Here is a 51,093-nt window from a genome sequence, read left to right as displayed (position 1 = left end):
TTGTAATTGACATCGAATCAACTTTAATGAAAACGGGAAAATTCCGTCTGACTGGGAAAAAAGCATTACTCAAAAACTCTGATTATCCAGCAGTCGTGGCGATCGATGTCACAGAAACAGCTATTGAACGACCCCAAAAAAAACAGAAAAAATATTACTCAGGCAAGAAAAAATGTCATACCCTCAAAACTCAATTGGTCATTAATCAAGAGACAGGAGCAATTATTTGTACTGCTTTTGGGCAAGGACATTGCCACGATTTTAGCTTGTTTAAAAAAAGTAAAATCCATTTTCATCCCGAAACAGACAGCTTACAAGATAGTGGGTATCAAGGCATAAAAGATGATCATTCCAATAGTTATATTCCTAGAAAGAAACCTAAAAACGGGAAACTTTCTCTCTTAGAAAAAGACTACAATCGAGTTCTAGCACAAGAAAGAATTGTTATTGAACACGTTAACCGGAGTCTGAAAATTTTTAAAATCTTGTCGAGTCGTTATCGGAATCGTCGTCGCCGCTATGGTCTGCGTTGTAATTTGTTATCCGCAATTTATAATTATGAGTTAGCTCTAGGGGATTAAATTGAAAACTTTCTATTATAGCATAGATTTTTTTTGCAAGAGGTCTAATGACTCAGTTATTTGAGCGAGTAGTTCATCCAATGGCTTCACCACAAACAGATGGGGCTTTTTTGGGTGGATTACGAGTCATGGCAGTAGATGGAACAGTGATAGATGTCCCAGATAGTCAAGCCAATGCCAGAGTTTTTGGGTATCCAGGAACACGCCCTGGGAAAGGAGCTGCTTTTCCAAAAGTCAGATTAGTGCTATTGGTAGAAACAGGAACTCATCTAATTGTTGATGCGTTAATGTGTCCCTATCGCATTGGGGAGCGGGTTCGGGTTCAAAAACTCCTCCGGTCGGTGACGGAGGGAATGCTGCTGATGTGGGACAGGGGATTGCACTCTTATAAAATGGTCAATGCGACAATTAAACAATCTTGTCACTATTTAGGTCGATTACCTGCGAACGTCAAATTTGAGGTCGAACAAGTTTTAGAAGATGGCTCTTATTTAAGTTGGATAAATCCAGATGGTAAATCTCGCACCGCAAGGTGCAGTAAAGATTCAAGTCAGAATTATTGAGTACACAATTGACTCGGATTCGGAGCCAAAAACTTATCGTCTAATTACCAGTTTGATGGATATAACGGTTTTTCCAGCTTTATTAGCAGCAGAATACCACCAACGATGGGAAATCGAAAGTACAATTGATGAACTTAAAACTCATCTTTTAGGTCGCAAAACTCCCATTCGGGTAGTGCTTTTATGTAAAGGATGGAGGATAATACCTCTATGTCTAGTCTTTTGAGGAGTCTCATCATGAAACCCTATCTAATTTGTCCCACTTGTGGTTCTGACGATGTGATGAAAAATGGGATGACTCGTCGGGGAAAACAAAACCACAAATGTCGCGACTGTGGTCGGCAGTTTGTCGAAAATCCTCAGTGGACACCCAAAGACACCGACACTTTGGCAAAAATTGAGTTACTTCTGCTGGAACGGATTTCCCTCGCTGGTATTGCCCGAGTCATGGGCGTTTCTGAGAGCTGGCTCCAAAATTATGTGAACCACTTGTACGGTGCAATAGAACTCAAAGCCACAGTCATCCCGAAAGAAGTTGGAAAACATACAGTCCAAATGGATGAACTCTGGTCTTTTGTAGACGACAAAGGGAATAAACAATGGGTCTGGTTAGCAATGGATACCAAGACTCGGGAAGTGATCGGATGTCATATTGGAGATCGCTCCTCGAAGTCGGCTCTTGCATTATGGGATTCACTACCGAGTGTCTATCGCCAATGTGCCAAAATTTATACCGATCACTGGGAAGCCTATGCCGTAGTTTTACCAAGTAAAAGGCATAAGTCCGTCGGCAAGGAAAGCGGATTAACCAGTTACATTGAACGATTGAACAATACTCTCAGGCAACGAATTTCGCGATTAGTCAGGAAGACGTTATCGTTTTCTAAAAAGTTGGAGAATCACAAGGGTGCTATTTGGAACTTCATTCATGACTACAATCACCAAATCCGATTAGGAATGCTGAAAGTTCAACCGCCTCAATTTTCTCCATCCTTTACATAAAAGCACTACCCCATTCGTTCTCTCAAGCCTCGTGAAGTTGTTCAAGAAATTTATGGCTGGCTACTCGGACATTGGTGCATCCGCTGTTTAATGTTTCAAGCGGCCCAAACAGCGGGAATTTCACCGTTACGGATTGGTTTTACTGGTACTCTGAATGTGATGGGGCAATTCCTAATTTTCAAAATATTGAACAATCTCAACTATACCCTTTTTTTTTCAAGGGCTGATTCGCGACATTTTGGATGAAAAGATACCCAAACGTCAGGGTCGAAATAACCCCGCGTTGTTAAAAAACCTCGCTCCAAGTTTTTGTCCAAAAAACCTTTTCATAGAGGTACTGGTACTCAGCGCCAGGAGCTTCATGTTTCTATTCTCAGTACCGCTTAGACCTTAACCGAGAAGTATTGGATCGGCTGCGATAGCGACCAACGATCGCCCATTGCAAGCTGGGAAGCAAGCGGGCAACTGCCCAGGGCTTAAGGTATCCTTCGTATTTCATAATAGAGGTGTCTCCATTGCTAAACGGAGCCATAGCCAGCGCGGAAACTTGGTCGGTCGAGGCGCTGGCTTTTGACTGTAACTATAAAAGTAACACTAAATAAGCATTAGTGTGTATTAGTAAGCATAAAACTGACTTTGCAGGCACTGACTGGACGGACGAGGTGGCACAATAGGGGAAACTTCCAACAGATTGCAAGGCATGAGTGACAGCGAGCGGATTTCAGTGGTTTTGCCAACACAGGCGAAAAAAGAGCTAGAAAAGTTGTGCGATCTCGAAAAGCGATCGATATCCAACTTTGTCTACCTTCTGATTCAGGATGCGATCGACCAAGCAAAGGCATCCGGCAAACTCAAATCAACCGATGAGTGAAACTAAAGCTTGATAGCGCTTAATTTTTCAATCAAAAAGTGCCAAACAACTCGCCTATTGTCATGCTAATATTCATTAAATGAGAGGTGTCAAAACATGGCCAAAAGCAGGCATATCTCCAGAAGATGCCAGGAGAATTCAGAATGCAGCCGATCGCACAAAACAAACCATTATAGTTGTTGGCAGTAGAGCAAACGGGACAAGTACGCCAACTTCTGACTGGGACTATATAATGTTAGGTAACTCTCGCCAGCGTCATTCCGCTCGCACTTCTGTTCCTCGCGGTACAAGTGGCGGCGAAATTAATAGTTCAGGCAGAGAAACTGGAATTGATATTTTTACTGGCCCCCTCATCTCAGGAGAACCTCACATTATGTTTGAGCCAAACTTAGGAAACGCAAATGAATCTAGCCGATGAAATTGCAATCAATCAAATTCAACAAGAATTAATTAGCCAACAAGATGCAACAAACTGGTTTTTGAGCTTCCCAACCGAAACTCAGCAGGACATATTGCAGCGGCTATCCTACATGGCACTCCAAGCAGGAGCGAGAGAAACAGATGTTTCCCTAGCTATTGCCAAATCAAAATTTCGCCCAACTTACACCCCTTGTGTGTTGCTGAGTAAAGGGCGATTAAAGGAACAAATGGCAAAGCTTTTGAAACTGCCGGACTCAGAATTTATCAAAGCCTTTTTCCTGTTAATCAGTTTATTAGCAATTGCTGATGCGCGTAGGTATAGCAAATATTGTCAAGATGGATGTAGCCACTGGTGGCACCGCGATTTGAGCGATCGCAATGTTTTAGATGAAATTAGGCATGAGTTTGAACAAACCATTCTTGTTTAAATTGTAGCAAGCTGTAGCGCCAAAGTGCGATCGCTCTATTTTATACTCTACTTCTACCTAAGATCGATCGCCCTTTCGCCCCAAAAGTAATCGGCGTTGCTGAATCAAGGTATGGATACCCCGGTCATGGGGATATCATCAAATTTTAAGTAATGTATTAATAACTTAATAGAATGTTTGAGCATTTTCTCGCACTTAGAATAACAAAGAGTCTTGCGATGTAGTCTAGCTGGCGGAATGTCTTAGTCTTGTATTTTCTCCTTCTACTCGTGTCATATAAGTCTTGCTAATTATCTGATCACCATCAGGGATAAACATGGGATATACAGACCATCCATCTGTTACATAAAAATAGCATTTCCATGCACTTACTTTGTCCCATAATGGTTCAAACGTCTTAGCGCTATGATCCCCTAATACCCATCCTAAAATTCCTGGCTTAAAGTGGTCAACCGCTGTCCACAGCCAGATCTTATCTGTTTTTTTTTTCACATAAGTTTGTAATTCATCGAGCTCACCAACTTCTGGAATGACTTCATGGTCATAAACATCTGGTAACAGTTTTTCGACTTGTTTTACCCAATTCATTACCGTGGTATGATGGACTCCCTTAACTCGTTCTATCGCCCGTAAACCCATGCCATTGACATACATTTTTAGACAATCACGTTTGATGGCCTCGCTATAACCTCGTTGGGGTTCATACTCATTGATGAATTGACGACCGCATTGCACACAAATGTGGTTCTGTTTTCCTTTTTTCTTACCATTTTTACGGATATGGGTTGATTTACATTCTGGACATTGCATAAATTATTCCTCCTGTTCATACTATAACTCAGCAACGCCAAGTAATCTTCCATGATTTAATTAAAATAGCGAAGCCTTTTTCAATATCAAACAAAAAAAGCATCCTCAAAAACAAGAGTGGCAAATAACATACCTAGATTACTTCCAGGTGAAAGCTCAGTCGGACAATTTGGCGACTTGAACAAAATCCGTCGTACAGGGGATAACCTTACACCTCATCATATTCCATCTGATACCTATATGAAACAAATAGGAATCTATGGTTACACTAGAAACAAGGGTATTGCTATCTTGATGGAACAGCCACATCCAGGAAGGGGTGGCCGTCATCGGCGTACACAATCCTACGGACAAAGACAACCATACTTTAATCTATCGCCCCGGCAAGCTCTAGCTCGTGCCGTGTGGGATGTGCGATCGATTTATCGCCAAGATGGGTTGTATACACCACAGATTAGGCGGAACTTACAACAAGTCATCAAACAAAACAAGCTGCTATGGTCAGGTACTTTTGATAAAGTGGGAAACACAAGATGAATGCTACTCAATTGATAGAAATATTAAATGCTAATAAATTCATGCGATCGGATGAAGAAGCCATGAATTTTGACTTTGCTCTCGCCGAACTAGCTCTACATCCCAACCGCGAATATTTGCCAGAACTGTATCTAGTTTTAGATGACCGATGCGAACAACATGAAGTCATGTATGGACTCATTCATTTTCTGGAGTCTTTTGAACTAAAAGACCAGTTGCAGGAATTTATTGATGCGATCGACAGGATGATTGTTAATGCTAAAGAATGGACAATGATTATACTTTATGGAATCCTCAATGAGGATTTATCCAGAAATTTATATGCCAAAATGTTACATTCTACCAATTTTCAAAATCGGGATTTATGTACCACTTTGTTGCAAAAAATAGCTGCTAATGAATCCCCTCCTTTATCTTCGCGTGCTGAATCCATTATTTCCGGTGCAACTGCTATCGACATTAATATTGATGAAATCCAGAGCGATGTTTTAAGCTTTATTAAACACATTCAAGAGGGCAATATCTTGGTACTCTTGCAAAACGATCGCCCAATAGCCGAAATTAAACCTATTAAGTAGAGATGTGCGATCGCCCATCAACCCCAAAAGCCCGATCGCCCATTGCAAACTAGACGGACGAGGTGACACAATAAGGGAAACCTCCAACAGATTGCAGTGCATGAGTGACAGCGAGCGGACTTCATCAGCCTAAAATAGCTGATGTGCTAGACTCAGCGTATCGTCAAAGCTACAAACAGAATGCAAACCATTACCATCACAATTCCCGACGAACGTCTTCTCAAGCTACAGGAAACAGCCTCTAGCCTGGGTATATCACTAGAAGCATTACTACTCATGAGCGCTGAAAACTTGATCGCACCGCCAGAAACATCCTTTGAAAATGCTATGCAATACGTCCTAAACAAAAATGCTGAACTCTACAAAAAACTGGCGTAATGCGCTATCTAACTTTAACTGAAGTCTTAGAACTTTATCGTCGCATTATCGAGCAGTCTGGCGGCTCATCTGGTATCGCCAATTTAGGAGCATTAGAGTCAGCTTTAGCTCAGCCACGCATGACCTTTGGCGGAGAGGAACTTTACCCAACTATCGTAGAAAAAGCTTCAGCTATTGGTTTTGCTTTAATTAAAAATCATCCCTTCTTGGATGGTAACAAACGCATCGGCCACGCAGCAATGGAAGTCTTTTTAGTTTTGAACAGATTTGAAATTTCTGCACCGATAGACGAGCAAGAACAAATCATTTTACAAGTCGCATCAAGTGCGATCGCCCGCGATGAGTTTACTGAGTGGTTGCGCTCTCATATTGTCGATCGATCTATTTAATGGCAATGAGCGATCGCAATGTTTTAGATGAAGATGAATAAATATAGCAATTTTACCATCCACCTAGAAGAACCTAATTGCGAAAAATACGCTGGGCCACCAGATGACTCATTAGGAGAACTTTCGCATTTTGAGTTGGGTTTGAAGCTATTTTGCTTTGAATGCGATCGTCTAGTATCAATAGAAATCGGTCAAGAAAAAGTCAAGGTTTTTTTAGACCCCGATATCTGCATGATACTAGAAGATGAACTCCCCCAAAAACTTAGTGATTTATCCCAAGGAAAATCAATCAAAATAGAATTTGTTGAAAGTGTTTGCCTCACTCTGGAATTACAGCCATTAGCCAACGATCGCATTAGCTGTAATTTCAAAAAGTTTGGATATCTATCTCCAAACGAGTTTACCCTAAAATCCCAAAATCAACACTTTCAACTGCATCAAACTCAAGTTATTACAGAGTTAAAAGAATTTGTCGAACAACTAATGCAAATGGCCGTCAATGGTGGCTACATCACTCCCGAAGAAAAGCAAGAATTCCTGATGCCACTCCGCACAATTGCGCCTGCTTCGGCTATTTCCTCATAAAGGCGATCGCCCTTTTCATCCCGTCTCAGAAAAAGAGCGATCCTCTTCGAGGGCTTCGCCAACGCCAGAATCACAGATTACCGACAACTACCGACTAATTCTCGCCATCACCCTCAAAAGTTTCCTCAAATCCAGCTAAAAAGTCATCCAAAGCCACGGAGGCGATCGCCAAATTAATACTATCAGCATCTTCCCATCCCCACGTATTCACACCAACCACTTGACCGGCCATATTAATCAATGGCCCGCCCGAATTTCCTGGATTAATCGCCGCATCAGTTTGCAACACCTTCACCTCCGCAACCTCATCTTCATCATCCTCGCCCACCTCATACTCTTCCGGTTCCCGAATTGCACTAATAATACCTTGAGTTACAGTTGAGGAAAACTGCCCCAAAGGATTGCCCACAGCAATTACCCGATCGCCCACTTTCACATCAAAAGATAGCTCTAAAGGAGGATATTCTTCGGGAGATTCTACTTGTTCCCCTGTTTCTGGATCGATCATAAAACCAGTAATCAAAAGCAATGCTAAATCCTCTTCCGCATTGCCAGTAAATACCACCTCTGCCATTCTCAACTTTCCGTCATTAGTTTCAACTAAAACCTGTTCGACTTCATTTTCTTCGTAGAAATAATCTTCATCGGCAATATCTTCGACAACGTGATAGTTAGTGACAATTATGTCAGGGGAAACAAAAAAGCCGCTACCGGAAGAAATTTCTTCTCCTGTCTCCCAATCCATCACGTAAACTGAAACTACGGAGGGCAAGACTTGCTCGACGACATCGGAAAAGTTTCCCGTCTGGGTTTTAAACTCTTTCAATTGCTGCTGCAAAGCTTTCTGATCGGCCTGCATTTTGCGATAAAGTTGCTGAACTTTTGCCAATCCTAGCTTTAATTGAGTTTCGCTCATATTTTACCTTTCCCTGAAATTAGGTTGCTGATTTATTTGGGATGTTTGATTGTAGATTTTGGATTGGTATATTGACAATTATAGGGCTGATGTAAAGGAACCCGGTTTCTACTAAAAATCCTGGGCTTTACACCCTGGCATCCATCCATAAACCGGGTTTCTCAACACCGTGCGGAGCGTCCTAAATTAGTCAGATATAGCCTTTCTCAGAAAGATGAGGTAATATCCGGCATAGGGCATAGGGCATAGGGCATAGGGCATAGGGCATAGGGCATAGGGCTATTCTCACTTTTTTGAGAACCGCTATATTTGTGAAATCGGCAATTTTATTGAAAATTACCATCTAAAATCTACAATCAGACTGCTATTGTACCTGTCAAAACAAAAGCGAACCGCCAATTATTTTTATTTAACAAAAGGCGATATCTCGCGTCTAAAAGCATTGAGAAATTAATGCCGATCGCATTTATGAACCGCGTTGAACTTCGATAAAAATTTCCTCCAAAATTGCACTCGCTCCCTGTTCGCGCAGGCGGTGGGCGAGGTCAATTCCCAGCATTTCAGCAGTATCTGCTGTGCCGGAAACAGTATCTTTGACGAATCGCTTGCCGTCGAGACTCGATACCATTCCGGTTAAGGTTAATTGACCGTTTTCTATTTTGGTATTTACGCCGATTGGTACTTGACAGCCGCCTTCTAATTCCCGCAAAAATGCGCGTTCGGCATAACATCTTTGGGCGGTTTCCGAGTGTTCGAGAGCTTTGATCACTGCCATGATTTCGGTGTCCCCGGCGCGGCATTCGATGCCCAAAGCACCTTGTCCGACGGCGTGAAGGGAGATTTCGGGAGAGATAATTTGGTGGATGCGATCGCCCATTCCCAATCTTTCGAGTCCTGCAACTGCTAAAATAATCGCGTCGTAACCGCCATCATCTAATTTAGCGAGTCGAGTATTGAGATTGCCGCGAATATCTTTGAATTCAAAATGAGGGAAATGGTGCCGCAGTTGAGCCAGTCGGCGCAGCGAAGAAGTACCGATTACTGCATTTTCTGGGAGGGTGTCGAGTTGCTTGTCTTTGTGTTTGGAGTGTACAACCAGGGCATCAGCGGGATTTTCTCGTTCGGTGACGCATCCTAAGATTAAACCTTCAGGTAAATTGGTAGGCAAATCTTTGAGGGAATGAACGGCAAAGTCCGTTTCATTGTTGAGCATTCCCGTTTCTAATTCTTTGGTGAAAAGTCCTTTGTCGCCGATTTTAGCGAGGGCGACATCAAGAATTATGTCCCCTTGGGTGGACATGGTGTGGACTTCAAAAGTGTGTTCCGGGAAGTGTTTCTGTAGCTCTGCTTGCACCCAGTGGGTTTGGACGAGGGCGAGTTGGCTTTTGCGGGAACCGATGCGGACGGTTCGGGAGGGGGCAGATGTGGTTGGGGACATAAGATCGATCGCAGGATAGCTTGAAATGAGCCAGTATATTCACCTGATCTAGCGTACCGCAGGTGGGGACTTTAATTGCTGGTTGGGACAATTCGGGGGATAAAACTGAGCCGATCGACCTGGAGAGCGGAAGGCAGCCGACGGTGTATGATTTGCCTAGGGTCGATCGGGCTGAAGCTGGTTTAGCTGAAGAGTTTGCTCCCAGGTTGCAGGATTTGAGGAGAGAAATGTGGGAATGAGGGGGAAATAGCGATCGAACTTCTCAAGCCACCGAATAGCTTACCATAAAAATTAAATTTGTCAAATTACTAAAATCCTAAAACTATGAAAAGCGCTCTGGATGTAGCTCGTTACTTTTTATGTCGTGTCGATAGAGAAGCAGGCGATACTATTTCTCCTCTCAAACTGCAAAAACTCGTTTATTACGCACAAGCTTGGAGTTTAGTCTTTAGAGGCCAGCAGCTATTTTTTCAAGATATTGAAGCTTGGGTTTCCGGCCCCATTGTCCGCCATGTTTGGGATGAGTACAAAGCTTACAAATATACCGATATTCCCGCTCCCGATAATTTTGAGGGAGAATTTGAAGAAGATGAGATTGAGGTACTCGAAGAAGTTTGGAATGCTTATGGAGAATTAAGTGCTAAACATTTGGCAGAATTGACCCAATCTGAGACACCTTGGCTCAACGCCCGCCAGGGATTAGAACCTGCGGAAACATCAACTAAAATCATTTCCCACGAAGATATGAAAGCCTGCTATGCACCTTTGGTGGAGGCGTAAGTGGGTAAAAAAAGTCAAATACCAAAGCCACCTCAAAACAAGCAACAAAGAAGAATTCCAGAGCAAGCAACTCAGTTAAATCGACCAAGCAGTACAGATGACGAGCATCCTAGCTTCAGATTCACTTATGCAGATAAAAATCGTTGGCTTCTATCTGACTGGACATCATCAGAAATCAATGACCTCATTGAAGGACTAAAGAAAATCGAGAAATATACTTGGGATAAAATCAAAGGTCACGGCTCAAAAAAACGAGGTGAATCAGTGGGAACGGGTTATAAGTTGATTAACATTCATCCGACTTTGCCTGACAATATTCCTGAAGATGAGAGATTATCAGAAATGCGAATTGATGAGAAAAAATGGATATTTGGGTTTCGCGTTCAGTCTGTTTACTACATCATTTGGTTTGACCGCAATCATTCAGTTTGTCCCGAATAAAAATATTTGTTATAGATGTTAAAGTTATTATATAAATCAATACCGTGCTTCCTCCCTTAGCCTAATGACTGTTGCGCTCAGGGGTTCGCCCTTGACATTAATGGAGTTTCGGAATACTTTATGCCTAGCTAACCACTCCTCCTTGGATAGCGGCGGGACTACGCGAGCTACTACTTTGCCCTCCTGTACGATTGTCACTTCTTCTCCTTTCGTCACTTTTTCCAAGATAGCTTGCAGATTCTGCTTGGCTTCTTCAACGCTAATCGCAGGCATCTTATTAGTTTTTTTAGGTACAGTTTAATTGTACATCAACGAAAATCGAAAATCAAAAATCGAAAATGGTATTAACGTGGCCCTGCTTGAAGTGCAGAATTTACTATCCGAACAACATCTGACTGCCGTCCATTTTTGAGACTTACTCGGTAAAGTACACCCAGCCTTTGCCACTCCACATAAGAAATGCAGTAATTACCGCAAGTCTGGAAATAAATTCCCCTCATTCCGCCCGCTAATTCAATGCTTCTATAAGTATCCCTCGGCAATTGCGAAGGAGGCGAAAACGGTTCATCTCTTTTCGCTTCGATTGTGCCGAAAGAACAAGCTCCGCCGCGGCAGCCTTTGCCTAAATACATTCCAACAATGTAACCGTGGGAGCCAGCTTGCACGTCAAAATCAAGTTGCTGAGTGTCAGATAAAGGAAGTATGATCGGCAGAAAAACAGGTACTCGTGTTTTGCCTTTGATTTGCTGAAAAATGTTACTTACAGGAAAACGAATATTAGCTTGATTTGTACCTGAATTGTTGGGAATTGGGGGAAATTTTTGGACAAAATTTCTCCACTGTACAACTCTAGTTTTAGCAACGTTCAAAGTAGGAATAGAATATTTTTCGACAGCAAGAGAAGGGCGGCCGTCTTTCTGATCGAAGTTGCGGCGAATTACTGTAATTTCTGGTTTCCCTAGCCCGTAAGTTTTGGCTGTGGCGCGGGCGAGATTGCAGCTAATTTTGAAGATTCCCATGTCAATGTTGCCATTGTCGGCTCCGTAAGACCAATTGTAACCTGCTGAAGTGCGATCGCGATCGCACAAAAAACTCGAAATCTCAAACATCTTGGCAATATGAACATCGTACAACCGCAACTTGCTGCTGCCGGCAGATTGTGTAGTATTGCGATCGGGTACAATAAATTGTGCGCATTGCCAGCTATCTTGAGAAGTATAATTAAACCAGCGAATTTCTGTTATTTGCGTTTCTGTCCTTGCTAGGGCTGAGTATGGTGTCAAAAGTGCGATCGCGAAGCCCGCCCCTACGGGGGCTACGCCAACGAAGAGGATCGTCAAAGCAGTCACCACACCAGCAACAATCGCCCCAAATAGCCATCTTCCCCTCATCCTGATTTCCCTCCAAGTAGGTAAGCGAAAAAAAACTATAGTATATTCTTTAACAGGTTAACTTCCAGGCTACAAAAATTAACTGGTTCCCAGGCTCAGCCTGGCAATCGATATCACTCTTGCTCTGCCTCGCTTTTGTCATTGCGAGGTAACTAAGCAATCGCCAAGACTAAGATTGCTTCGTTCCTCGCAATGACACCTTTGATTGAACGAGTAAAAAATACCCAATCAAAATCGAAAATTGTCTTAGCGTTTCCCAGCTAGAATAGCAGAATTTGCTGTTAAAATCACCTCCGATTCCCCTCCGTTTTTAATTGATACGGTATACAGAAATCCCTGGTTTTTCCACTCAACAGAAGCAGTGCAGTAAGCACCACAACCGTTGTGAAAAACTCCTTTCACTCCGCCGGCAAGTTTAACATTTTTTAAAGTCTTAGTTACCCCTTCTACTTTCGTAGAAAATTCACCGCCTTTTTGAGATCGAACTTCCCCAAAATTGCAAGCTCCCGCACCCCGGCAATTTGCTGTATAATCTATTGAAATAGCATAGCTATTCGGTTGCGCTTGGCTGTAATAGTAAAGCTTCTGCGAAACAATAAGCCGACTGGGAATAAAAATCGGCACTTGTGTTTTGCCTTTTAATTTTGCCAAGATTTGACTTACCGGAACAGCAGTACCCGCTACAGCCACAGATTGGATTTCCGACAACCGCTGCGACAATTCGCCCGCACCAAAAACTCGCGATACAGGTACTAAAGCAGTCAACACGCACGCAGAAGTCGCCAAAAATAATAATTTATTTTTCACTGTTTTTGTCCTAGATGTTGAAACATTCCCTTTTAGCCCCCAACTGCTTTCACCTATTTACAACGATACTCCAAAATATAAAAATTACAATAGGGATTAAAAAAAAATAGTTTAATTTTTGTTTACAAATCCGCAAAAATATATAGTTTCCGATAAAATAGAGCAAGCGACAAACTTAGGAATCGAACGTGGAACTGCAAAATTATTTACGCCAGCACGGATTAGAAACATTGTGCGAAACTTATCATATCAAAGTTACCCGCCACCGCCAATATCCCGATTTAGTATGTCTGAAATACTCGCAGATAGAATCCCCGCTGGGCGAAAAAATAGTCCAGCAGTGTCGAGGCATTATTTTAGATTCATCTCAAAACTGGGAAATAGTTTCTTATCCCTATGACAAATTTTTTAATTACGGGGAAGGCCACGCCGCAGCAATTGATTGGAGTAGCGCCAAAGTTTACGAAAAACTAGATGGTTCTCTGATTGTAATGTATTTCTATAAAGGAGAATGGAGAGTGCAATCTAGCGGTACTCCCGACGCAGCCGGCGAAGTTAACGGTTTTGGATTTAGCTTTGCCGAACTTTTTTGGAAAGTCTGGAAAGAATTGGGATATGAATTACCGGAAGCAAGCGATGAGTGTTTTATCTTTGAGTTGATGACACCTTATAATAGAATAGTTGTTCAGCAAAACAACAATGACATCGTGCTACACGGGGTTCGCAATACTGAAACACTGCGAGAAACAGATCCCCATTTTTGGGCTAACAGATATGTGTGGAAAGTAGTCAATTTCTATCCTTTGACTAGCTGGAAAGAAGTTATCGAAGCATCTCAACATTTAGATCCGATGGATTCGGAAGGGTATATTATTTGCGACGCTAACTTCAACCGAGTTAAGGTTAAGTCTCCGCAATATGTCGCGATTTCCCATCTTCGCGAAGGGTTTTCTACCCGCAGGATGATCGAAATTGTTTTGACTAATGAAGGAGAAGAGTTTTTAGCTTATTTTCCTGAGTGGAGTGAGTTGTATCAAAAAGTTAAGAGTAAGTATCAATGTTTGGTTGAAGAAATTGAGGGGGTTTATCGACAGCATGAACATATCGAAGTGCAGAAAGATTTTGCTTTCGCGGTGAAACATTTGCCGTATGCGGGGATTTTGTTTTCTTTACGGGCCCGCAGAGTTGCGGGCGTAAAAGAGGCTCTCCGTGATGTTACGATAAATAAGATGGAAGAGTTATTGGGTTTGGATTACATCAATTTAGGTTTGTGAGTCAACTAATTAATAGTATACGGCGAATGGAATTCGCGCCTACACAAACGATGTCCGCCTCCGCGGAATGAAGAATAAATCAAACTCGGCGAATGGAATTCGCGACTACACAAACGATGTCCGCCTCCGCGGACTGAAGAATAAGCGGTAAGGTGCGCATTACGCACCGTAAAAATGCGAATTTTTGAGTCTATGACTGACCAATCAGCTATTACCAATTGTCATGAAAAGAGTTATTGTTCTTGTCGGCTTACCTGCTTCTGGAAAATCTCAATTTGCGAGGGAATTGCTGCTGTCTGAACCTGCACGGTGGGTGCGTAGCAATAAAGATTTGTTGAGAGAAATGGCTCACGCTTCTCATTGGTCGCCGACGAATGAAAAGTTTATTGTGCAGTTGAGAGATACGATTATTTTGATGGCTTTGGAAAGCGGCAAGCACGTGATTGTTGATGATACTAATTTTGGGCATCACATCGAGCATATCAAGGAGTTGGTCAAGGGTAAAGCTATCGTTGAAGTTAATGATTCTTTCCTGCAAGTTCCGGTGGAAGAATGTATTAAACGGGATTTAAAAAGGCTTAATTCGGTGGGTAAAGATGTGATCGTGAAGATGTACAATAAGTATGTGCGGGTTCCCGTTCAGCCGCCGGAATACAACCCGGATTTGCCGGATGCAATTCTTGTGGATATGGACGGTACGCTGGCACTTCTCAATGGTAGAAATCCTTTTGATGCTTCAAAGTGCGATCGCGATTTACCGAATCAGCCCGTCTTAGATACCGTCCGCAAGTGGCAGTCTACCGTTAATATTATCGTAGTATCGGGTAGAACCGATGACTGTCAACCTCAGACTGAACAATGGTTACGGCAATACGAGGTCAATTATGCAGGCCTCTATCTGCGGAAAACTGGGGATATGAGGAAGGATGCGATTATGAAGGAGGAAATCTATCGGCAGCATATTGCAGGGCAATATAATGTTAAGTTTGTATTGGACGATCGCCAGCAAGTCGTTGATATGTGGCGATCGTTGGGATTGACTGTATTTCAAGTAGATGAAGGCGATTTTTGACTGAGGATGGATGTTGGGCGATTTGTCGCCCTCGCCGTGATGCTATAATGCAAGATCAGACGGCGGTTGAAACCGCGCCTACACAAACGATGTCCGCCTCCGCGGATTGAAGAAAACAATCTCATTTTAACCCCTCATTTTTCAACCCGCGCACCATCCGGGTTTTGTTTTTATAGACGCGGTTTCAACCGCCCGGTCTTCTACAATTTTATCGCGTCCAAGCCAGCCATTTATTGAACAAATTTTTCACAAATGGAGTCAAGCGAGTGCGATTGTAAGCATCTCCAGCTTTCCGAATTGCTTCGGCTTGCGTCGGATACGGGTGAATTGTGCTAGCAATCTTTCCTAAACCAATATTGTTAACCATTGCCAAAGTAATCTCGCTGATCATATCGCCAGCGTGTCGTGCTACAATAGTTGCACCTAATATTTTGTCGCTGCCTTTCTTGACGTGGATTTTCACAAATCCTTCTTCTTCGCCGTCAATAATTGCCCGATCGACTTGGCTGAAGGGAATTAAAAATGTATCGACATCAATTCCTTGGGCTTGAAATTCGCGATCGCCCATTCCGACACGCGCCACTTCCGGATCTGTATAAGTACACCAAGGTATCGTCAAAGCGCTGAGCTTTTTGCGCCCGAAAAACAGCGTGTTTTGAATCACCATTCTGGCGGCAAAATCAGCAGCGTGAGTAAATTTATGCTTCATGCAAATGTCCCCAGCGGCGTAAATGCGGGGATTGGTAGTTTGCAAATTGTCATTGACAAATACGCCTTTTTGTGTATCGTATTCTACGCTGACAGATTCCAGATTCAATCCTTCCACGTTGGGCGATCGCCCCACACTCACAATAATTTCATCTACCGTTACCGACGCTTCTTTACCTTGAGATTGATAATAAACCACTTTGCCTGCATTTGTTTGCTCAACGCGGTCTATTTTTGATTCTAGTATTAGTTGAATGCCTTCCCTGACAAAAGTCTGCTGCACAATTTCGGCTGCATCCGCATCTTCCTTGTCCAAAATGTGAGCATTCTTGTGTAATAATACGACTTCCGAACCCAGTCTGCGGAAGGCTTGAGCCAATTCGCAGCCGATCGCCCCAGCGCCAATTACGGCCAAACGCTGAGGCCTTTGAGTGAGGTTAAATACAGTTTCATTTGTCAGATATCCAGCTTCGTTTAAGCCTGGAATTTGCGGTTGTCGCGCCCTTGCACCTGTGGCAATTACTGCTTTTTTAAATTGCAAAGTTTGACCTGCAACTTCTATGGTAGAATTGCTAGTGAAGCTACCGGAACCTAAGAAAACATCGACTCCTAATTTGTGCTGGTAGCGATCGACAGAATCAACATCACTGATTCCGGATCTAATGCGGCGCATCCGTTCCATGACGGCGGCAAAATCCACTTCGGGATTGTTAGAAACATTAACACCAAATTTACTCGCATTCCAGATATCGCCGACAGCGCGGGAAGATCGAATTAAACTTTTTGAAGGTACACAACCGACATTCAAACAATCGCCACCCATCAAATGTTTTTCAATTAAAGCAACTTTTGCACCCAAGCCCGCCGCCCCCGCCGCCACAATTAATCCGGCGGGCCCCGCGCCAATTACTACTAAGTTGTAACTGCTAGCTGGCTGGGGGTTTACCCAATCGGAGGGATGCAAATAAGAGACTAATTTTTGGTTGTATTCGTCCATCGGGGGGACTGTTACGCGATCGACTTTTGACTGCGACACGAGCAAATTCTCCTAATTAAATAGTTTCATCCAAAGCTTGGCGAGCAATTTTAGTTATATATAAAGTTACTGCGACAGCAGCAGTAAAACTGATCAGATTTATCGACCATTTTACCGCTTCTGCTTGGGGATTTGTCGGTACAGTTACCGTACCAATTGCAGCGATATCTCCTATCAATGAACCAGAGTAAACGTACATCACAGTTCCCGGAATCATCCCGAAGGAACCTAACACGTAATCTTTTAAAGAAACCTGGGTAACTCCCAAGGCGTAATTCAATAAATTGAAGGGAAATAAAGGACAAAGGCGGGTTAAAAAGACTATTTTAAATCCTGATTTAGCAACGGCGCGATCGAGGGCTTTGAACTTCGGGTGAGCTTCCATGTATTTTACCACGCGATCGCGCGACAGGTATCGCCCGATCGCAAAAGCAAAGGTAGCCCCTAAAGTTGCTGCGACAAACACGTAGATGGAGCCCCACCACAGGCCAAACAGCACCCCGCCTCCGAGGGTAAGGGCGGAACCTGGTATAAAAAGTATAGTAGCTAAGTTGTAGGTAGCGATAAAGGCGATCGGGCCCCAAATGCCTAAATGCTCGATTTGGCTTAAAATAGTTCTTAAAAGTTGTTGAACGTAGGAAGATTTAGTTGCTACAATTAAGAGGGGGATGAAAAGGGCGATCGACAAAAAAAACAATTTGCGATCAAAAGTTTCATTAATATAATTTTGATTTGGTTTTTGTGGCATAATTCACCCTTAAATAGATACTATAGGACTAAGGCAAAAAATGCTTTGACGCGATCGTTTTACCCGTAAGGTTCGCTGCCGCATTCATAATATCGCGTCCGCTAGGTTATCATAACACAAACAGTTCTTAGTGCGGATTTTAGTCCGCAACCTAAGAGCGTCCGCACTACGAACCTTGCTTATTGCGGCTAATCGGCCGGACAGGATATAAGTCATATAAGTTTTTTATTTACTACCCAATACATTAGCCATGATCACAAAAGCTGAACTTTCAATCCCTGAATATTTTGACACCCAAAAAGTGAGCGAAGTCTGGCGCGTCCCCTATCAAAAACGCGCGCATCAAGCTAAAGAATGGGCTGTAAAATACAGCATTCAGCCCGCTGCTACTGACAAAAAACAAATTTGTTTACTGATAATTGACGCTCAAAATACCTTTTGTTTGCCAGAATTTGAACTATTTGTAGGCGGGCGTTCTGGTAGCGGCGCTGTTGATGATAGCCTGCGGCTGTGCAAATTTATCTATCGCAATTTACACTCAATTACCACCATTGCGCCGACAATGGACACCCACACCGCTATGCAAATTTTTCATCCAATTTTTTGGATAAATGATGCAGGCGAACATCCCCTCCCAGCCGCCACATTAATTACGCTGGAAGATGTGCAGCAAGGCATCTGGAAAGTCAACCCAGCAGTCGCTGACAGCATTGCGGGAGGGAATTATTCGGCACTGCAAAAACACGCTCTTCACTACGTGCAGAAACTCAGCGATGACGGCAAATATCCCTTGACAATTTGGCCCTATCATTCAATGTTGGGCGGCATCGGACACGCCCTGGTTTCCGCTGTGGAAGAAGCGATATTTTTTCACAGTATCGCCCGCAACAGTCAAGCACTTTTTGAGATTAAAGGCGGCAATCCCTTAACTGAAAACTATTCTGTTTTGCGACCGGAAGTCTTGGACGGGCCCGATGGGGTTTCTATTGCTGAAAAAAATGCTAAATTTATTGATAAGTTGCTCGGTTTTGATGCGGTAATTATTGCGGGACAAGCGAAGAGTCACTGTGTTGCTTGGACGATTGATGATTTGCTGACGGAAATTTTGGCGCGAGATGTGAAGTTAGCTAAGAAAGTTTATTTGTTGGAAGATTGCACTTCGCCGGTGGTTGTTCCGGGTGTTGTTGATTTTACGGAAGCAGCAGATGCGGCTTTTCTAAGATTCGCAGGGGCGGGGATGAATGTGGTTCAATCTACTCAGTCAATTGATACTTGGCCTGGTTTTTCTTGGTTAGGTTTTTGATGATTGCGATAATACAATACGCTTGGGATAAGAGATGACAACATAGATAACCGATGAAAAATAGACACTGCGATTGCTTCGTTCCTCGCAATGACAATCTTAACTGAATCCTATTTCCTGATAAATGGCTTGGCTTTCGGTGAGGAATTGCAGCCCGGTTTCGGTGGCATGGGGGTTAGTTTGATCTGGGTGTTGATAGATTTCTCCGAGGAGTTTTAGGGCGTCAGCTTGAAGTTTACGGCGGTTGTAAGTTTGGAAAGTTTCGAGGGATTGTTGGGTGAGGGTAATCGCCATATCGAGATTTTGTAGGGCTGGGGTTTCGAGGTAGGCGCGGGCGATTTTGAGGCTTTCTTCGGCTTGGCTGAGGGTTTCGCCGAGGGTGGTCAAGATGTTGAAGCCAATAGGATAGGTGGTGTTAAATTGGATAATCAGGTTGGGTTGGGTTGGGTCGTTGGGGGGGAGGTGGCGGAGTTGTTCGGCGTAGATTAGGCTGAGGCTGATGTGGTCGTAGGCGAGGTTTTCTTGGTAGTCGCCTTTTGTGTTGAGTTGGATGGCTTGTTTGAGGTTTTGTTCAGCTTGAGTCAGTTGGGTGAGAACTGTGGTGTGAACGGTTATCTGACGAGTGTGTTTGCATTGACTATTGGCAATGTTTCTAAGCTGACGTGCCAGTTGTTTTGGTTGGTCTAGTTGCTGATAAAGGTCGCGGCTTTGCTGGTGGTATTGAGTGGCTATATCGTAATTTTCCCATGCGTAATAAATTTTTCCAAACTGCCAATAGGCATCGGCAATATTGAGTTGGTCATCCAGCCGTTGACGAATTGCTAAATCCTGCTCTTCTGCTTCCAAAGCTTGCTGATACTTGCCCCAATCTCGATAACAATCGGATATCCAGTACCACTGATTAGCAACATTGGTTTCCTTGCCCAAATGCTGATAGAGGTCTCGGCTTTGTTCGTATTGCGCGATCGCCTCTGCATATTTGCTCCACTCTTGATAGATTCGTCCCAATTGAAAATAGGCACTGGCAATTCCAGCCTGGTCATCCAGCCGTTGACGAATCGCTAACTCCTGCTGTTGTGCTTCCAAAGCTTGCTCATATTTGCCCCAATCTCGATAACAATCTGATATCAAGTACCACTGATTAGCAACATCAGATTCTTTGCCCAACTGCTGATAGAGGTCTCGGCTTTGTTCGTATTGTGTGATCGCCTCTGCATATTTACTCCACGCTTGATAGATTCGTCCAAATCCAAAATAGGCCGATGCAATCCCAGACTGATCCTCCAGCCGTTGACTAATCGCTAAATCCTGCTGTTCTGCTTCCAAAGCTTGCTGATACTTGCCCCAATCTCGATAACAATCGGATATCCAGTACCACAGGCCAGCAACATTAGTTTCCTTGCCCAACTGCTGATAGAGGTCTCGGCTTTGCTCGTGATGGGCGATCGCCTCTGCATACTTACTCCAAGCTTGATAGATTCGTCCAAACTCATAATACGCTAGTGCAATCCTAGACGGCTCATCCAGCCGTTGACGAATTGCTAAATCCTGTTGTTGTGCCTCCAAGGCTTGCTCATACTTGCCCCAATCTCGGTAACAATCGGATATCCAGTCCCACTGGTTCGCAACATCAGATTCCTTGCCCAACTGGTGATAGATGTCTCGGCTTTGCTCGTGATGGGCGATCGCCTCTGCATACTTACTCCAAGCTTGATAGATTCGTCCAAACTCATAATACGCTAGTGCAATCCTAGACGGCTCATCCAGCCGTTGACGAATTGCTAAATCCTGTTGTTGTGCCTCCAAGGCTTGCTCATACTTGCCCCAATCTCGGTAACAATCGGATATCCAGTCCCACTGGTTCGCAACATCAGATTCCTTGCCCAACTGCTGATAGATGTCTCGGCTTTGTTCGTGATGGGCGATCGCCTCTGCATACTTACTCCAAGCTTGATATATTCGTCCCAGTACAAGATAAGACAGTGCAATCCAAGACTGATCCTCCAGTCGTTGACGAATCACTAAACTCTGTTGTTGTGCTTCCAAAGCTTGCTGATACTTGCCCCAATCTCGATAACAATCGGATATCCAGTACCACTGGCCAGCAACATTGGTTTCCTCGCCCAACTGCTGATAGATGTCTCGGCTTTGTTCGTGATGCGCGATCGCCTCTGCATATTTGCTCCAGGCTTGATAGATTCGTCCCAATTGAACATAGGACAGTGCAATCCCAGACTGATCATCCAGCCGTTGACGAATCCCTAACTCTTGCTGTCTTGCTTCCAAAGCTTGCTGATACTTACCCCAATCTCGATAACAAACGGATATCCACTCCCACTGAGTGGCAACATTGGTTTCTTTACCCAACTGCTGATTGAGGTCTCGACTTTGTTCGTGATGCGCGATCGCCTCTGCATACTTGCTCCAAACTTGATATATTCGTCCAAATTGATAATAGGACAATGCAATCCCAGACTGATCTTCCAGTCGTTGACGAATCGCTAAAGTCTGTTGTTGTGCCTCCAAAGCTTGCTCATACTTGCCCGAATCTCGATAACAATCCGATAGCCAGTACCACAGGTTGGCAATATTGGTTTCTTTTTCTAACTGCTGATAGAGGTCTCGACTTTGTTCGTATTTGGCGATCGCCTCTGTATATTTTTTCCACTCTTGATAACTATTACCAATGTGCCAGAGAAGATTGCATTCAGCCTTTCTGTTTTTCGATTGCCGTGCAATGACAATCGCTTGCTGAAAGCATTCTAATGATTTTTCGTATTGACTGTGAGATCTCCAACAGACACCCCTATCTGTCCACAAAATTAACGATTCAACAGAATCCGCATCAAAATTCAACTTATCCGAACATTGCTGATAGTATTGCAGTCCCTGCTCATAATTATTTTTTTTCTCATAGGCAATAGCGATCGCCCATTGCACAAAACCATCTAAATAGCAATCATCTCGATCTGCTAGCAGTTGCAAATGTTCAATAGCCTGATCGTAATTATCTGCCCTCAAATACGAAAATGCCGTCACAAATTCTAAGGATTTTCGATACTCAAAACTGAGATTTTCTGACTCTAAACCCCGTTCCAGCGCCGCCGTCATCTCTGCACCCAACTCTGCCACCAACCCCCGCAAATCGTTAAACAACGATGGTGTTAACCGCTGTACAAACTCCCCTACCCGCTGCGCCAACAACTCTCCAGCACTACCACAAGCCACATACAGCATCGCCACCAGCGCCCGGTTCCGCTGCTCCTCCGACAACTGTCGATTATCCGCAGCTAGCTGCAACCGATCCCAAACATGATGATTAAATGCCTCTATTCCTCGCAACCGCTTTAACAGTTGCTGAATCGGCTCATCATCATAATCCTCATCCAATCCCAAATAGGTTAATACCAAAAGCTCGATCGGCCTTGTAGAGAATGCTGAAGTGACTCGAACTTCCGCCAATATCTGACCCACAAACAGCAAATCTTGCCACAGTATCTCCGACTCCCGCACGTCTCCTTCTGCTAGTGAGTGCCAAACCAAAACTCCGACATCCGCCACCTTTTTGAGTCGAATTTCCTGCCCAATAATGTTTGGCTGATAGTCTGATAAATGACTAAATAGCTTTTTTAGAAGACGATTAAGTCGGTTTTGATCGGTACTTAAATATCCCAATGCCAACAAAATCGGTTCATTCCACCTGGCCTGATTGCGATAAGGACTAATAATTTTCAAAATATCATCAATCTCATTGTCCGCAATCTGTCGAGCCGCAAAATATTCCTCAAACGTCAGGTGCATAAACCCATACATTTCGGGAGCCCGCTCTACAAACAGCCCCGTTGTCTCCCGCACCTTTCGCAAAAACTGCCGCACCAACTCCAACGCAGTCGGCTCATCCACTCCCTGTAACTCTGCCATATGTGGCGTTAGCCATTTTTCAACTTCTGCTTGAGCAACCACACCAGAGGGCTTTTCCTCGTGCATCCGCAGCGCCAGCGGAGCCAGCAAAGCTGTGACATCTTCTTCAACTAAATTCAGTTGTCGGTGTCGTGCTTGATAGGGAACATTGCGGCCTATTTGCCAATCTTCAATTAGGGTTTTGACAGCCAATTGGTAAAGTTCAACCCGTCGTTGTGGCAGTCGAGTTCCATTACGGTGAATCAGCGCCAAAATAGTCAACAGCAAAGGATTAGCCGCAAATCGCCTGACTCCTTGATTGCTCGAAATCTCCTGAACAATCTCTTGCGCTTCTCGCTCTGCATCTCGCTCCTGCAAGCTAGAGTCAACCTCTGGACGTTGCGCCATTTCAACAGCCAAGCACCAGCGTTTGAGAAATTCATCAATTTGCTCATCCCCCATCGGCGTAATCGTAAATTCCTGAAATCGACTCCCCAAAGCCGCCTGTTTGTACCCGGCAATCCGACTGGTAACAACAAATTTATTATTGCGATATTCATCGACTAATCTATTGATTTGCTGAACTACCTGCGATCGATTATCTTGGTCAAAAACCTCATCCAAGCCATCGAGCAAAACCAAACAATCACCCATTGCGAGGCGGTTGAGCAACAAATTTGCCACCGAGTCTCCATCGGAGCAATCAAAGCGGTGTTCCCATTGTCTATAAAACTGCTGGAGATAATCTACAAGGCTCAAATCAGGGCGATCTGTCAGGCGTTCAGCATAATCAGCAATCCGAAACAAAATCGGCAGTCGCGTCTCTCCCAGTTCCTCTTCTTTTCCTCCTTGAACAACGGATTTGCGATCGCGCTGAGCCAAGGCAAAATGTCTTGCCAAATACCGCAGCAAAGTAGTTTTTCCTGCCCCTGGATCGCCCAAAATGAGGCAATAGGTATGCTTGCGAACCGCGTCTGCCAGATCCACGATTTTAGTCACGCGCTGCTGCCTAGTATCAGATTCTACGTGGATCTCTAATGTAGTTTCCAGTCTCAATTCATCGATAAATTTGGGTTGCGGTGTTCTTGCTTGATGCAGCCCATCTTCCCATTCATTCCCACCTGGGGCAACTCCCAGACTAAGCTGGCTGAGGTACATCGGCGCTTCTGCTGAAAATATCCGCTCTTTAAAAGACTGACTTCGCCTCTCTTCCCAGGAACCCTGAAGCGACACATAAATGCGATCTAGAGAAATATCAACCTGTCGATTTACCTGCATCACGCCACTGACTCTCAGTCGTGAATTCTCGGAAATCAGCCATTCTAAATAAGGATACAACAACGGATCGAGCTGAGGGCGTGTTTTGAAAATAGCTATTTTGCCTCGCCAATCCCAAAAATCAGCAGCCTGTCGCCGAAACTCCTCTAAAAAAGTTTCGCGATTGAGCCAAAAGACCAACACTAAATTATGTTCAAATATCCGTTCCCGCCCTAAATTAAGCTGCTCCATTTCCTGCCGCAACAAATCCTGTCGCAACTGCTCTAAACCAAACGCCATCACAATTCGGCGTGCTTGTCCAATCTGCGTTGATGGTGCTGGCAGTTGATGCAAAAAGTTAAATAATGATTCTTCGCTATAATGAAATGTCAAAAACTCGAAGTTATGATCTTCCAATTCCTTAATTTCTGCGATAAACGATTCAACGACGGGATGATTTGGAGCACTATCCGGCGTAATTGCAAACAGAGAGAGACTCCCCTCGCTCAATGCCACCGCATAGACTAACTTAGCCAATTCCTCCTGCTCAACAGAATCCAGAGACTGTAGACTAATACCTTCAGGATTCGTCATCATAAAACCTCTTGCATAAATCCGACTTTGATCCAAAAACCGCAGATATCAGGCAGATGCAACCGACGATACAACACAACGCAGATAATTTTAAGATAATTTGGGAATGAGTCCAAGAACTCTATACATTTCCAGGATTCATTGAGCGCCAGCGTTCCAGATCTGGTGACAAAATTGGATTAACATCAAACCATCGTCCCTGTTTCAGATCGTGATATCCTAAGACTAGCTTATTATGCAAAAGTTCGTCGCAGATCACAATCTTTCCGTGCTTGGGAGAATCAAACGCATTCGTAGTCAATTGCCCTGTTTTACGCACCGTGTGTAGCTCAGGAAACTGATAATCTTCAACCGTGTAGCTTTGACGATCTTCTCGTACAGCATCCTGAGCCACGCTCAAACTAATCTCGCTACTTTTCTTGCGTAAAGCGACTTCTCCAGATGTCCGGGCCAGCCGCACTAAATCTCGCATAACGCCTCCACTTTTTTCGCAGAGCAAATCCAGTGCATCAGGATGAAACAAGTTGCTGTAGCTGCTATTTAGCTTAGCGATGCGCTTTTGAAGCACCTCTGTCAGAATATGTCGTCCCACGCGATCTGTCTCATTAGTCGATCGTGCCTTATCATCGCATTTAAAGACCGGGATATTAGCCAAATCAAGACATTTATCAAAGCTCTGCATAGGCTGACGAAAAGCTGAGGAATAACGCAGAGAGATCGGAATCGCATAGACAATATGACAATTTATGTCGGTCATCAAAGAACTAGAAAACATTTCGAGTGCAACCCCAAAATCCTTCCGATCTAAGCCATCAACAATCACTAGCAGCTTCGGCTTGTCCCGTTCTGCGATCGCAATAATTTCGTTAACCTTACCGACAATTTCGCTTAGTGCTGGGCGAACTTCACGAGTTGTCGTAGTTTCTCGCTGAAACCCAACTTTCAGCAACATCCCCAACTCTTTGAAAAGTTTTGGCAGTTCTAGATTTCCTCCTCCAGTTACCTTATCCTGATAGGTGACGCGCGCTAGACTTGCCAATAATTCTTTTTCTAGCTTGCGAGGAAGATTCCAACCCAACTTAGTCAATTGTGCAACAATTTGCAGCCCAATTAGAACTACGACTTCTGCATAACCAATATTGTACTTATTGAGAGCAGTATCCGTGTCAACCCAAACCACTGTGTAATCTGAAACACATTTTTGTTCCAGTCGCCGTAATTCCGTACTTTTACCACCCCCCCGGTGCCCAGCCAGCAGAAACTTGGCAGAAGTGTTATCCATCGCCAACAAGTTCACCAGGCTATCGACTGGGCTGTCATCTCGACGAACATAGAGATCTTGCAGTTCTTGGTTCCTTAATGGTTCATCCGGCTTAAACAATTGATAAACGGGAGTCCAAAATTTAAGATCGCTCATGCCACTATTCCTTGCGTTGCAATGTGTGGAAATATTAATATTTTCCTATTTTACAAGAAATTTCATATATTGTAAAGCGGTTAATTAATTATTATAATAATTATTTGCCATCCAATCTCGGCACGCCTTCTAAAAAAGGGCCGCTCAACATTAATTCAGTTGTCCGATCTAATTTGCCGCTGATTGGCAATTTTTTATCTGTTTGAAATCGCTCGATATCTGCTTTCAAATTGCCACTATTATATCCTAATTTAGTCAAATAATCGATCGCCTGTTTGTCACTTAACAAGATATCCGCAGAACGAAAAATCGGCACGTATTCATTCCGCCAAACATAAGCAAAAGTTGCTCTGTCTAAATAGAAAATCTTGCCCCGCGCCGGGTCTCCAATGGCTGCTACACTGTCATTCATGCCTAGCAAAGCCACTGCGTGCGGCAACTTTCGAGGGCCGTCAAAGAGCCAAAATGCGAGCACTCCGGGGCGATTAATTTGCTGGATTTGCTCCCAAGTTGGCTCTAGTTCGATCGCATTTACACCCAACCCCCTCGCTGCTACAATCAACTGTGGCATCGAAGTACCCAAGCGACTCGTACCCGCCAAACGCGCCACACTCGATTCCGTCGCCTCGATTCCCCAACGCCTCAACACGGTTGCTAGCGCCGCCGGTGCACAACTGCTGTTAGATGTTTGCCGAAACACACCGTTTGGTTGCAAATTATCAACTAAATCATCATAAATTGGCGCGAGAAAATAAGCCTCGGCGCTGGTAAATCCGCCCAATCCCAGCAAGCCAATTAAAATTACTGCGATTACTTGCGATCGCGCCGTCAGCCAACTTATACTAAACCCAATACCGCAGACTCCCATCAGCATCACCCTGAGCAAAGTCCAAGTAACCTGCATCCCGTGCACGCGCCACTCGATCGGCAAAGCAGGCATTTGCGGCAGATTTAAAGCCAGCACCAGCAAGCCAACATAAAAACCTAAAAACAGCAGGGCGATCGAATTATGCCCCTTAAACAAATCGTTAGCCGTCACTCCAGAGCGAACTAACACCTTCCCGAATCGCATTCCCCAGACAAACAGCACCGAACCCAACACCAGTGTCACCACTATTTCCATGAGCTCAAAATTTTGTTGCTTAACTAGGTTTTAACACGCTGTGGGTTCGATCGTCCGTGGCGCAGTCGCAAAGTGGGAAAATTGCCGGGAAACTGTAAAATAAACAACACTTTAAATAGTGCGAGCATCCCCGCTGGCTTGCTTATAGAACCAAGCGAGCGGAGACGCTCGCACTGTAAAAAAAATGCTTTTTGCAAAAAAGAAATGCTCCCTTAAAATTTGCCATCTGTCAAGCAGTCTAGTAACTCTTTTTACCAGTTCTACAAACTCCCCAAAAAAGATTTAGAACCGCAAAAAAATCCCAAATCGATCGCCAAAAACAGACACATTTTTTGTAAAATAGATGGAAATCAAAACCCATTCAAAGATAGTCTGGGAGTCGGTCTACAAAAACCTGCTTAAATCCATCAGCTTCATTCTCCCCGTCAACGGCGGAGAATCGATGACAATTTTGCTCAGCACCCTCCTCGGCCGAGATTTGCCGATTTTGTCGCTGCAAATCCTCTGGTTGAATATGCTCAACTCAATCACCATGACTGTGCCGCTTGCTTTGGAGCCCAAGTCTCCGGGGGTGATGCAACAGCAGCCGCGACCGGTTAACGAACCTTTCCTGACTGAAAGTCGGATCAAGTGGATCTTGGCTATTTCTCTTTACAACTGGACGATAATTTTTGGGATGTTTGAATGGGTGCGCCAAGCGGATTAGGGAACTTTGCCGCTCGCCCGGACAATGGCAATTCAAGCTTTGGTAATGGCGAGAATTTTTTACCTGTTGAGTCTCAGCCAGTTGCTACCTTCTTTGATGGCTAAATTTAACGGCTCGAATGAAAAATTTAGCGGCGCTCCTGCCCTGGCTGCGAGCATTGCTGCGGCTGTGATTTTGCAGGTGATTTTTGCTAATTCTCCGTTTATCAATCAAATATTCCAGACGGCTCCGATGAATCTCAGTCAGTGGCTGATTTGCTTCGTTATCGCGCTACCTGCGATCGGTGTTGCGCTTTCTGTCAACCGTTTTGATCCGCCTAATTAATAGGATTCGGCATTCAGGAGTCGATCGATATTTTATTTCTTAGTCGTGGACGCAGAAACCGGGTTTTTTAAGCAAATATTGGATTGTAGCCTTTAACATCGGTGAAAAACCCGGTTTCTTTGGTATTGATGGGTGCAGGACTGTTTCTGTTTTCGATCCCTCCCACAGACAATTAAATACTTGACAATCGTCAGTTTTGAGTGTTTTGCAGGGAACCTGTCTCTCAGCAAAACATTAAAAACTTTATTGTTTTATCATATAAGTGTGCCTCCACGAGCGATCGCTCGATCGGGAGATTCTCCACCCGCCTTTTAACATTTTATGTAATTATTGTCAATATACTCAAAGAATGATATTTGTACACTCATTCAAAAAAATGAGAATGCTTGCAGGGGGAAAAATGCCCAAAAGCTTACACCTCAAGCTTTTGGTGAAATCTTGGCGAGCGGTGAAAGAATCCAGCAACACCAAGCACTACTTAATAAAACGCAACATTCTACAACATATACTTATCAGTTAAATTTAATATTTGTTTTATAATTACAGCAAGAGTACGGTAAACTGAATGATTAAGCCAAGAAAACGTGGATCTCGCTGTTGGCGAGTTAACACAACTTGGTCGATCGCAATATCAAGTTAATCAAAAGTGTAAAATCAGCAGGGATATTTGAAAGACTTATGCTAGCAATAAATCTTTCGATCCCTCCTGCTTTCCGTGCGCTCAAAATAGTTCGCTAATTGGCCTTTAGCAAACAGCAAAAAAGCGCTTTGATAAACTTCAGTGATGTCGTTACAGAAGATTTATGAATAGGAGCGAAGTTAGGCTATGACAAAATTTTCAGAGCAATTTTCCCGGCGTAAATTTATTGTTACCGCAGGTGCATCTGCCGTCAGTACAATACTCCTCAAAGGCTGTTTGGGAAATCCCCCAGAACCCGGTGCTACAGCAGGTGCCGGCGGCAGCACTAATGCCGGTAGCGGGACAGTACCTGCGGCCACATCAGCAGTTGCTGTTGCCAACGAAAAAAGAGTAGAGGGCATCGAAACTACAAAAGTTATCTTGGGATATATCCCGATCGTCGAAGCAGCAGCTTTAATTATTGCCAAAGAAAAAGGCTTTTTTGCCAAGTATGGCATGACCGAAGTGGAAGTCGCCAAACAAGCCAACTGGGGTTCGGCTAGAGACAACTTAGAAATCGGATCTGCCGGCGGCGGTATTGATGGAGGCCAGTGGCAAATGCCCATGCCTTATCAAATTAGTGAAGGTCTGATCACCAAAGGTAGCGTCAAAATTCCGATGTATGTTCTAGCCCAGTTGAACACTCAGGGAAATGGAATTGCGATCGCCGGAAAACACAAAGGCAAAGGCATCGGGCTCAAACTAGACCAAGCGGCCCAAGACTACATGAAAGGCCTCAAAAAAGCAGGCACGCCCTTCAAAGCAGCCTACACCTTTCCCAAGGCCAACCAAGATTTTTGGATTCGCTACTGGCTAGCAGCTAACGGCATCGATCCCGACACAGAAGCCGAGTTGCTAACAGTACCGTCAGCCCAAACCGTAGCCAACATGAAAACCGGCAGCATGGACGGTTTCAGTACCGGCGACCCCTGGCCCCTGCGGATCGTCCAAGAGGACATCGGCTTCATGTCCGCCCTCACAGCCCAAATCTGGAAAGATCACCCCGAAGAGTATCTAGCTATGCGCAGCGACTGGGTAGACAAACATCCCAAAGCCAGCGAAGCCATGCTAGCAGGACTGATCGAAGCGCAGCAATGGTGCGACAAACCAGAAAATCGCCCCGAATTAGTTGCCATTACTTCTGGCAGAAACTACTTTGACGTACCTCCGGCAGTTTTGACACCTCCCTACCAGGGCAAGTACATGATGGGTGACGGCCAACCAGAGATCGACGATTTCAAAATGAGCCCGCTGTACTGGAAAGACGACCTCGGCAACGTTTCCTATCCTTATAAGAGTCACGATTTGTGGTTTTTAACCGAAAGCGTGCGCTGGGGTTTCTTGCCAACTAACACCTTGGTAGATTCTAAGACAATTATCGGCAAAGTCAACCGCGAAGATTTGTGGAAAGCCGCAGCAAAATTGGCCGGAGTTACTGATGCTGACATTCCCAAAAGTACGTCTCGTGGCATTGAAAAGTTCTTTGATGGCAAAGAATTTAACCCGGAAAAGCCAGAAGATTACCTCAAGAGTTTGACCTTTAAAAAAGTTTGATGGGGTATTAACTTCCCATAATTTAGTCTCGAATTTTACGGTCAAAAAAATAGCGCAAACACAGGAGATTAATAGGATGGCTGTAAGTACAAATCGAAGGGACAGAGGCGCAGCGCAAGGAGCGTTTGGCGAGTTTTGGAAGAAGCATTCACCAAATATTTTACCGCCAATTTTAGGAGTTTTGGGGTTTCTGTTAGTTTGGCAATTCCTGTCGAGCACGCAACTGATCAAACTGCCGGGCCCGACCAGCGTTTGGACTGACGAACGGACGCGGGTATTGTTGCTGTATCCTTTCATGAATTCCAAAACCTACGGAATCGGCTTGTTTTGGCAAACTATGGCTAGTTTGGAACGGGTGGCAAAAGGCTACACTCTCGCCGCTGCGGTGGGAATTGCTGGGGGTGTTTTGGTCGGTACAAATCCGTTGCTGAACAAGGCTTTAGACCCGATTTTTCAGTTTTTGCGGATGGTTGCGCCTCTGGCTTGGGTGCCGATCGCCCTGGCTGCACTTCAACAAAACGAACCGGCTGCTTTGTTCGTGATTTTTATCACCGCAGTTTGGCCGATTTTGATCAACACCGCTGAAGGTGTCCGCCAAATTCCCGACGATTACAACAACGTAGCGAAAGTGCTGCAACTGACTCGGAAAGAGTATTATTTGAATATTTTGTTTCCGTCGGCACTTCCCTACATCTTTACCGGATTGAGAATTGCGATCGGGCTGGCTTGGCTGGCGATTATTGCAGCGGAAATTGTGATGTCGGGGATTGTTGGTATCGGCTTCTTTATTTGGAACGCTTACCAGCAAAACTACATCAGCGAAATTCTGTTAGCGGTGTTCTACATTGGGGCTGTTGGTTTGATACTCGATCGCATGATGGCTTGGTTGCAACACAAAATTGCTCCCTCTGAAGGCAAATAATTAACAGTTGACAGTTGGCAGTTGGCAGTTGGCAGTTGGCAGTTGGCAGTTGGCAGTTGATATTTAACTGGTTCCCAGGCTGTGCCTGGGAACCAGTTAAACGAGTAGCAGAACTTCACTCCTCAGCCTTTTAAGAGGAATGAATTCCTCACTACGAACCAATATTGTTATTGCAGTTGGACGATAGGGATAATAGAACAGCTAACGGTCAACAGTCAACAATCAATAATCAAAAAAGCTAGGACAAACCTACAAAAAAAGGCAAGAAAATCATGTCTGTTTTGATTGCGGTAGAACAAGTCGGAAAAACATTTAATTTAACAGACGGCGGCACATACGTAGCCCTCAAAGGCATCGACTTAGAAATTAAAAAAGGAGAGTTTGTCTCCTTAGTCGGACACTCCGGCTGCGGCAAATCTACGCTGCTAAATATGGTGGCAGGTTTGGACTTGCCCACAGAAGGATTGGTGACGATCGACGGACAAAGAATCACCCAGCCGGGCCCCGATCGCATGGTAGTATTCCAAAACTATTCGCTGCTACCTTGGCGAACAGTCAGAGAAAACATTACCCTAGCCGTAGACTCGGTGATGAACGGCTTACCCAAAGCCGAACGCCTCGACATCATCCAAAAACACATCGAAATGGTGGGCTTGGGGCCCCACTCCGAGAAGCAACCGGCACTGCTATCGGGCGGACAAAAACAGCGCGTGGCGATCGCCCGTGCTCTAGCTTTGCGCCCCAAACTGTTACTCTTGGACGAACCCTTCGGCGCTTTGGATGCTTTGACTCGCGGCAACTTGCAAGAAAAGTTGATGGAAATTTGCCAAGAGTACGAAATCAGCGCCTTGATGGTAACGCACGACGTGGACGAAGCAGTGCTGTTGAGCGATCGCATCGTCATGCTCACCAACGGCCCTGAATCGAAGATTGGCGGCATCCTGGAAGTAGACATCCCCCGCCCCCGCAAACGCATGGAAGTAGTCACGCACCCCAGCTACTACGCCCTGCGGAGCGAAATGATTTACTTCCTCAACCAGCAGAAACGAGTCAAAAAACTGCGGGCGCGCAAAGTACCGGCGATCGCCCGCCACGGCCTAGAAAAAGTCAACCTCGAACTCGGCTTCATCCCCCTCGCCGCCTGCGCTCCCCTCGCCGTCGCCAAAGAAAAAGGCTTATTTGCCAAACACGGACTCGATGAAGTCCACCTCGTGCGGGAAACAAGCTGGCGCGGCATCGTAGACGGCATCGCAGCAGGCTACTTAGACGCAGCCCAAATGCCCTCTGGGATGGCAATGTGGTTGACATTAGGAGGCCACCAAAACAAGCCAATACCAACCGTTACAGCCCTCACCATGAGCCGCAACGGCAACGCTATTACCCTCGCACGACGCTTTTACGACCAAGGAATCTACAATCTGGCAGATTTCAAAGAAATGCTCCGCAGAACACCCGCGCAAACGCACCGCCTGGGAATCGTTCACCCTTCTTCGATGCACAACCTACTGCTGCGCTACTGGCTAGCTTCCGGCGGCATTGATCCGGATCATGATGTTGTGCTGAAAAATCTCCCACCAGCTCAAATGATCGTGGACTTGCAAGGCGGCACCATTGACGGTTTCTGCGTCGGCGAACCTTGGAATTTGCGGGCCTCGATGGAAGGAGTCGGCTTTACGGTAGCTACAGATTTGGAACTGTGGCCCGGACACCCAGGCAAAATTTTGGGGGTGCGGGAAGACTGGGCAAATGCCTATCCCAACACTCACATTGCTCTGCTCAAAGCTTTGCTGGAAGCTTCTCAATACTGCGCCGATCCAAATCATGCCGAAGAAGTTTCCGAAATTGTGTCGGGACGGGAATATGTCGCCACGGATAAGAGTTACATTCAACTTGGCGATCCTAATTCTTCTGCTTGTAACCTCGATACTCCGATGCGGGAATACGCCCACCACTTGTTCTATGGAGACTCCGTGAACCATCCGAGCCGCACTGAACAGTTGTGGCACATGGTGCAGATGGCACGTTGGGGCGATACTGTGTTCCCGCGCAACTGGGTGGAAGTTTTGGAACGTGTGGTGCGGGTTGGCCCGTTCAGCACGGCCGCGCGAGAGTTGGGAATGTCTGATATTACTCATACTCGTGGTTCTCTTCGCTTGTTTGATGGCACGGTGTTTAGTGGTGATGATCCGATCGGCTATCTCAACAATCTGGAAATCAAACGTGATTTCACGATGGCCCAAGTCATCCTCGATTCCGGCCGCAGAGCTGCTTAAAATCTGTTTGTGTCCGCGCCGGTGGACTCCTTTCCACCGGCCCAATGTCTAATGGTGATCTGCGAGTTTTGAAGTATCGAAAGGTGAAGAAATTGCTTAGTTATCGATCGCCCCTGTCCGAGACTTATCAACTCAGAAGTCAGAGAAGAGTAACCAGAAATCAAAGCGATTGATTGCATTGTTGAGAGTGAAGGGGCACAATTATATAATTGATGCAAAAGTCTTCCAATTTAAACTCAATACTCAAAACATACAGGGAACTTGCAAATCTACAGTCTCAACTCGCAGCTCATCACCATTCAAAATTCCACTATTTGCAATTGCCAATAACCCACTAACAAGTTCCTAAACCCATGCTCAAAACTACTGCGAACCAGATCGACACCAAAAAGCAAAGCAAGAAAACAAAAGATCGCCGCCAGCCTTTTTTGGTGATGGACAATGTTCATAAAGTATATCCAAACGGTTACAGAGCATTAGAAAATATTAACTTGACTGTAGCTGAGGGAGAGTTTATTACTCTGATCGGACACTCCGGTTGTGGTAAGTCAACACTATTAAATATGGTGTCGGGTTTTAGCCATCCCAGCGAGGGCACTGTGTCGATTAACGGGCAGCGGATCGAGAAGCCAGGCCCCGATCGCATGGTAGTGTTTCAGGGTTACGCTTTGTTGCCTTGGCGCACGGTATTTGAGAATGTTTATATTGCCGTTAACGCTGTATTTCCTGAGAAGTCGAAGGTCGAAAAAAATGCGATCGTCAACGAGCATTTGGCGATGGTGGGACTGACAGAAGCTGCTGAGAAAAGACCGCCGCAAATTTCCGGCGGTATGAAACAACGGGTGTCCATCGCCCGCGCTTTGGCAATTCGCCCCCAAGTGCTGATTTTGGACGAACCTTTCGGCGCTTTGGACGCAATTACCAAGGAGGAATTGCAGGAAGAGTTGCTGAAAATCTGGAACGATCACCGCTGTACGGTGTTGATGATTACTCACGATATTGACGAAGCGCTGTTTTTGGCCGATCGCCTGGTGATGATGACTAACGGCCCGTCAGCGACGATTGGGGAGGTTCTGGAGATTCCTTTTCCTCGTCCGCGCGATCGGGTACAAATGATGGAAGATCCGGAATATTACAATTTGCGGAACTACGCCCTAGACTTCCTCTTCCGCCGCTTTGCTCACGATGACGACGCTTAAACCCTTTGAGACTGGGGATTGCTGGAAAATTAAAGCCCCAGTATTTCCCCAATTCAGGACAACATCGCTGGGGGTGAGATGTGGCTGGTGCGATCCTCTTCGAGGGCTTCGCTAACGGGTAAACTGGAGCTTAATTGTTGAGGAATAAGTTTTTCCGGAAGATTCGGATCTTTTTTTCAGCTTTTACGTCAATCCGCTAAGAGACCCGATTGCCTAGCTGTCCATAAGCTGGCATGAATTTAGCTCACCTTTGACTGAAGGTGGGCTTCTTTCTTATGTTATTAACAATTTTTGTTAAATTGACACTTGGTGCATTCCACCCTTTTAAGTGTCACAGGCCCAATCTTGATTAGTGTTTTATCGATTAAGGCGATCGCAAATGTCAGTAAATGAATGTCAGTAAATGTCAGTCTCCCAAATATTCTCAAGTTAAAATTCCATTTCTTTGATCAATCACCAGCTTCATTTGAGTTTAAAGCAGCGAATTTTATAATATCTTATTTTACCCGATCACTCGACCTGCAATCTGCTGTAAATCAATTAATTTTCAACCAATTAAACAACTCGGCTGCGGATAACTGCCAATTACCCAACACACTAAGAACAGGTAAAATATCCATATCTGATTTAACTTCAGGCAGTTGATTCGGCAGAAAAACTATTACTGATTTATCGCTATGATCGGCAAACCAACCCAATTTAGTGCCGTGATTGATCGAAAAAACAATTTTTTTAATCACCTGATTGGGAGATTGATCCGGTGACAGAATTTCAATTATCCAATCCGGTGCAACTTCAAAACGGTTGGCAATTTCCCCATCTGCATCAACAGGAATTCTCGACCACTCAAAAACAGCAATATCGGGAACGATTGAGCAATCCGCAAAAGTACAGCACAATTCTGGAAAAGCACAGGCTAATTTTGGGCGTTCCCCAACCTCAGAAATTGCCAACAATAACTCACTTTGAAGTTTGCTATGTTTTCCTTGCGGCATAGGTTTTTGATAAATTTTACCGTCGATGTACTCGCTTGCGGGTTTAGTTTCTGGCAACTGCAAGAACTCTGCCAGAGAAATCGTTAACTTGGCTGCAACTACCATAAATCAGGGTTCCTGAAATCATCCTAATGAACTAACAATCGGAAAATATATTTCTGCTGCTTCTATTTCAAGTTTGCACCGAAAACTCCTCTGAGTCAATATCCCAATTTACCCAGCGAATTGCCTCTTTAGCAGATGTCACATCTGGCGGAACTCGCAAAACATGAATGTGTCCCGTGCTCGGACAAATCATTTTTAACAGATAAATATCTTCTTTTTTCGGAGCATCATCATCGTCCTCGAAATCATCAGGATCGAAGCCATCAATATCAGCATCAATTTTGAGCAGCGTGTATTCTTTCCAGCAATCTAACTCTATTGCTTGCAGTTCGGAGCAAATTCTAGCATAACCAATTCCCTGAATTAATACTCGTCTTAATTCAGCATTTTTTTCTGCTAAAAGCCATTGTGCTTGCCACAGATTGGGGTGAATTTGTCCGTATTTTTCAGGTAATGTTACACCGTGGTAGGAATAGATTTTGTAACCGTCGGGAAATTCCAGTGCAGGTTCACCTTCTGCATGGAGGCGGTACTCGTTGTCAAGGCTAAGCTGACAAGGGCGCGAGCACACAATGCAGGTATCATCTAACAAAATAATCCAGCCGCATTCTGCTAAAAGCTGGTTCAGACATTCAAAAAGTTTCTGTAATTCTGGTTTGAGAACAACACCGAAGCCAGAAACACATAATTCAGCAACAGCGAGAGCCTCAACCAAATATTTTGGAGTAAATATTGACTTTGAATATTTCCAATAATTGGCAAAGTCTGTGTTAAATTGTTGTTCTAGCTGTTCCTCCCATATACTTAACTCCGAAAGTTCTTGCCGCAATTCTGTTATCAAGAAAAAGGGGTGCAGCGCATCTTTTACCCGTTTTGTAAGTCGCTTTATCAAATCAGTGTCATTGGATCTTTTCAGCGGTATTTGTGCTACCCCTCCGTTGGGGCTACTGCAAAAAGTTATTTCAGAGGCTTTTAAACCCAGGATCTCGCAAACAGACTTAACGGCGGCTGCGGCTTTGGGGTTAGAGATGGGTTTGGTAGAGTTGGCGAGAGTTCCCCACTTTTGACGACACGCTTCGATTAGAGCCTTATGTTCAGGTTTAAAATTTACATTCAGAGAAGTCAAATTAGTCAGAGATTGCAGGGGTGTGATGTCTGATATTGGATTGTTGGAGAGATACAGATGAGTCAAATTAGTCAGAGATTGCAGTGGTGTGATGTCTGATATTTGATTGTTGTGCAGATGCAGATCAGTCAAATTAGTCAGAGATTGCAGGGATGGGATGTCTGATATTTGATTGTTGGAGAGATACAAATTAGTCAAATTAGTCAGAGATTGCAGTGGTGTGATGTCTGATATTTGATTGTTGGAGAGATACAAATTAGTCAAATTAGTCAGAGATTGCAGTGGTGTGATGTCTGATATTGGATTGTTGGAGAGATACAGATGAGTCAAATTAGTCAGAGATTGCAGTGGTGTGATGTCTGATATTTGATTGTTGGAGAGATACAAATTAGTCAAATTAGTCAGAGATTGCAGTGGTGTGATGTCTGATATTTGATTGTTGTACAGATGCAGATGAGTCAAATTAGTCAGAGATTGCAGGGGTGTGATGTCTGATATTTGATTGTTGTACAGATGCAGATGAGTCAAATTAGTCAGAGATTGCAGGGGTGTGATGTCTGATATTTTATTGTTGTGCAGATACAGAGAAGTCAAATTAGTCAGAGATTGCAGTGGTGTGATGTCTGATATTTGATTGTTGGAGAGATACAGATGAGTCAAATTAGTCAGAGATTGCAGGGGTGTGATGTCTGATATTTTATTGTTGTCCACATCCAGACGAGTCAAATTAGTTAGAGATTGCAGTGGTATGATGTGTGATATTTGATTGTTGGAGAGATACAGCTCAGTCAAATTAGTCAGAGATTGCAGTGGTGTGATGTCTGATATTTGATTGTTGTAGAGATACAAATTAGTCAAATTAGTCAGAGATTGCAGGGGTGTGATGTCTGATATTTTATTGTTGTACAGTGTCAGAGAAGTCAAATTATTCAGAGATTGCAGTGGTGTGATGTCTGATATTTGATTGTTGTACAGTGTCAGAGAAGTCAAATTATTCAGAGATTGCAGTGTTGTGATGTCTGATATTTTATTGTTGTCCAGATCCAACTTATTGCTACTTGACAGTATCTGGTTCGCTTCATAAATGTCAGAAGTGCCAGCTTTTTCTAACAGCAACTCAACTGTATATCTTGCTGCTTCTGAAAGGCTGTCTTTGTGCAAGCACCAGTCGGTAAAGCTGCTGAATTCTGCGGGATTTGGTTGTTTTTCAGACATAAAATTGTTGTAAATTAGGAGAATATCAGACTAGGACTTACGCACGGGTGGCCAGAAACCGGGTTTTTACGAGATTATTCGCAGGCAGCCCGCACATTAGGTAAAAAACCCGGTTTCTTGGATCTTGGTGAGTTGAGGATTGTACTTGTTAAACAGGGTTGGGGAGTTTCAAGTTTGCACGTTAAATTCGTCAGGCTCTATTCCCCAATTTACCCAGCGAATTGCCTCTTGTGCAGATGTCACATCAGGCGGCACTCGCAACGCATAAAGCAATCCCGTATTCAGAAAGCTCATTTTAACAAAAAACTGCTAAAGGACGCTCCAATGCGTCGAAATAGTCCTTAAAATCGATTTTTAACAGGGTATGTATCCCTGGCAAGTGTCTAATTTAGTGGCTGCAAGTTTTTGACAAATACGATCGCACAAAATGACATCCAATGCTGTAAATGCCGTAGCGAAGCGGGGCGTAAGCCATCGCACAAGCACCCACTTTAATCATTTCCGCAGCGTGCGATCGATCGCGAAAAGTGGAAAGCGATCTCGCCCTCCACTTTTCGAGATAAACTGGAATCTGAACTTCTTGTGCTGACTAAGGTTTGTTAAACCTTAGTCTGCGACATACCGCCAACCTTGGGGCTCATATTCCCGCTGAATCCGCACCATCCAATTACCTTCGGGAATTGCGATCGCATGGTGTTCTTCATGACTCAATAAAGCTGTCGGCGAAAGCACTCGCAAGTACAGAGTACCGTCTTTTTCGTAAAGTTCAGCTTGTCCCTCAATAATCTGGTGAGAATGTCCCGTGACTTCACCTTCGGCGAGAGTTAGGTGAGGTTTCTTTTCTCCTGCGATTTGCGGTACGGGGGTGAGAATTACGTCGCCTTGTCGGATGGGTTGCATAGGTTTTTTGTAAATTTTGTTTTCTGGTGTCGATCGAGCTTTCGTACCACTATTATATACTACATTGGTAATACAGGAGCGTCAAGGGCGATCGACTCGATTGCACTACAATACAATTTTGATTCGCTAAAAACTAAAAACTAAGAACTAAGAACTAAGGACTAAGGACTAAGGACTATTATGCTTCAAATGCGGCAATAGAAACCCGATCGCGCCCTGCTGTTTTTGCCCGATAAAGCGCCTCATCGGCGATCGTAATTAACCCCGCCGGCTGCGACATCGGTGCCGGAATGCAGCAAGCCACACCCAAACTCAGCGTCACGTATTCGCTGACAGCAGACTTCGCGTGAAGTATCTGCAAACCCCGCACCTGTTGGCAGATAATTTCAGCTACGGAAGCCGCACCTTGAATATCCGTATTCGGCAAAACTATCGCAAATTCTTCTCCACCATAACGCGCTACTAAATCAGCCGATCGCTTTAGCGATTTCTGGAGAACCTGCGCCACTTGCCGCAAACACTCATCCCCCGCTTGGTGGCCGTAAGTATCATTGTAAAATTTGAAATAATCAATATCGCACATAATCAAAGACAACGGTGCTTCTTCCCTTGCCAAGCGCCGCCATTCCGTATCTATATGTTCAGTAAAAGAGCGGCGATTTCTTACCTCAGTCAAACTATCATAAGTTGCCAAATACTGCAACGCTAGATTCACCTTTTCTAACTGTTCTTTCTGCTGCTGCAACTGACGGTTGAGGACTGTCAACTGCTGTTCGGCTGCGTGGGTTCTGAGCAAATTTCTTACCCTCGCCAACAGTTCCCTCTCGTCAAAAGGCTTGGAAATATAATCGTCAGCACCCGCATCCAAACCTTCAATCCGAGCTTCCATCCCAGATCGCGCTGTCAAAAAGATTACCGGAGTTGAACTCAATTCTGGCGTGTTCCGAATCTCCTTGAGCAAATCCAGTCCGTTTTGTCTTGGCATGATTTGGTCACTCAATATCAAATTTGGCAGCAAAATTTTTGCCTTTTCTAAACCTTCAACCCCGTCCATCGCCACGGCGACTCGATAGTAAGGATTCAATAAAATTTGGAGGTAAGCCAGCAGAAAATTATTGTCTTCAACTACCAGCAACAGCGGTAATTCTTGGCTGTCTGTTGTTGATTCTTCGCCATGATTATTGGTGTCGTCAAAGCAGTGAGAGTCCGACAGCCCCGCTGTGGGTGCGATCGCCCCGACATCTCCCGCGCCGTATTCAGTCAGTCCGGCCAATTGGACGATCGCACTTACCAACTGATTCGCGGACACCGGCTTCGACAAATGCCTCTGAAACCCCGCAGAGAGGGCCGAGGCGCAATCCTCCTCACGGACGCCTCCCGTCAGCGCCACCGCCGGCAGCAGTGCCCTGTGCTCGGACATTTCCATAGCTCTGACACGGCGGATCAAATCGCAGCCGTCTGTTTCCGGCACAGCCAGATCACTCACCAACACGTCTGGCCACGACTGTTCCAACTCGACCATCGCTTCGGCGGCGCTACCCACCGCTGTTACCTTGGCTCCAAATGCTTCCAGGCCAGTTTTGAAAAATTCCCGGCTCTCGGCGCTGCTGTCCACCACCAGCACTTGCTTTCCCGCTAGGGGTTGGGAAACCGATTCGGGTCTGCTTTCCATTTGGGCGATCGCAGGAGTGTGATCGCGCGAATTGTTGCTTTGAGCCATCGGTAGCTGCACCCCAAAGGTCGCCCCCTGAGCCAAGCCGGGACTCGCAGCCCAAACAGTTCCCCCGTGCAGTTCCACCAACTGCCGCACAATAGATAGTCCCAGACCTAGCCGGTTTTGTTCCTTGGCCTGGAAGCTATCTCCGGGGCGGAAGTAGTCAAAGATGTGGGGCAGAAATTTGGGGTCAATCCCGCAACCGCTGTCGCTGATCCGAATCAGCGCGCCCGACGGAGTAGGCTCGATCCGCACTTGAACCGGGTCTGGTGTCGATTCTGGGGTGAATTTGATCGCGTTGGTTAGGAGGTTCCCGACTATTTGCTGCAATCGGTCTACATCTGCCATAACGTAGCTGACGCCTGGGTAGAAGTGTGTTTCTACGCGGAGGTTTTTGGCCTCGGCGGCGGGGCGGAGGGTCTCGATCGCCGATTCGATGACAGACGGGAGGTGAACTCGGCCGATATTCAGGCGGACTTTCCCCCGCAGCAGCCGCGAGAGATCCAGGAGATTGTCTATTTGCCGATTTTGCAATTTGGCGTTGCGCTCGATGATTTCTAAAGCGCGGTTGGTGGTGGCTTCGTTTAACTTGCGCGATCGAGCTAGCTGCACCCATCCCAAAATCACGCTCAGGGGCGATCGCATTTCGTGGGACGCGATCGCCAAAAATTCGTCTTTTGCCCGGTTGGCTGCGGCTTGGGCTGCTTCTACGGCTTTGCGATGGGTGATGTCGAATCCGATCGCCAAATACTGACAGGGTTTTCCCTGCAAGTCCAACAGCGGAACTACTGATGCATACACCCAATAATCGCTACCATTCTTGGCTTGATTCTTAATTTCTCCTTGCCAAACTTCATTTTTGGCAACACTTGACAGCAGATTTTCGATTAATTCCGAAGACTTATATTCCGAATGGAGGATGCCAAAATGGTGACCGATTAACTCAGTACGCGAATAGTTAGAGATGCTGCAAAGTCGATCGCTGACGTAATTGATAATTCCTCGCGCATCTGTTCTCAGCGCCAGTGTCGATCGGTCGATCGCTCCTTTAAAATCTAAACCTTCTTGCAGGGACGAATCTACTTCTTTTGTGGTAGAAATTTGGTTTGGGCGATCGGGCGGGTTTGGTGGCTGGCGATCGACCCGATTATTACTCCACTGTTGGATTTCCATTGCTTCTATTTTCCCCTGACGGCTGACAGCTAATCTACTTGCATCCTGATTCATTATCGCTGTTTTTTTTACCTGCATCGGCTTGTGCCACATTTTATAGTTCTTCATTTTAATCTAAATTCCGCGCGCTGTACCCTTTCTGAAGTCATACCATTTGTGATTTTTAATTTTTGAATCAAGATTCAAAAAATTCTGCATACTTCCCAAATAATTTGCTAGTTTAGACTCATACAGTCGCGCTCTTGCGATCGATCGCACCTTCTGTTAAATTCTTTTATTCTACATCTTGACACCGCTGTAAATATCTTGTAATATAAATGTATTATATCATATAATAAGAGAGCAGCCGAATTATTAAGGCACTCAATCAAGTAAAATTATGAACGATTCACGATCAATCAAAATCAGCAGATATCTCAGCAAACACCTGCGCCATGCGCCCTCACGCATCAACATTCAACTCGCGCCGGGGGGCTGGGTTTCTGTTAACGAACTCCTCAATGCCTGCCAAAAAAATAACTTCCCTGTTCAGCTTGCAGAACTCAAACAAGTAGTCGCGCAAAACGACAAACAGCGCTTTTCCTTCGATTCGACAGGCACTCTAATTCGTGCCAACCAAGGACACAGCGTAGATGTTGATTTGCAGTTAGAACCCGCTGTCACCCCAGATATTTTGTATCACGGAACAGGTAGCACTGCCGTCGAGTCTATTCTCAGTCAAGGAATTAACAAAATGTCACGGCATCACGTTCATTTGTCGGCGGACATTCAGACAGCTCGTAAAGTAGGTGCAAGACACGGCATCCCGGCAGTCTTTACCGTAGATGCCGCAGCAATGCAGCGTGACAGCCATACATTTTACTGCTCGGATAACAAAGTTTGGCTGGTAGATTTTGTGCCACCCAATTATCTAAAAATAAGTTGATCAATTCAGTATTCTTGTGAAAAAAAAATACGCGAAATATTCAAAACAAAAGTAAGTAGGAATTTGACAATATGAGTGCGGAAAATATGGGCGGTCGCGACAACAATTTCAATCAAAACAATCCTCAAAATCGAGGGCTGCTTGGCTCAGGCTGGCGACCTCTCTACCGTCAATTTGATTGGGAACACCTGCTGCACTTAGCGTCTAGCGACCCCGTAGAACTTGCTCAAAAAAGTTTAGATGCAGCTAGCGATATTGCCGATGCAATGGGACGACATCAATATACCTGGTGGGCGAATATCTTAAATGTATTCTCGGAAAATACTCGCTACGAAATAGACGACTTTTGGGATTACATTACTCCGCAGCCTGTTTACCCGGATTACCGCTACAAAGATGTTTTAGTTACCGAAACGCCTGTTGTTCAATTGGTGAGTCGCGCTAGTATTCCCATCGACTACGTTCTGAATAAACTCCAAGAGATTACTGTTTTTAAAGTTCTAGATTTGCTGGGGAAACCGGATGCGATTACTCAGTCTTTTATGGAACGACATTTTTCTTATCCGCCGGAACGATTTGTTAGCTGGGAACGCTTGGAAGTTTTGGGTACTGTTTATGCTTATTGGACTCAATGTGGCTGTTGGCTGCAAATTGACAGTTACGACAGGGGGCGGCGCTGCTACACTCTGATTTGCAAAGATATTGCGCCGCTGGTTAGCAAGGCTACTTACAATTTAGCGGTGATTCTCAGCGGGTACAAAAGCCGCGTTGGACAGGTTCACAGTCAGTTCCCTATTCGGACTTTTTCTGCGGAAGTTCAAAGTTTTACGGATACTGTTCAGCAGGCAATTCTCGACCAAAATCAGTTGGCTGTTTTGGTTAGTGGTGAACCGGGGACTGGCAAAACTGCTTGGACTCAAGCGGTAGCAAAGGAGATTTTAGTGCCGCTGGGTTATGTGATTTTTATCTTGGATCATGATGCTGTGGAAAATTTTGTGCCGCCGAGTTATTTGGAGCGGATTTGCATTATTATCAACGAGGCAGATAATTTGGCTCAAGATCGATCGACCGCAGCGGCCCAACGCACTAACAAAACTGAACATATTTTGAGTTTGCTGGATGGAACTCTGTATCAAAGCGTCATGGACGAACACGGGATTCAATTTCAGCAGAAACTCGTAGTTTTATTAACTTGCAACACCATTGAAAGATTAGATCCTGCAATGTTACGGAAGGGGAGAGTGGATTTTACCAGTGAATTTACGCACAAATTTGTTTGAGTGAGATCTTAGAGTCTCAAGCAATCTAGGCTATGGCACGGACTGCACCACCTCAAATATTGAATAATTATCAGGAAGTTTCCTGAATATCAAACTTTCGGGAACAATTTATTTAGCTAAACAGGTGGGAATCCCCACACTATACCGATCAAAGGTTAGTGTGGGATGAAAAACGCGGTGAGATGAGGATTCCACCCGAAGAGCAATCTCACACGGTGTAAGCGTTGAGCAGTGAGCGGGTGGATGACGAGACGAGCGAACTCTTTATTCTGTGGGTCGATCTTGCTCATTGATGTATTTTTTCAATTGTTCAACAGTCACGCCACCACAAGAAGCGATGAAATAACCATTTGTCCAAAATACTTCTTTCCAATATACTTGGTTAATTTCAGCGGCAAACTCTTTTCTCAAGTACCGACTAGAAACAGTTTTTAAGTTGTTGATCAATTTACTTGGTTCTGTCTGCGGGTTGTACTGCAACAGCAAATGAACGTGGTCGCTCTCTCCGTTAAATTCTATCAACTTTCCTTCCCATTTTTCCATTAAATCCCTAAATATCGACTCAAGCCTTGTCAGCATTAAGTCTGTCAGAACTTTCCTTCGATACTTTGTAGTTAACACCAAATGGCATTTGAGTGCTGAGACTCCCCTTGCCTTGCGGATAAAATCTTTGTTCACGACATTGACACTGAATAGGCATTGATGATATGCTAACACCAAGTTAGGCTAATATCCCAAAACGATAGTGCAAACGACGTACCAGTACAAAATGTATCCCGACACTAAGCAGAGGCTCTCGTTAAATGAGTGGCTAAGGATTTGCCGTTATTGGTATAATCGCCAGTTGGGAGACAGATTTGACTGGTGGTCGATGAACAGAGCAAGCATAAATGCTTGTCCGCTAGTTAGTAGCATTGCTCCTGTCCGAGAAAAGCCCAACTATTATACCCAAAAGAAACAACTACCAATTATTAAAAAAGACTTGGTAAAAGTATTCCACAGTGGTGAATTGTTGGAATTTTTAGGGGTGGACTCGACAATTCTACAAGACGTATCAAAGCGTGTTGACAAGGCATTTGAGTGCTTTGTTATGGGCGACAGCAATGGTTGTAAGTCGGGTAGACCACGATTTAAGTCTGAAGCTAGCTTCAGAACTATGACTTTTGCTACTGCCAATAATAGCTGGATTAAACTAACTCGCAAGAACTGGCTATATTTGCGACTTCCAAAATTGGGAGTTGTTAAGGTCAGAATGCACCGCCCTATCCCAGACGGATTTATTGTCAAACAAGTCTGTGTCACCAAAAAGGCTGATGGTTGGTTCATTCAATTTGTCCTAGAAGACGTGAATGTACCAATCCAATGTCAGGATATAATTGTTCCAACTTGGGACAATTCGTTGGGATTAGATGCTGTTTTACATAAAGATGTTTATCTCGCAACATCAGATGGCGAGAAACTGTCATCCTTCAAGCCGCTTCGTAAGAATCAAGCCTCTCTAGACCGGATTTCAACTAAGCGGAATAAACGGAAACGTGGCTCTAAGTCTCGTCGCAAACTAGCAAAACGTGAAGCTAGGCAAAATCAACGCATTGCTAGGTCAAGAAAAGATTTTCACTACAAAACCGCTCATAAGCTAGTGAGAACTGGAAAAAAAGTCTTCTTTCATGAGGACTTGAACCTGAAAGGCTTGAAGGCGCGAAACAAGCCTCAACAGTCTGATGATGGGACTTTTCTTCCGAACGGTCAATCGGCAAAATCCGGATTAAATAAGTCTTGGTCTGACGCTGCATTTGGCAACTTTTTTACGACACTGAACTACATAGCCTTAAAAGCTGGGGCAGTTGTTATTTCTAAAAATCCTGCTTATACTTCAATGGTTCTGTGTTATCGAGATGAAATAATTTTCACCGATTGTAGTATCAGAGACTATTGGGATGAACAGGAATCTTTGATGGTTGACCGTGATCTTAACGCCGCGATTAACCTAAAAAGACTGGGATTGGACATTTTTCCCAGTATAAAACGCCGTAGTGGGAAAATTTCTGTAGTAGGAACTATGGATGAAAGTACCACGAAGGAAATTTTGCATACCCTTCATCGGGCTGCAAAGAAGCCTACATTATAACCGTACTCGGTTTAATGTAGGAGTATGTCACTACCTATGGACACATCCCGTGAAAAATGATATTACTGATGGGTGAGACCCTCTAAGGGTGTAACCCTAAACAGCGAATCAGGGGAAGAGCATTTTTGGTGTGAAACAAATTTTTTCAAACTTGACAGCTATGGAGGAAATCCCAAACCGTGCAAACTAAGCCAGTTAAACAAGAAATTCGACTGGGGAGGTACGCCGACGGGACAATCCCGATCGCCCACCAACACCCCCCAGAGGCAGCCGTGTCCGAGAATAAAGACCGATTGCGGCGATTGGTGGAGCGCTCCGCCGACGCCGTGGCAATGGTAGATTGTGAAATGCGCTATCTGTCGGTTTCCCATCGCTGGGAAATCGATTGCGGACTCGGTGGTGGCCAGGCAAGAGGCGGGTATCATGGGGAACTGTTCCCGAATCTCCCGGAATATTGGCAGGAAAATGCTCGCGCCATTTTGGCGGGAGTTTTGGAATACAGCGAGTTTGTGGTGGTAGGGCGATCGCCCGTATGTGAAGCAGAACAAATCGAAGGCTGTGGCAGCGGGCGGGTAAAATGGGTATTTTTGCCGTGGAAAAATAGTGAAGGTGCGATCGGCGGTTTGATCCTGTTTACCGAAAAGATAGCTGAGGAACTCGCCCAAACAAATTGCTACAATAAATTTATCTCAAATCTCAAAAGCCCGCAGTTAGAAATCAAACGGCAACTAACTCCAATTGCCCTCGACAATGCTGCGGATACAGTTTTTTTTACCAGTGCCGACGGTAAAATTTGCTATGCAAATAAAGCTGCTTGTAATGTGTTTGGTTACTCAGAATCGGAACTGCTCAACCTGACAGTTAGCGACATCGATTCGCAGTTGTCAGTATCGAATTGGCAGGAACGCTGGGAGAAACTAAAACAGCAAAGCAACTTCACTTTTAAAACAACTTACAAAACCCGAAACGGTGCCTGTTTTCCCGTCGAAGTTAAAGTCAATTATTTAGAATACGGCGGCTGTGAATACTGCTGCGCGATCGCCCGAGACATTTCCGCTCGTGTCGCTGCCGAATCAGCACTTTTAGAAGCAAAAGAGCAACTTCAAGCCGTCTTGGATGCCGTACCCGGATTAGTTTCTTGGGTAAGTTCCGATTTGCGCTACTTGGGAGTAAACCGACATTTAGCTAATGCTTACCAAATGCCGGCCGAAATATTTTCTGGTCAGAAAGTTGGTTTTTTAGATACAAGCCCTAAATTTAACGATTTAGTCTACGATTTTTTTGCCAGCGCTCAAAAGAAGACATCTCAAGAAGTAACAGCGAGCATCAGAGGAGAAAATAAAACTTATTTAATTGTAGCTCAAAAATATCAAAAAAGCACGGCGGCAGTCTTTGTGGGATTGGACATTACAGAAAGCAAACAGTCTCTTTTGGCTTTGCAAGAATCGGAAGAACGCCTGCGACAGCAAGCGGCAAAATTAGAACAAACTTTGTTGGTTTTGCAGCGAACTCAAACTCAACTTATCCAAACTGAAAAAATGTCTAGTTTGGGGCAGTTGGTAGCAGGAATAGCGCACGAAATTAACAATCCAGTTAGTTTTATTTCCGGGAATGTCAGCCACGCCACGGGCTACATTCAAGAACTTTTGAAGTCAATCGAGCTTTACCAAAAGCATTATCCCGATCCGGTGGCAGAAATTCAAGATTGGATGGAAGACTTAGACTTAGATTTCATCAAAAAAGACTTGCCAAAACTGCTAAATTCAATGAAAGTAGGTTCCCAAAGGATTCGGGATGTTGTGCGATCGCTCCGCTTGTTCTCGCGTACCGACGCAGCCCAAATGAAGCCTGCGGATATCCACGAAGGTTTGGACAGCACTGTGCTGATCTTGCAAAATCGCCTGCAAGCTAAAGGGGGACGCCCAGGGATTTCTCTAGTTAAGGAATACGGGGATTTGCCGCGAGTCCGCTGCTATCCGGGACAGTTAAATCAAGTGTTCATGCACTTGTTGACAAATGCGATCGACGCTTTGGAGGAAGGAGGGAGAAATCCCCAAAGGTGTGGTAAAATCCAAAGTCAGTCTTTGTTGTCTGCGGGCGGCTCGGAAACTGAAATATTCAATCCCGAAATTCGGATTAGGACGTTTTTGGTAAGTTCAAGCGAAGTTGCGATCGCTATTAGCGACAACGGCCCTGGGATGACTGAAGAAGTTCTCGGCTGCATCTTTGACCCTTTATTTACCACTAAATGTCCAGACACGAGCACTGGTTTGGGATTGGCAATCTCCCAGCATTTGGTAGTAGAAAAGCACGGCGGTGAGTTGCACTGTGTTTCTCGTCCGGGACAGGGAACTGAGTTGATAGTTAAAATTGCGATCGGTAATGATTAATTAAACTCAGCCAAAACTGTTCGCACTAGGGTGCGTCAGGACTGAATGTGACGATCACAGACTAATGATTTTCACCTGACGCACTGTATAATATTTAAAATGTCAAATCAATTGAGTTATAACAGGAAAAACTAAGATGGTAATTGAGTGGCTGAAATTTAAAGTACCTCCCGAAAAATGGGAACAGTTTATTCTGCGAGATGAAGAAGTTTGGACTACGGGATTAAGAAGTTTCCCCGGTTTCTTGGGTAAAGAAGTTTGGGTGGATTCAGTGGAAAATGAGGTGGTGATGTTTATTCGTTGGGAAACTAGGGAGTTGTGGAAGTCTGTCCCTCAAAATATTATAGATGAGTTGGATGCCAAAATGGGTGATTTGCAAATGCCGATGACCGAAAGTCGCGAATATCAAGTTGGCAAGTTTTTGCATTAGTTCTTTTTGAAGGAAGTTCGGCAACGGATTGTGTAACGGATGTAACGGATGACAGTTGACAGTTGACTGTTGACTGTTGACAGCTTGCGAAAGAGAAGGGTTGACTAATGACTAATGACTAATGACTAATTCAGTTATTTTAAGCAAATTTTGCATAGAGAGCAGAAATAAAATTTACGCTTAAAAAGCCTACTGCTAGGGCGAGAATGATAAAGATTGTGATACTGAAAATAGACTTTAGCCGATCGGCATTTTCGGGTTTTTCTGACTTCATTGGTTGAACAATTTTTGTAATAAACTTGAGAAGACGTAGATTATAGCAGTGCGCGAACAAAAATGCAACTCCCATAAGCTCCAAACCGTAGTATCCGTCAGGAAGTCGCATTTTTAAATCTAAAATATAAAAAATAAAATCGGATGAGAGATGGTTCGCCGTCGTAGCTACTGTCGATCGCCCGAAGTCGATCGCGCCAGCGTGATGTAAAATAGAGAGCGGCTTGGGGTTCAGCTTTTAACAGCGGGAATTGTGGGCGACAGCAAGACAGCTCCCAAATACATAATAATATGTCAGTCATCCTTAACTTACTTAGCAATCAGGTAAAAATAGAAGAGTGCGCGGAAAGAATCTAAAACATATAACTGAAACAAGGATATAAATCGATGCTCCACCCTGTCTCGCAACCTTATCAACGAGAAAATACTATGACCCAAAGAGTCGTGCGGAAGCCAAACCCCTCTGTTAGAAACCACTTGAGGCAAAGTTTTCCTCAAAGACACTGGCTGGAGGTGGCAGAGTACGCCTCTCTGGCGGCCTCTGGTTTAGGTTCCCTGGCGGTAGCCGTGTCTGGTCAAGCTTTTTACGGAGTGGCTCCCCTCACCTTGGCTTTGTCGCTGAATGTGGCTAATCGGTATCGATTCGAGAAACAAGTGCGAGTTCATCAAACTTCGGAAATTGCCCAAGTCCAAAAGTCTGTAAATAAGGTCGAAAAAACGGCGGTGACGGTAATTGTTAAATTGCGAAAGCAGTTGTCAGCAGATATTGCAGCGCTGCGCCAGCAAATGGCTGCACTTCCTAGGAATGAAGGTTTTGAGGAGTCTATCGACATCGAGCGGCAGTTGCTGAGTTTGGGAGAGTCGGTAGCTTCTTTGCAAGAAATCGTGGCGTCTGCTGTCCTCGATGTCCGCCAGCAAGTGAGCGAACAACTGCAAGATTTATCGGTGGGCCAAGCAACAAATCTCGAAGGTGTGGAACAGGCGATAGAACAACTGCAAAGCGCGACACAATGCTTGACAGAAACTGCACTCACCAGAGACGACTGGGAATTAGTAAATACTCGATTTTTGGAAATCCAGAAAGTCATGGCTAATCTGCAAAGTCAAGTGCAAACTCCGGCGCACCAATCGACTCCAGATTTGTCTGTAGTTCAAGCTCAAATTCATCGCTTGGAACACGAGCAGCAAGAAGTTGTTAAACCTCATCTCAAGCGCTTAATCTCGGTTGTCAAGGAGTTGCAGCACACACAAGATAGTTGACAGTTGGCAGTTGACAGTTGACAGTTGGCAGTTGATAGTTGATAGTTGGCAGTTGATAGTTGATAGTTGGCAGTTGTCATTAGTCATTGGTCATTAGTCATTGGTCATTAGTCATTAGTCATTAGTCATCAATCAGAAGGAATATTTTCTCCTTCTCCCCCTCTCCCCTTCTCCC

44 protein-coding genes and 2 pseudogenes are annotated in these 51,093 nt (G+C 44.6%); 28 read left to right on the top strand and 18 right to left on the bottom strand.

The window, feature by feature from the left end:
• The 6 genes and pseudogenes from K4039_RS22785 to K4039_RS22760 form a co-directional block, all read left to right on the top strand.
• A partial coding sequence (locus K4039_RS22785; RefSeq protein ID WP_265238799.1) for a transposase family protein occupies window positions 1-581 on the top strand: 581 nt, incomplete at its 5' end.
• A 44-nt stretch (window positions 582-625) separates the two neighbouring features.
• Window positions 626-1,316, top strand: a pseudogene (locus tag K4039_RS22780) (IS4 family transposase); the annotation flags it as partial.
• 65 nt (window positions 1,317-1,381) lie between these two features.
• Complete coding sequence (locus K4039_RS22775) at window positions 1,382-2,146, top strand: IS1 family transposase (RefSeq protein WP_265238798.1); 765 nt, start codon at window positions 1,382-1,384, stop codon at window positions 2,144-2,146.
• Between the two features lie 700 nt (window positions 2,147-2,846).
• Window positions 2,847-3,017, top strand: a complete 171-nt coding sequence (locus K4039_RS22770; protein WP_265238797.1) for a hypothetical protein — start codon at window positions 2,847-2,849, stop codon at window positions 3,015-3,017.
• Window positions 3,018-3,096: 79 nt separating this feature from the next.
• Window positions 3,097-3,435, top strand: a complete 339-nt coding sequence (locus K4039_RS22765; RefSeq protein ID WP_265238796.1) for a nucleotidyltransferase domain-containing protein — start codon at window positions 3,097-3,099, stop codon at window positions 3,433-3,435.
• On the top strand, window positions 3,419-3,865 hold the full coding sequence (locus K4039_RS22760) for a DUF5958 family protein (RefSeq protein ID WP_265238795.1): 447 nt from the start codon (window positions 3,419-3,421) through the stop codon (window positions 3,863-3,865). Before K4039_RS22765 ends, K4039_RS22760 begins: the two co-directional genes overlap by 17 nt.
• A 104-nt stretch (window positions 3,866-3,969) precedes the next feature.
• On the opposite strand, the gene K4039_RS22755 is transcribed toward K4039_RS22760, so the two are convergent.
• Window positions 3,970-4,675 (bottom strand): IS1 family transposase gene (locus K4039_RS22755; protein ID WP_265238794.1). Its coding sequence is split into 2 segments (ribosomal slippage): window positions 3,970-4,095 and window positions 4,097-4,675, totalling 705 coding nucleotides; the frame shifts between segments, so codons are not numbered across the junction.
• 240 nt (window positions 4,676-4,915) lie between these two features.
• On the opposite strand from K4039_RS22755, the gene K4039_RS22750 reads away from it, so the two are divergent.
• From K4039_RS22750 to K4039_RS22730, 5 genes are all read left to right on the top strand, one after another.
• Window positions 4,916-5,212, top strand: coding sequence for a hypothetical protein (locus tag K4039_RS22750; protein WP_265238793.1), 297 nt, complete (start codon window positions 4,916-4,918; stop codon window positions 5,210-5,212).
• Window positions 5,209-5,790, top strand: a complete 582-nt coding sequence (locus K4039_RS22745) for an Imm30 family immunity protein (protein ID WP_265238792.1) — start codon at window positions 5,209-5,211, stop codon at window positions 5,788-5,790. The genes K4039_RS22750 and K4039_RS22745 overlap by 4 nt, the downstream gene beginning before the upstream one ends.
• A 180-nt stretch (window positions 5,791-5,970) precedes the next feature.
• Complete coding sequence (locus K4039_RS22740) at window positions 5,971-6,168, top strand: DNA-binding protein (protein ID WP_265238791.1); 198 nt, start codon at window positions 5,971-5,973, stop codon at window positions 6,166-6,168.
• The gene (locus K4039_RS22735; protein ID WP_265238789.1) at window positions 6,168-6,557 is read left to right on the top strand and encodes a type II toxin-antitoxin system death-on-curing family toxin; all 390 of its coding nucleotides are present in this window, start codon (window positions 6,168-6,170) and stop codon (window positions 6,555-6,557) included. The genes K4039_RS22740 and K4039_RS22735 overlap by 1 nt, the downstream gene beginning before the upstream one ends.
• A 33-nt stretch (window positions 6,558-6,590) precedes the next feature.
• On the top strand, window positions 6,591-7,142 hold the full coding sequence (locus K4039_RS22730; protein ID WP_265238787.1) for a hypothetical protein: 552 nt from the start codon (window positions 6,591-6,593) through the stop codon (window positions 7,140-7,142).
• Window positions 7,143-7,236: 94 nt separating this feature from the next.
• Here K4039_RS22730 and K4039_RS22725 read toward each other — a convergent pair whose 3' ends face one another.
• Together K4039_RS22725 and hemC are read right to left on the bottom strand one after the other, a co-directional pair.
• Window positions 7,237-8,058 (bottom strand): S1C family serine protease, encoded by an 822-nt coding sequence (locus tag K4039_RS22725; protein ID WP_265238785.1) that lies wholly within the window; start codon window positions 8,056-8,058, stop codon window positions 7,237-7,239.
• Between the two features lie 466 nt (window positions 8,059-8,524).
• Window positions 8,525-9,496 carry a hydroxymethylbilane synthase gene (gene hemC, locus K4039_RS22720; RefSeq protein ID WP_265238783.1) on the bottom strand — a complete coding sequence of 324 codons (972 nt, stop codon included), beginning with the start codon at window positions 9,494-9,496 and terminating at the stop codon, window positions 8,525-8,527.
• A gap of 62 nt (window positions 9,497-9,558) precedes the next feature.
• Here hemC and K4039_RS22715 point away from each other — a divergent pair, with 62 nt between their 5' ends.
• The 3 genes from K4039_RS22715 to K4039_RS22705 all read left to right on the top strand — a co-directional run bounded on the left by K4039_RS22715 (window position 9,559) and on the right by K4039_RS22705 (window position 10,717).
• A complete protein-coding gene (locus K4039_RS22715; RefSeq protein ID WP_265238781.1) occupies window positions 9,559-9,735 on the top strand; it encodes a hypothetical protein in 177 nt (58 codons plus the stop codon).
• An 85-nt stretch (window positions 9,736-9,820) separates the two neighbouring features.
• On the top strand, window positions 9,821-10,276 hold the full coding sequence (locus tag K4039_RS22710; RefSeq protein ID WP_265238780.1) for a Panacea domain-containing protein: 456 nt from the start codon (window positions 9,821-9,823) through the stop codon (window positions 10,274-10,276).
• Window positions 10,277-10,717 (top strand): hypothetical protein, encoded by a 441-nt coding sequence (locus tag K4039_RS22705; RefSeq protein ID WP_265238779.1) that lies wholly within the window; start codon window positions 10,277-10,279, stop codon window positions 10,715-10,717.
• 36 nt (window positions 10,718-10,753) lie between these two features.
• Here K4039_RS22705 and K4039_RS22700 read toward each other — a convergent pair whose 3' ends face one another.
• From K4039_RS22700 to K4039_RS22690, 3 genes are all read right to left on the bottom strand, one after another.
• A complete protein-coding gene (locus K4039_RS22700) occupies window positions 10,754-10,990 on the bottom strand; it encodes a type II toxin-antitoxin system Phd/YefM family antitoxin (RefSeq protein ID WP_265238777.1) in 237 nt (78 codons plus the stop codon).
• Window positions 10,991-11,061: 71 nt separating this feature from the next.
• Window positions 11,062-12,108, bottom strand: a complete 1,047-nt coding sequence (locus K4039_RS22695; RefSeq protein WP_265238775.1) for a hypothetical protein — start codon at window positions 12,106-12,108, stop codon at window positions 11,062-11,064.
• A 246-nt stretch (window positions 12,109-12,354) separates the two neighbouring features.
• Entirely contained in the window at window positions 12,355-12,915 is a 561-nt protein-coding gene (locus K4039_RS22690) for a hypothetical protein (protein WP_265238773.1), read from the bottom strand.
• A gap of 188 nt (window positions 12,916-13,103) precedes the next feature.
• On the opposite strand from K4039_RS22690, the gene K4039_RS22685 reads away from it, so the two are divergent.
• Together K4039_RS22685 and K4039_RS22680 are read left to right on the top strand one after the other, a co-directional pair.
• The gene (locus K4039_RS22685) at window positions 13,104-14,189 is read left to right on the top strand and encodes a T4 RnlA family RNA ligase (protein WP_265238771.1); all 1,086 of its coding nucleotides are present in this window, start codon (window positions 13,104-13,106) and stop codon (window positions 14,187-14,189) included.
• A gap of 223 nt (window positions 14,190-14,412) precedes the next feature.
• Entirely contained in the window at window positions 14,413-15,261 is an 849-nt protein-coding gene (locus K4039_RS22680; RefSeq protein WP_265238769.1) for an AAA family ATPase, read from the top strand.
• A gap of 208 nt (window positions 15,262-15,469) precedes the next feature.
• Here K4039_RS22680 and K4039_RS22675 read toward each other — a convergent pair whose 3' ends face one another.
• Both K4039_RS22675 and K4039_RS22670 read right to left on the bottom strand, forming a co-directional pair.
• Window positions 15,470-17,005 carry a mercuric reductase gene (locus K4039_RS22675; protein ID WP_265238768.1) on the bottom strand — a complete coding sequence of 512 codons (1,536 nt, stop codon included), beginning with the start codon at window positions 17,003-17,005 and terminating at the stop codon, window positions 15,470-15,472.
• Between the two features lie 16 nt (window positions 17,006-17,021).
• The gene (locus K4039_RS22670; RefSeq protein ID WP_265238766.1) at window positions 17,022-17,753 is read right to left on the bottom strand and encodes a TVP38/TMEM64 family protein; all 732 of its coding nucleotides are present in this window, start codon (window positions 17,751-17,753) and stop codon (window positions 17,022-17,024) included.
• Between the two features lie 250 nt (window positions 17,754-18,003).
• Between K4039_RS22670 and K4039_RS22665 the strand changes: the two genes are divergently transcribed.
• Window positions 18,004-19,056, top strand: a complete 1,053-nt coding sequence (locus K4039_RS22665; RefSeq protein ID WP_265238763.1) for an isochorismatase — start codon at window positions 18,004-18,006, stop codon at window positions 19,054-19,056.
• A 99-nt stretch (window positions 19,057-19,155) separates the two neighbouring features.
• On the opposite strand, the gene K4039_RS22660 is transcribed toward K4039_RS22665, so the two are convergent.
• From K4039_RS22660 to K4039_RS22650, 3 genes are all read right to left on the bottom strand, one after another.
• Window positions 19,156-24,810, bottom strand: a complete 5,655-nt coding sequence (locus K4039_RS22660) for a tetratricopeptide repeat protein (protein ID WP_265238761.1) — start codon at window positions 24,808-24,810, stop codon at window positions 19,156-19,158.
• A gap of 118 nt (window positions 24,811-24,928) precedes the next feature.
• Window positions 24,929-26,224 (bottom strand): hypothetical protein, encoded by a 1,296-nt coding sequence (locus K4039_RS22655; RefSeq protein WP_265238760.1) that lies wholly within the window; start codon window positions 26,222-26,224, stop codon window positions 24,929-24,931.
• A gap of 100 nt (window positions 26,225-26,324) precedes the next feature.
• On the bottom strand, window positions 26,325-27,347 hold the full coding sequence (locus tag K4039_RS22650) for a cysteine peptidase family C39 domain-containing protein (protein WP_265238758.1): 1,023 nt from the start codon (window positions 27,345-27,347) through the stop codon (window positions 26,325-26,327).
• Window positions 27,348-27,690: 343 nt separating this feature from the next.
• Here K4039_RS22650 and K4039_RS22645 point away from each other — a divergent pair.
• From K4039_RS22645 to K4039_RS22625, 5 genes and pseudogenes are all read left to right on the top strand, one after another.
• Window positions 27,691-28,377, top strand: a pseudogene (locus K4039_RS22645) (cation transporting ATPase C-terminal domain-containing protein).
• A gap of 826 nt (window positions 28,378-29,203) precedes the next feature.
• On the top strand, window positions 29,204-30,610 hold the full coding sequence (locus K4039_RS22640) for a CmpA/NrtA family ABC transporter substrate-binding protein (RefSeq protein WP_265238756.1): 1,407 nt from the start codon (window positions 29,204-29,206) through the stop codon (window positions 30,608-30,610).
• Window positions 30,611-30,686: 76 nt separating this feature from the next.
• Window positions 30,687-31,532 carry a nitrate ABC transporter permease gene (gene ntrB, locus K4039_RS22635; RefSeq protein WP_265238754.1) on the top strand — a complete coding sequence of 282 codons (846 nt, stop codon included), beginning with the start codon at window positions 30,687-30,689 and terminating at the stop codon, window positions 31,530-31,532.
• Window positions 31,533-31,804: 272 nt separating this feature from the next.
• Entirely contained in the window at window positions 31,805-33,805 is a 2,001-nt protein-coding gene (locus K4039_RS22630; protein WP_265238752.1) for a nitrate ABC transporter ATP-binding protein, read from the top strand.
• Between the two features lie 353 nt (window positions 33,806-34,158).
• On the top strand, window positions 34,159-35,004 hold the full coding sequence (locus K4039_RS22625; protein WP_265238751.1) for a nitrate ABC transporter ATP-binding protein: 846 nt from the start codon (window positions 34,159-34,161) through the stop codon (window positions 35,002-35,004).
• 536 nt (window positions 35,005-35,540) lie between these two features.
• Here the strand turns inward: K4039_RS22625 and K4039_RS22620 are convergent.
• From K4039_RS22620 to K4039_RS22600, 5 genes are all read right to left on the bottom strand, one after another.
• Window positions 35,541-36,104 carry a Uma2 family endonuclease gene (locus K4039_RS22620; RefSeq protein WP_265238750.1) on the bottom strand — a complete coding sequence of 188 codons (564 nt, stop codon included), beginning with the start codon at window positions 36,102-36,104 and terminating at the stop codon, window positions 35,541-35,543.
• 67 nt (window positions 36,105-36,171) lie between these two features.
• On the bottom strand, window positions 36,172-38,445 hold the full coding sequence (locus tag K4039_RS22615; protein ID WP_265238748.1) for a leucine-rich repeat domain-containing protein: 2,274 nt from the start codon (window positions 38,443-38,445) through the stop codon (window positions 36,172-36,174).
• A 168-nt stretch (window positions 38,446-38,613) separates the two neighbouring features.
• A complete protein-coding gene (locus K4039_RS22610; protein WP_265238747.1) occupies window positions 38,614-38,739 on the bottom strand; it encodes a hypothetical protein in 126 nt (41 codons plus the stop codon).
• A gap of 312 nt (window positions 38,740-39,051) precedes the next feature.
• Window positions 39,052-39,345 carry a hypothetical protein gene (locus K4039_RS22605; RefSeq protein ID WP_265238746.1) on the bottom strand — a complete coding sequence of 98 codons (294 nt, stop codon included), beginning with the start codon at window positions 39,343-39,345 and terminating at the stop codon, window positions 39,052-39,054.
• Window positions 39,346-39,523: 178 nt separating this feature from the next.
• The gene (locus K4039_RS22600) at window positions 39,524-42,340 is read right to left on the bottom strand and encodes a diguanylate cyclase domain-containing protein (protein WP_265238745.1); all 2,817 of its coding nucleotides are present in this window, start codon (window positions 42,338-42,340) and stop codon (window positions 39,524-39,526) included.
• 271 nt (window positions 42,341-42,611) lie between these two features.
• Between K4039_RS22600 and K4039_RS22595 the strand changes: the two genes are divergently transcribed.
• On the top strand, window positions 42,612-43,157 hold the full coding sequence (locus K4039_RS22595; RefSeq protein ID WP_265238744.1) for an RNA 2'-phosphotransferase: 546 nt from the start codon (window positions 42,612-42,614) through the stop codon (window positions 43,155-43,157).
• 71 nt (window positions 43,158-43,228) lie between these two features.
• Window positions 43,229-44,437 (top strand): ATP-binding protein, encoded by a 1,209-nt coding sequence (locus K4039_RS22590; protein ID WP_265238743.1) that lies wholly within the window; start codon window positions 43,229-43,231, stop codon window positions 44,435-44,437.
• 264 nt (window positions 44,438-44,701) lie between these two features.
• Here K4039_RS22590 and tnpA read toward each other — a convergent pair whose 3' ends face one another.
• The gene (gene tnpA, locus K4039_RS22585) at window positions 44,702-45,115 is read right to left on the bottom strand and encodes an IS200/IS605 family transposase (RefSeq protein WP_265238742.1); all 414 of its coding nucleotides are present in this window, start codon (window positions 45,113-45,115) and stop codon (window positions 44,702-44,704) included.
• A gap of 67 nt (window positions 45,116-45,182) precedes the next feature.
• Here tnpA and K4039_RS22580 point away from each other — a divergent pair, with 67 nt between their 5' ends.
• From K4039_RS22580 to K4039_RS22570, 3 genes are all read left to right on the top strand, one after another.
• The gene (locus tag K4039_RS22580; RefSeq protein ID WP_265238741.1) at window positions 45,183-46,565 is read left to right on the top strand and encodes a transposase; all 1,383 of its coding nucleotides are present in this window, start codon (window positions 45,183-45,185) and stop codon (window positions 46,563-46,565) included.
• Between the two features lie 179 nt (window positions 46,566-46,744).
• The gene (locus K4039_RS22575) at window positions 46,745-48,955 is read left to right on the top strand and encodes a PAS domain S-box protein (RefSeq protein WP_265238739.1); all 2,211 of its coding nucleotides are present in this window, start codon (window positions 46,745-46,747) and stop codon (window positions 48,953-48,955) included.
• 136 nt (window positions 48,956-49,091) lie between these two features.
• Window positions 49,092-49,385, top strand: coding sequence for a TIGR03792 family protein (locus K4039_RS22570; protein ID WP_265238737.1), 294 nt, complete (start codon window positions 49,092-49,094; stop codon window positions 49,383-49,385).
• 371 nt (window positions 49,386-49,756) lie between these two features.
• Here K4039_RS22570 and K4039_RS22565 read toward each other — a convergent pair whose 3' ends face one another.
• Window positions 49,757-49,960 carry a hypothetical protein gene (locus K4039_RS22565; protein WP_265238735.1) on the bottom strand — a complete coding sequence of 68 codons (204 nt, stop codon included), beginning with the start codon at window positions 49,958-49,960 and terminating at the stop codon, window positions 49,757-49,759.
• A 127-nt stretch (window positions 49,961-50,087) separates the two neighbouring features.
• On the opposite strand from K4039_RS22565, the gene K4039_RS22560 reads away from it, so the two are divergent.
• Window positions 50,088-50,918: a hypothetical protein gene (locus K4039_RS22560; protein ID WP_265238734.1), complete on the top strand. Its 831-nt coding sequence runs from the start codon at window positions 50,088-50,090 to the stop codon at window positions 50,916-50,918.
• The last annotated feature ends 175 nt before the right edge of the window (window positions 50,919-51,093 follow it).

This window comes from Lyngbya sp. CCAP 1446/10 (assembly GCF_026130175.1).
Lineage (GTDB): Bacteria > Cyanobacteriota > Cyanobacteriia > Cyanobacteriales > Microcoleaceae > Microcoleus.
The sequence above is the reverse complement of the archived record's forward strand: the minus strand, read 5'-3'. Positions and strand labels throughout refer to the sequence as shown.

Bases quoted from the DNA above. Each gene is read 5' to 3' on its own strand.
- K4039_RS22775 (WP_265238798.1), top strand. From the start codon at position 1,382: ATGAAACCCTATCTAATTTGTCCCACTTGTGGTTCTGACGATGTGATG.
- K4039_RS22770 (WP_265238797.1), top strand. From the start codon at position 2,847: ATGAGTGACAGCGAGCGGATTTCAGTGGTTTTGCCAACACAGGCGAAA.
- K4039_RS22765 (WP_265238796.1), top strand. From the start codon at position 3,097: ATGAGAGGTGTCAAAACATGGCCAAAAGCAGGCATATCTCCAGAAGAT.
- K4039_RS22760 (WP_265238795.1), top strand. From the start codon at position 3,419: ATGAATCTAGCCGATGAAATTGCAATCAATCAAATTCAACAAGAATTA.
- K4039_RS22750 (WP_265238793.1), top strand. From the start codon at position 4,916: ATGAAACAAATAGGAATCTATGGTTACACTAGAAACAAGGGTATTGCT.
- K4039_RS22745 (WP_265238792.1), top strand. From the start codon at position 5,209: ATGAATGCTACTCAATTGATAGAAATATTAAATGCTAATAAATTCATG.
- K4039_RS22740 (WP_265238791.1), top strand. From the start codon at position 5,971: ATGCAAACCATTACCATCACAATTCCCGACGAACGTCTTCTCAAGCTA.
- K4039_RS22735 (WP_265238789.1), top strand. From the start codon at position 6,168: ATGCGCTATCTAACTTTAACTGAAGTCTTAGAACTTTATCGTCGCATT.
- K4039_RS22730 (WP_265238787.1), top strand. From the start codon at position 6,591: ATGAATAAATATAGCAATTTTACCATCCACCTAGAAGAACCTAATTGC.
- K4039_RS22725 (WP_265238785.1), bottom strand. From the start codon at position 8,058: ATGAGCGAAACTCAATTAAAGCTAGGATTGGCAAAAGTTCAGCAACTT.
- hemC (WP_265238783.1), bottom strand. From the start codon at position 9,496: ATGTCCCCAACCACATCTGCCCCCTCCCGAACCGTCCGCATCGGTTCC.
- K4039_RS22710 (WP_265238780.1), top strand. From the start codon at position 9,821: ATGAAAAGCGCTCTGGATGTAGCTCGTTACTTTTTATGTCGTGTCGAT.
- K4039_RS22700 (WP_265238777.1), bottom strand. From the start codon at position 10,990: ATGCCTGCGATTAGCGTTGAAGAAGCCAAGCAGAATCTGCAAGCTATC.
- K4039_RS22695 (WP_265238775.1), bottom strand. From the start codon at position 12,108: ATGAGGGGAAGATGGCTATTTGGGGCGATTGTTGCTGGTGTGGTGACT.
- K4039_RS22680 (WP_265238769.1), top strand. From the start codon at position 14,413: ATGAAAAGAGTTATTGTTCTTGTCGGCTTACCTGCTTCTGGAAAATCT.
- K4039_RS22670 (WP_265238766.1), bottom strand. From the start codon at position 17,753: ATGCCACAAAAACCAAATCAAAATTATATTAATGAAACTTTTGATCGC.
- K4039_RS22665 (WP_265238763.1), top strand. From the start codon at position 18,004: ATGATCACAAAAGCTGAACTTTCAATCCCTGAATATTTTGACACCCAA.
- K4039_RS22660 (WP_265238761.1), bottom strand. From the start codon at position 24,810: ATGATGACGAATCCTGAAGGTATTAGTCTACAGTCTCTGGATTCTGTT.
- K4039_RS22655 (WP_265238760.1), bottom strand. From the start codon at position 26,224: ATGAGCGATCTTAAATTTTGGACTCCCGTTTATCAATTGTTTAAGCCG.
- K4039_RS22650 (WP_265238758.1), bottom strand. From the start codon at position 27,347: ATGGAAATAGTGGTGACACTGGTGTTGGGTTCGGTGCTGTTTGTCTGG.
- K4039_RS22640 (WP_265238756.1), top strand. From the start codon at position 29,204: ATGACAAAATTTTCAGAGCAATTTTCCCGGCGTAAATTTATTGTTACC.
- ntrB (WP_265238754.1), top strand. From the start codon at position 30,687: ATGGCTGTAAGTACAAATCGAAGGGACAGAGGCGCAGCGCAAGGAGCG.
- K4039_RS22630 (WP_265238752.1), top strand. From the start codon at position 31,805: ATGTCTGTTTTGATTGCGGTAGAACAAGTCGGAAAAACATTTAATTTA.
- K4039_RS22625 (WP_265238751.1), top strand. From the start codon at position 34,159: ATGCTCAAAACTACTGCGAACCAGATCGACACCAAAAAGCAAAGCAAG.
- K4039_RS22620 (WP_265238750.1), bottom strand. From the start codon at position 36,104: ATGGTAGTTGCAGCCAAGTTAACGATTTCTCTGGCAGAGTTCTTGCAG.
- K4039_RS22615 (WP_265238748.1), bottom strand. From the start codon at position 38,445: ATGTCTGAAAAACAACCAAATCCCGCAGAATTCAGCAGCTTTACCGAC.
- K4039_RS22610 (WP_265238747.1), bottom strand. From the start codon at position 38,739: ATGAGCTTTCTGAATACGGGATTGCTTTATGCGTTGCGAGTGCCGCCT.
- K4039_RS22605 (WP_265238746.1), bottom strand. From the start codon at position 39,345: ATGCAACCCATCCGACAAGGCGACGTAATTCTCACCCCCGTACCGCAA.
- K4039_RS22600 (WP_265238745.1), bottom strand. From the start codon at position 42,340: ATGAAGAACTATAAAATGTGGCACAAGCCGATGCAGGTAAAAAAAACA.
- K4039_RS22595 (WP_265238744.1), top strand. From the start codon at position 42,612: ATGAACGATTCACGATCAATCAAAATCAGCAGATATCTCAGCAAACAC.
- K4039_RS22590 (WP_265238743.1), top strand. From the start codon at position 43,229: ATGAGTGCGGAAAATATGGGCGGTCGCGACAACAATTTCAATCAAAAC.
- K4039_RS22570 (WP_265238737.1), top strand. From the start codon at position 49,092: ATGGTAATTGAGTGGCTGAAATTTAAAGTACCTCCCGAAAAATGGGAA.
- K4039_RS22565 (WP_265238735.1), bottom strand. From the start codon at position 49,960: ATGACTGACATATTATTATGTATTTGGGAGCTGTCTTGCTGTCGCCCA.
- K4039_RS22560 (WP_265238734.1), top strand. From the start codon at position 50,088: ATGACCCAAAGAGTCGTGCGGAAGCCAAACCCCTCTGTTAGAAACCAC.